General features: G+C 63.9%; 50 protein-coding genes and 4 riboswitches (2 of these 54 running past the window's edge). Of the genes, 22 read left to right on the forward strand and 28 right to left on the reverse strand.

Features of this window, described 5'->3' with window-relative positions:
- Positions 1-107, forward strand: the 3' portion of a protein-coding gene (locus ACSVHC_RS11575; RefSeq protein WP_437771875.1) for an iron ABC transporter substrate-binding protein. The gene continues 946 nt to the left of window position 1, outside the view; 107 of the gene's 1,053 nt are visible here — the last part of the coding sequence; its start codon lies beyond the left edge, outside the window; it ends in the stop codon at positions 105-107.
- 75 nt (positions 108-182) lie between these two features.
- On the opposite strand, the gene ACSVHC_RS11580 is transcribed toward ACSVHC_RS11575, so the two are convergent.
- Together ACSVHC_RS11580 and ACSVHC_RS11585 are read right to left on the reverse strand one after the other, a co-directional pair.
- A complete protein-coding gene (locus ACSVHC_RS11580) occupies positions 183-956 on the reverse strand; it encodes an SDR family oxidoreductase (RefSeq protein ID WP_437774101.1) in 774 nt (257 codons plus the stop codon).
- 77 nt (positions 957-1,033) lie between these two features.
- Positions 1,034-1,708: a response regulator gene (locus tag ACSVHC_RS11585; protein WP_437771874.1), complete on the reverse strand. Its 675-nt coding sequence runs from the start codon at positions 1,706-1,708 to the stop codon at positions 1,034-1,036.
- 242 nt (positions 1,709-1,950) lie between these two features.
- Between ACSVHC_RS11585 and ACSVHC_RS11590 the strand changes: the two genes are divergently transcribed.
- On the forward strand, positions 1,951-2,154 hold the full coding sequence (locus tag ACSVHC_RS11590; RefSeq protein ID WP_035743560.1) for a cold-shock protein: 204 nt from the start codon (positions 1,951-1,953) through the stop codon (positions 2,152-2,154).
- Between the two features lie 18 nt (positions 2,155-2,172).
- Here the strand turns inward: ACSVHC_RS11590 and ACSVHC_RS11595 are convergent, their stop codons facing one another.
- The 12 genes from ACSVHC_RS11595 to speB all read right to left on the reverse strand — a co-directional run bounded on the left by ACSVHC_RS11595 (position 2,173) and on the right by speB (position 15,516).
- Complete coding sequence (locus ACSVHC_RS11595; RefSeq protein WP_439180943.1) at positions 2,173-2,907, reverse strand: maleate cis-trans isomerase family protein; 735 nt, start codon at positions 2,905-2,907, stop codon at positions 2,173-2,175.
- Positions 2,908-2,914: 7 nt separating this feature from the next.
- Positions 2,915-4,348: an amidohydrolase family protein gene (locus ACSVHC_RS11600; protein ID WP_437771872.1), complete on the reverse strand. Its 1,434-nt coding sequence runs from the start codon at positions 4,346-4,348 to the stop codon at positions 2,915-2,917.
- A gap of 8 nt (positions 4,349-4,356) precedes the next feature.
- Positions 4,357-5,172 (reverse strand): aspartate/glutamate racemase family protein, encoded by an 816-nt coding sequence (locus tag ACSVHC_RS11605; RefSeq protein WP_437771871.1) that lies wholly within the window; start codon positions 5,170-5,172, stop codon positions 4,357-4,359.
- Positions 5,169-5,852: a GntR family transcriptional regulator gene (locus ACSVHC_RS11610; protein ID WP_437771870.1), complete on the reverse strand. Its 684-nt coding sequence runs from the start codon at positions 5,850-5,852 to the stop codon at positions 5,169-5,171. Before ACSVHC_RS11610 ends, ACSVHC_RS11605 begins: the two co-directional genes overlap by 4 nt.
- Before the next feature lie 101 nt (positions 5,853-5,953).
- Positions 5,954-7,294 carry an MFS transporter gene (locus tag ACSVHC_RS11615; protein WP_437771869.1) on the reverse strand — a complete coding sequence of 447 codons (1,341 nt, stop codon included), beginning with the start codon at positions 7,292-7,294 and terminating at the stop codon, positions 5,954-5,956.
- A 365-nt stretch (positions 7,295-7,659) separates the two neighbouring features.
- Positions 7,660-8,607: a proline dehydrogenase family protein gene (locus ACSVHC_RS11620; protein ID WP_437771868.1), complete on the reverse strand. Its 948-nt coding sequence runs from the start codon at positions 8,605-8,607 to the stop codon at positions 7,660-7,662.
- A gap of 74 nt (positions 8,608-8,681) precedes the next feature.
- Positions 8,682-9,536: an ACT domain-containing protein gene (locus ACSVHC_RS11625; protein ID WP_437771867.1), complete on the reverse strand. Its 855-nt coding sequence runs from the start codon at positions 9,534-9,536 to the stop codon at positions 8,682-8,684.
- Positions 9,537-9,658: 122 nt separating this feature from the next.
- Positions 9,659-10,090 carry a large conductance mechanosensitive channel protein MscL gene (gene mscL, locus ACSVHC_RS11630; protein ID WP_236813712.1) on the reverse strand — a complete coding sequence of 144 codons (432 nt, stop codon included), beginning with the start codon at positions 10,088-10,090 and terminating at the stop codon, positions 9,659-9,661.
- Positions 10,091-10,188: 98 nt separating this feature from the next.
- Positions 10,189-11,484, reverse strand: a complete 1,296-nt coding sequence (locus ACSVHC_RS11635) for a D-arabinono-1,4-lactone oxidase (RefSeq protein ID WP_437771866.1) — start codon at positions 11,482-11,484, stop codon at positions 10,189-10,191.
- A 28-nt stretch (positions 11,485-11,512) separates the two neighbouring features.
- Positions 11,513-13,045 (reverse strand): aldehyde dehydrogenase family protein, encoded by a 1,533-nt coding sequence (locus ACSVHC_RS11640; RefSeq protein ID WP_437771865.1) that lies wholly within the window; start codon positions 13,043-13,045, stop codon positions 11,513-11,515.
- Positions 13,046-13,057: 12 nt separating this feature from the next.
- Entirely contained in the window at positions 13,058-14,515 is a 1,458-nt protein-coding gene (locus tag ACSVHC_RS11645) for a purine-cytosine permease family protein (protein WP_439180944.1), read from the reverse strand.
- On the reverse strand, positions 14,512-15,516 hold the full coding sequence (speB, locus tag ACSVHC_RS11650; protein ID WP_439180945.1) for an agmatinase: 1,005 nt from the start codon (positions 15,514-15,516) through the stop codon (positions 14,512-14,514). The genes ACSVHC_RS11645 and speB overlap by 4 nt, the downstream gene beginning before the upstream one ends.
- Positions 15,517-15,734: 218 nt before the next feature.
- Here speB and ACSVHC_RS11655 point away from each other — a divergent pair, with 218 nt between their 5' ends.
- On the forward strand, positions 15,735-17,228 hold the full coding sequence (locus tag ACSVHC_RS11655; protein WP_437771862.1) for a PucR family transcriptional regulator: 1,494 nt from the start codon (positions 15,735-15,737) through the stop codon (positions 17,226-17,228).
- A 35-nt stretch (positions 17,229-17,263) separates the two neighbouring features.
- Here the strand turns inward: ACSVHC_RS11655 and cycA are convergent, their stop codons facing one another.
- Positions 17,264-18,730: a D-serine/D-alanine/glycine transporter gene (cycA, locus tag ACSVHC_RS11660; protein WP_439180946.1), complete on the reverse strand. Its 1,467-nt coding sequence runs from the start codon at positions 18,728-18,730 to the stop codon at positions 17,264-17,266.
- A gap of 51 nt (positions 18,731-18,781) precedes the next feature.
- Positions 18,782-18,890: riboswitch (glycine riboswitch) on the reverse strand.
- Between the two features lies 1 nt (position 18,891).
- Positions 18,892-18,989: riboswitch (glycine riboswitch) on the reverse strand.
- 195 nt (positions 18,990-19,184) lie between these two features.
- Positions 19,185-19,285, forward strand: a riboswitch (glycine riboswitch).
- A riboswitch (glycine riboswitch) is annotated at positions 19,286-19,385 on the forward strand.
- Positions 19,386-19,436: 51 nt separating this feature from the next.
- Between cycA and gcvP the strand changes: the two genes are divergently transcribed.
- The 9 genes from gcvP to ACSVHC_RS11705 all read left to right on the forward strand — a co-directional run bounded on the left by gcvP (position 19,437) and on the right by ACSVHC_RS11705 (position 30,595).
- Positions 19,437-22,307: an aminomethyl-transferring glycine dehydrogenase gene (gene gcvP / locus ACSVHC_RS11665; RefSeq protein WP_439180947.1), complete on the forward strand. Its 2,871-nt coding sequence runs from the start codon at positions 19,437-19,439 to the stop codon at positions 22,305-22,307.
- 13 nt (positions 22,308-22,320) lie between these two features.
- Positions 22,321-23,451: a glycine cleavage system aminomethyltransferase GcvT gene (gcvT, locus tag ACSVHC_RS11670; protein WP_439180948.1), complete on the forward strand. Its 1,131-nt coding sequence runs from the start codon at positions 22,321-22,323 to the stop codon at positions 23,449-23,451.
- 535 nt (positions 23,452-23,986) lie between these two features.
- A complete protein-coding gene (gene gcvH, locus ACSVHC_RS11675; RefSeq protein ID WP_268024860.1) occupies positions 23,987-24,370 on the forward strand; it encodes a glycine cleavage system protein GcvH in 384 nt (127 codons plus the stop codon).
- The gene (glyA, locus tag ACSVHC_RS11680; protein ID WP_439180949.1) at positions 24,367-25,704 is read left to right on the forward strand and encodes a serine hydroxymethyltransferase; all 1,338 of its coding nucleotides are present in this window, start codon (positions 24,367-24,369) and stop codon (positions 25,702-25,704) included. The genes gcvH and glyA overlap by 4 nt, the downstream gene beginning before the upstream one ends.
- Positions 25,705-25,909: 205 nt before the next feature.
- Positions 25,910-26,959, forward strand: coding sequence for an FUSC family protein (locus ACSVHC_RS11685; protein WP_437771856.1), 1,050 nt, complete (start codon positions 25,910-25,912; stop codon positions 26,957-26,959).
- Positions 26,960-27,052: 93 nt separating this feature from the next.
- On the forward strand, positions 27,053-27,823 hold the full coding sequence (locus ACSVHC_RS11690) for a GAF and ANTAR domain-containing protein (protein WP_439181386.1): 771 nt from the start codon (positions 27,053-27,055) through the stop codon (positions 27,821-27,823).
- 106 nt (positions 27,824-27,929) lie between these two features.
- On the forward strand, positions 27,930-28,493 hold the full coding sequence (locus tag ACSVHC_RS11695; RefSeq protein ID WP_437771855.1) for a hypothetical protein: 564 nt from the start codon (positions 27,930-27,932) through the stop codon (positions 28,491-28,493).
- Positions 28,494-28,541: 48 nt separating this feature from the next.
- Complete coding sequence (locus ACSVHC_RS11700; protein ID WP_437771854.1) at positions 28,542-29,294, forward strand: IclR family transcriptional regulator; 753 nt, start codon at positions 28,542-28,544, stop codon at positions 29,292-29,294.
- 113 nt (positions 29,295-29,407) lie between these two features.
- Positions 29,408-30,595 carry a 4-hydroxybenzoate 3-monooxygenase gene (locus tag ACSVHC_RS11705; RefSeq protein WP_439180950.1) on the forward strand — a complete coding sequence of 396 codons (1,188 nt, stop codon included), beginning with the start codon at positions 29,408-29,410 and terminating at the stop codon, positions 30,593-30,595.
- On the opposite strand, the gene ACSVHC_RS11710 is transcribed toward ACSVHC_RS11705, so the two are convergent.
- The 3 genes from ACSVHC_RS11710 to ACSVHC_RS11720 are packed head-to-tail and all read right to left on the reverse strand — an operon-like array spanning position 30,596 to position 34,059.
- Positions 30,596-31,567 carry an aldose 1-epimerase family protein gene (locus ACSVHC_RS11710; protein WP_439180951.1) on the reverse strand — a complete coding sequence of 324 codons (972 nt, stop codon included), beginning with the start codon at positions 31,565-31,567 and terminating at the stop codon, positions 30,596-30,598.
- A complete protein-coding gene (locus ACSVHC_RS11715) occupies positions 31,557-32,780 on the reverse strand; it encodes an ROK family protein (RefSeq protein WP_439180952.1) in 1,224 nt (407 codons plus the stop codon). Before ACSVHC_RS11715 ends, ACSVHC_RS11710 begins: the two co-directional genes overlap by 11 nt.
- A 13-nt stretch (positions 32,781-32,793) precedes the next feature.
- Positions 32,794-34,059 (reverse strand): FAD-binding protein, encoded by a 1,266-nt coding sequence (locus tag ACSVHC_RS11720; RefSeq protein ID WP_437771850.1) that lies wholly within the window; start codon positions 34,057-34,059, stop codon positions 32,794-32,796.
- A 204-nt stretch (positions 34,060-34,263) separates the two neighbouring features.
- On the opposite strand from ACSVHC_RS11720, the gene xylA reads away from it, so the two are divergent.
- From xylA to ACSVHC_RS11740, 4 genes are all read left to right on the forward strand, one after another.
- Positions 34,264-35,454, forward strand: coding sequence for a xylose isomerase (gene xylA / locus ACSVHC_RS11725; RefSeq protein WP_439180953.1), 1,191 nt, complete (start codon positions 34,264-34,266; stop codon positions 35,452-35,454).
- Positions 35,455-35,473: 19 nt separating this feature from the next.
- Positions 35,474-36,976, forward strand: a complete 1,503-nt coding sequence (xylB, locus tag ACSVHC_RS11730) for a xylulokinase (protein WP_437774099.1) — start codon at positions 35,474-35,476, stop codon at positions 36,974-36,976.
- Positions 36,951-38,036 carry a Gfo/Idh/MocA family protein gene (locus ACSVHC_RS11735; protein ID WP_437771848.1) on the forward strand — a complete coding sequence of 362 codons (1,086 nt, stop codon included), beginning with the start codon at positions 36,951-36,953 and terminating at the stop codon, positions 38,034-38,036. The genes xylB and ACSVHC_RS11735 overlap by 26 nt, the downstream gene beginning before the upstream one ends.
- A 128-nt stretch (positions 38,037-38,164) precedes the next feature.
- Positions 38,165-39,379 (forward strand): ROK family transcriptional regulator, encoded by a 1,215-nt coding sequence (locus ACSVHC_RS11740; RefSeq protein ID WP_439180954.1) that lies wholly within the window; start codon positions 38,165-38,167, stop codon positions 39,377-39,379.
- On the opposite strand, the gene ACSVHC_RS11745 is transcribed toward ACSVHC_RS11740, so the two are convergent.
- The 7 genes from ACSVHC_RS11745 to ACSVHC_RS11775 are packed head-to-tail and all read right to left on the reverse strand — an operon-like array spanning position 39,361 to position 46,619.
- Positions 39,361-40,500, reverse strand: coding sequence for a Gfo/Idh/MocA family protein (locus ACSVHC_RS11745; RefSeq protein WP_437771846.1), 1,140 nt, complete (start codon positions 40,498-40,500; stop codon positions 39,361-39,363). The two genes, ACSVHC_RS11740 and ACSVHC_RS11745, sit on opposite strands and share 19 nt — an antisense overlap.
- Entirely contained in the window at positions 40,485-41,183 is a 699-nt protein-coding gene (locus ACSVHC_RS11750) for a ThuA domain-containing protein (protein WP_437771845.1), read from the reverse strand. Before ACSVHC_RS11750 ends, ACSVHC_RS11745 begins: the two co-directional genes overlap by 16 nt.
- Before the next feature lie 41 nt (positions 41,184-41,224).
- On the reverse strand, positions 41,225-42,229 hold the full coding sequence (locus ACSVHC_RS11755) for a sugar phosphate isomerase/epimerase family protein (RefSeq protein WP_437771844.1): 1,005 nt from the start codon (positions 42,227-42,229) through the stop codon (positions 41,225-41,227).
- 12 nt (positions 42,230-42,241) lie between these two features.
- Entirely contained in the window at positions 42,242-43,435 is a 1,194-nt protein-coding gene (locus tag ACSVHC_RS11760) for a Gfo/Idh/MocA family protein (RefSeq protein ID WP_439180956.1), read from the reverse strand.
- A gap of 35 nt (positions 43,436-43,470) precedes the next feature.
- A complete protein-coding gene (locus tag ACSVHC_RS11765) occupies positions 43,471-44,394 on the reverse strand; it encodes a carbohydrate ABC transporter permease (protein WP_437771842.1) in 924 nt (307 codons plus the stop codon).
- Positions 44,394-45,296: a carbohydrate ABC transporter permease gene (locus ACSVHC_RS11770; RefSeq protein WP_437771841.1), complete on the reverse strand. Its 903-nt coding sequence runs from the start codon at positions 45,294-45,296 to the stop codon at positions 44,394-44,396. The genes ACSVHC_RS11765 and ACSVHC_RS11770 overlap by 1 nt, the downstream gene beginning before the upstream one ends.
- 3 nt (positions 45,297-45,299) lie before the next feature.
- The gene (locus ACSVHC_RS11775; protein WP_437771840.1) at positions 45,300-46,619 is read right to left on the reverse strand and encodes an extracellular solute-binding protein; all 1,320 of its coding nucleotides are present in this window, start codon (positions 46,617-46,619) and stop codon (positions 45,300-45,302) included.
- Positions 46,620-46,906: 287 nt separating this feature from the next.
- On the opposite strand from ACSVHC_RS11775, the gene ACSVHC_RS11780 reads away from it, so the two are divergent.
- The gene (locus ACSVHC_RS11780; protein WP_236813675.1) at positions 46,907-47,941 is read left to right on the forward strand and encodes a LacI family DNA-binding transcriptional regulator; all 1,035 of its coding nucleotides are present in this window, start codon (positions 46,907-46,909) and stop codon (positions 47,939-47,941) included.
- A 369-nt stretch (positions 47,942-48,310) separates the two neighbouring features.
- Here the strand turns inward: ACSVHC_RS11780 and ACSVHC_RS11785 are convergent, their stop codons facing one another.
- On the reverse strand, positions 48,311-49,180 hold the full coding sequence (locus ACSVHC_RS11785; RefSeq protein ID WP_437771839.1) for a MerR family transcriptional regulator: 870 nt from the start codon (positions 49,178-49,180) through the stop codon (positions 48,311-48,313).
- Positions 49,181-49,310: 130 nt separating this feature from the next.
- Between ACSVHC_RS11785 and ACSVHC_RS11790 the strand changes: the two genes are divergently transcribed.
- Positions 49,311-49,727 (forward strand): YybH family protein, encoded by a 417-nt coding sequence (locus ACSVHC_RS11790; protein ID WP_437771838.1) that lies wholly within the window; start codon positions 49,311-49,313, stop codon positions 49,725-49,727.
- 758 nt (positions 49,728-50,485) lie between these two features.
- Here the strand turns inward: ACSVHC_RS11790 and ACSVHC_RS11795 are convergent.
- Positions 50,486-51,175 (reverse strand): hypothetical protein, encoded by a 690-nt coding sequence (locus tag ACSVHC_RS11795; protein ID WP_437771836.1) that lies wholly within the window; start codon positions 51,173-51,175, stop codon positions 50,486-50,488.
- A gap of 140 nt (positions 51,176-51,315) precedes the next feature.
- Between ACSVHC_RS11795 and ACSVHC_RS11800 the strand changes: the two genes are divergently transcribed.
- Positions 51,316-51,552, forward strand: coding sequence for a hypothetical protein (locus tag ACSVHC_RS11800; RefSeq protein ID WP_437771835.1), 237 nt, complete (start codon positions 51,316-51,318; stop codon positions 51,550-51,552).
- A 33-nt stretch (positions 51,553-51,585) separates the two neighbouring features.
- Here the strand turns inward: ACSVHC_RS11800 and ACSVHC_RS11805 are convergent, their stop codons facing one another.
- Entirely contained in the window at positions 51,586-53,562 is a 1,977-nt protein-coding gene (locus ACSVHC_RS11805) for an APC family permease (RefSeq protein ID WP_437771834.1), read from the reverse strand.
- Positions 53,563-53,946: 384 nt separating this feature from the next.
- On the opposite strand from ACSVHC_RS11805, the gene ACSVHC_RS11810 reads away from it, so the two are divergent.
- The 3 genes in view from ACSVHC_RS11810 to kdpB are tightly spaced (at most 6 nt apart) and all read left to right on the forward strand, a layout consistent with a single transcriptional unit that may run on beyond the window.
- Positions 53,947-54,027, forward strand: a complete 81-nt coding sequence (locus ACSVHC_RS11810; protein WP_231497388.1) for a potassium-transporting ATPase subunit F — start codon at positions 53,947-53,949, stop codon at positions 54,025-54,027.
- A gap of 6 nt (positions 54,028-54,033) precedes the next feature.
- Complete coding sequence (gene kdpA, locus ACSVHC_RS11815) at positions 54,034-55,701, forward strand: potassium-transporting ATPase subunit KdpA (RefSeq protein ID WP_437771833.1); 1,668 nt, start codon at positions 54,034-54,036, stop codon at positions 55,699-55,701.
- Positions 55,698-57,671, forward strand: the 5' portion of a protein-coding gene (kdpB, locus tag ACSVHC_RS11820) for a potassium-transporting ATPase subunit KdpB (protein ID WP_437771832.1). Its footprint extends 165 nt past the window's final position; the window shows 1,974 of its 2,139 coding nt (coding positions 1-1,974); the start codon lies at positions 55,698-55,700; its stop codon lies beyond the right edge, outside the window. Before kdpA ends, kdpB begins: the two co-directional genes overlap by 4 nt.

Genomic DNA, 57,671 nt, shown 5'->3' on the forward strand with positions numbered 1-57,671 from the left:
ACTCCAAGCTTGTGCCCCTCAAGGATCTTCAGGCACCTTCGGTGGACCCCGCCAAGCTCAACAGCGAGAAGGTCACCGAGCTGATGACCAAGGTCGGGCTTCTCTAGGCCCCAGGGCCGCCTTGCTGCTGCGGACCGCCACCCCTGTCCTGCAATGGGGCGGGGGCGGCGGTCCGTCAGTGCTCAGCCGACCTTGAAGCCCCCGTTGCTATAAAGAATCTGGCCATTCACCCACGAGCCCTGCTCGGAAAACAGGAATCTCACCAGGTCCGTCGTGTCCTCGGCCGTGCCGAGTCGACCCGCCGGAGTCGCGTCAATGCCCGAACGCCGCGTAGCGTCGTCCATCCACCCGGTGTCGATCGGGCCCGGGTTCACCACGTTCGCACGCACACCCCGGCCTGCCAGCTCGACGGCGGCTGCGGTGACGATCCGGTCGAGGGCTCCTTTGCTCGCACCGTACGGCAGATTGTGAACAGTGTGATCGCTCGTCAAGGCGACAATCCGGCCCCCGACGACGCCCGGAACGACGGATTCCCGTAGTTGCTCGGCGAAGGCCTTGATGAGGAGCCACGTCGCCCGGGCGTTGACAGCGAAGTGGCGATCCCAACTCTCAAAGTCGGTCGTCAGGATCGAACTGTCGACTGATTCGCAGTGCGACATGACCAATCCGGTCACCGGCCCAAGGGTTCCCGCAGCCCTGATGAGCTCAGCCGGCACCGCTGGATCGCCCAAGTCGCCCGGGACGAGTTCGACGGCGGCTCCCAACGCGCGGCATTCGCTCGCGATGGACTCCGGGTCGTCGGCATTGCGCTCCAATCCGACGCGATCGTCGTACGGCCGCCAATAGTTGAGGGCGAGGTCCCAGCCGTCGCGCGCCAGGCCGACTGCGAGGCTCGCCCCGATTGAGCGCCGCCGGCCGACCCCTGTCACAACCGCGACTTTCGAATGGCTCTGCATAGTCATGGTTCGATTCTAGGAAGCGTATCGGCGGCGACGCCCCGTTCCCCGGTGGGTCGCCGCGCGGCACAGCCCCCTCACCGATCGGGGAGCAGCCAGCCGTCGGCGATCAGCAGTTCCCGGAGCGCGGGCCGGCTGAGTGATTCCGGTCCGCTATGGGCTTTGCGGCGGACTGACACGAGGAGCTTCTTGACGCCGTCGGCACTGATGCCCAGGCTCGCACCGACATCCGCCATTGTCCCGCCTGAGCCGCCAAGATACAGCGTGACGGCTTCGTGTTCGCGCGGGGTGAGGCGGATCCGCGGCCCGGGGACGTCAAAGACGCCGGCTAGCTCGGGCAGGATGAACTTCTCGCCGCGCGCGGCGGCGAGAACGGCCGTGGTGAGCACTTCGGCCCCCGCCGTCTTGGGTATGTAGGCCAGTGCGCCGGCGTCGAACGCTTGGCGGATCACCAGGGGCGTCGCGAGGGAACTGCAGACCACCACTTGTGACCCTGTTGAGAGAATGGCGTGGATCTTGGAGCGCAGCGGGATCCGGTCACCAAGGATGATGTCCAACAGGACAACGTCCGACAACTGTCCCAGCGAGGCGGCGAGCTCAGCCCAGGAGCTGAACCTGCCCACTACCTTCACGGTTGCTGCGTTGGCTTCAAGCCAGGAAGCAAGACTCTCCCGGAGCAGTGCGTGGTCTTCGAGGATGTCCACGTGGATCTTTGGCGCTGCCGCTTCGAACCGGCGCCGGAACAACCCCACCTGGTGTTCTCCTTTATGGCCGACGACGCTAATCGTCAACCACTCTGCCGTCCCAGTTTCAAGATCCCGCACTGCAGAGGAGCAAGAAATCCTCAAGATTCTGGCACTAGGGAACACCGAGACCTCCGGAGATCCTTGCGCCCCGGAACCCCGCACCGTAGGTTTGAGGAAGCGGACGTATGCGTCCGGGGGCATCGGGGTTGAAGCCGGTGGTCAGTCAGATTCAGAGAAGGAACATGGCCGTGGCAACAGGTATTGTCAAGTGGTTCAACGCCGAAAAGGGTTTCGGCTTCATTGCCCCCGACGACGGTTCGGCGGACGTTTTTGCCCACTACTCAGCGATCGCCTCGAGTGGGTACCGATCACTGGACGAGAATCAGCGGGTCCAGTTCGACGTCGTACAGGGCCCGAAAGGTCCCCAGGCAGAGAACATCCAACCTCTTTAAGAGGGGACCACAGACGAATCAGGCTAGTTCTGCAAGCAGCCGGCCCCACTTGGGCGCCAACAACGGCGCCCCGGCGAGCTTGAGGCAATGCCACAGCGTCACGGCTACGGAATCGAGGACCGGTACTCCGGTGGTTTCCTCCACTTCCGCGGTGATGTTGGCGCCGTAAAGGTTCGTGCACAAGTAAATGAGCGCGTCCGGGTTCGAAGCAGCAAGTTCCAAGGACCCGGGCATCATTTCCGCGTCCGTGACCCGGGCGAAGGATTCATTGTTGCTGAGGTCCAGGTGGCGGTGGTCCACCGTCTTGATTCCTTCGCGCGCATATGACTCAACGACGGCTTGGTTCACATCCCCGGTATAAGGCGTGAACATGCCGATCTTTTCCGTGCCGAACGTCTTGAAGGCTTCCAGGTAGGCCAACGTTGAGGTCGTTGCCGAAATCCCGGTGGCCTCCGTGATTTCCCGGACCAGGGCTTCGTCATGGGCTGCACCGAGCCAGGAACCCGAAGTTCCGTTCCACGCGATGACGTCCACGTCCGCCGTCGCGAGCAATGCGGCGGCCTCCCTCATGACGGTCGCATCAAACTGTTTGTCCGAGGAATCATCCAGCGCAATCCGGGTGACCGGAATCCGCGTGAAGTGGATGGTCACGTCCTGGCGGTTACCCAGGATCCGGTAGCTCTGCGGCTCCAGGCACGTGTTGGACGACGGCACGATCATGCCGATGCGGGTGGGGCGGTGTGTGGAAGGCATGGTTCTCCTAAGCAGAAACGTTGTCGGGAACAGACGGCGATATTCGGACGGAAAGAGCGTCGCGATGGGCGGCGAACCCGTTGCGGGCAACGAAACGGCCAACCGGGCCGGGATCGTGGAAACCGCCGTCGTCGACCACCACGCGTCCGGCGGAGACGACGACGGCGGGCCAGCCGCTCAGCGTCTTCCCTTCGAAAGGCGAGAAGTCGGTTCCCATGTGGAGGGCGCCGCCGTCGACCTCGCGTTCTTCGGCGGGATCGAAGATGACCAGATCGGCGTCGAACCCTGCTGCGATAGTGCCCTTGCCGGGCACGGCATTGATCCGCGCCGGGCCGGCCGAGAAGACCTCGACGAAGTCCTCCACGGTGCTGTCGGGCGCCATCGCGGTGAAGGTGACGGGCATGCGGGTTTCGACGCCGGGCAGCCCGTGCGGCATGAAGCGGACGTCGTCGGTGCGCTCGCGCTTTTGCGAGAGGTCGTAGCAGGAGTGGTCCGAGGACACGGTGTGGATGGCTCCGGCCGCGAGGCGTTCCTTCAGCCCGGCCACGGTTTCAGCGCTGCGCATGGGCGGGCAGCACGCATACCATTCCGGGAAATTGCTGCCGTAGACAGTGTCATCCAGCGTCAAGTAGTGCGGGCAGGTCTCGGAGTAGGCTTGCAGGCCGCGCCCGCGGGCCTCGGTGACGAGATCCACGGCGCCGGGGGTCGACTGGTGCACAAAGTAGACTGGCGCTCCGGTGTACTCGGACATGGCGAGGGTCTCTTTGACGGAAATTTCCTCGGCGAGCTCGGGCCGCGTGGAATGCAGATGCTCGATGCCGATCCGGCCGTCCGCGGCGTGCTGTTCGGTGCAGTCGGCGATGATGGGATCGTGCTCGGCATGGATGTACGTGAGTCCGTCCAGACGCACCATTTCACGCATGACCTTCAGGATGGTGTCGCCGTCGGCCATGGTGGAGCCGCGGTTGGTGGTGTACATCTTGACCGAACGGACGCCCTCGGCGGCGAGCTGTTCCAGCTGCCAGGGCACGGTCTCATCCCATGCGACCACGGAGCCGTGCAGTGCGACATCGCAGCGGGACTCGGCGGCCAAGCGCTTCTTGTTCAGGACGGCGTCCAGCGGGGATTCCTGGCCATCACGTGGAATACCAAAATCGATGATGGTTGTGGTGCCACCCCACAAGGCGGCGGTGGAGGTAGTGCGGTAGTCGTCAAGGGTGCGGAAGCGTCCGGTCACTTGGGCGACATGGCAATGACCGTCCACGCCGCCAGGGATGACTAACTTGCCGGACGCGTCGATGGTGCGGGAGGCGGCAGGGACCGGTTCTGCGGCGTCGATGAGCTGGGTGATACGGCCGTCATTGACCACGACGTGCGAAGCCTGCCGCCCGACGCTGTTGACGACGGTGCCGTGGGCGATGACGAGGTCGGGAATATTCACGATTGTCCCTACTTTCCGGCTGGAACGGGGGCGCGGCCGGCAACTGAGGCCCTGGCGGCGGACTGGATGGTGGTCAGGGCGGCGTCGAGGTTTTCGGACAAACCCCGGCGGTGCTTGACGGGCGGCGGCGCAAAAGCGCCTTGGCGGTGGAAACCGGACTGCAGCGCCACAACCGCTTCGGTCATCCGGATTCCGGCGGAGATTCCGTCCACTAAAGGCACGGGGATCTGTCCTTCAAGCTCGCGCGCGAGTCCGGCAAGCGGGGCACCTGCGAGGATGACGACGTCGGCGCCGTCTTCCGCGACGGCTTGCCGGCTCAGTGCCAGGAGGGTTTCCTTGAAATCCTGTTGCACTGTGCCGATGCCGTTGAGGCTCTGGTTGATGGAACGGATCGAGGCAAGCCGGCTGCCGAGTCCGAAATGATCCACGCAGTCCCGGTACCAAGCGGTGATGCGGTCCGAAATGGCGATGATGGAGAAGCGTTGGCCCTGCAGGGCCGCGGCGCAGAGGGCGGCCTCCGTGATGCCGATGACCGGGACGTCGGTGAGTTCCTTGAGCGCAGGCATTCCAGGGTCGCCGAATGCGGCCACGACGACGCCGTCAATGCGGTCCGCTTCCGGATCGCCGCCGGAGTGCTCGGCGATGATTTCGGCGACTGCGCCGGCTGCGATGAGGGCTTCAAAGCGGGTCTCGATGTATTCGACACCGTGTCCGGCGGTCCGGACGATCAGCTCGGTGTCAGCCCCCGCCGAGCGGCGGGCTTCGGCGTCGATCAGCGCGGTGACATCCGCGCTGATGTTGGGATTGATGACTAGCAATTTCATGGTCGTTTGCCTTGCAACTTGAGTTCGGTGGCGGGCTCGTTCTGGGGGAACTGCTCGCGGTACTTTCCAATGTGCGACGCCGATTGGGTTGCGGCGCGCTCGGGATCGCCGCTCGCGATGGCGGCGTAGAGATCGCGGTGTTCCTGGATCAGTTCCGGCAGGTCGTCCACGTGGCGGAAGAGCCAGTGCATGCGGCCTTGGAGCGGTTCCAGCGCGGTGCGGAGAAAATCGTTGTTGGCGATGGCCGTGATGGCATCGTGGAATTCGCTGTTGGCGCGGTGTGCCTCGAGGATTGAGCCTTTCGCGAGGAAACGCTCGGCTTCATCGAGGAGCCTCGCCAGGTGTTCGAGGTCCTTGTCCGTGGCGCGGGCCGCGGCCAGGCGGCAGGCGAGGACTTCGAGCGACTGGCGGACGTCGAAGAGGTCCTCGACGTCTTTGGGGCTCAACCCTGCCACTTCGGAACCGCGGGAGGCCCGGTCCTGGATGAGGCCTTCCTGCCGCAGCATGCGGAGGGCTTCGCGGATGGGGAGTCGCGACACGTTGAATTCGGCGGCGAGGTCCCGCTCCACCAGCCGGGTGCCGGGCGCGTAATGGCCCTCGAAGATTCGCGAACGGATGGCGTCCCGCACGGATTCCCGGAGGGGGCGGTCCGTGGTGGGGGTTTCATCTGCAATCAGCATCTTTGCTCCATTCGTGTTCTCTTGGATCATTGCGCCCGGCAACCCGGAGGCGTACGGCCGAGCGGCGGTTCAGGACCGCCCGGCCGGCCCGGTCAGGCGAGTTAGACCGGAAGCCGTTTGTTGTAGTTCAGGGTCAGCACGGAGACGCCCATGATCACGGCGGATCCTACAAAGTACAGCAACGCCCAGGTGTAGGAGCCCGTGGCCCCGACAATCAGGCCTACCACAATCGGGGTGACGAAGCCTGCGATGTTGCCGCTGAAGTTCATCGCACCGCCCAGGACGCCGGCGTTGGTGCGGCCGCCCAGGATTGAGGGGATGCTCCAGAACAGACCCACCCAGCGGAGGAAGAACAGGACCACTGAAAGGAGCACGACGGCGGTGATCGGGTCTGAGACGACCGTCACGCCAACCAGGCCGCCGACTACCACGACGCTGGAGACGCCCAGCAGGGTGCGCATGACCAGGTTGGCCGAGGCGCCGGCTGCGCGCCACTTGTCAGCAATGGTGCCGCCGAGGATCTCACCGACGAAGCCTGCGCCGAAGATCACGAAAGTGGACCAGCCGATCGTGTTCAGGTTGAAATGCTTGGCCTGGGCCAGGTAGAGCGGGCCCCATGTCAGGAGGCCGTAGAACACGCCGTTGAATCCGAGCCAGCCAAAGCACATGGCCCAGAAAGAGCGGAACTTCAGGTAGGGGAGCAGGGCGCGCTTGCCCTTGACGCCGTCCTTCTCGGCCTCGGCGTCTTCTTCGGCGTGGGAGGACTCGATGTATTCGGCCTCGGCGGCGTTGACGGCTTTGTGGTTGCGGGGATTGTCCCGGACGTACCACCAGACAGCCAGGCCCATGAGGACCGTGGCTGCGCCGGCGATGATGAACGAGTAGCGCCAGCTGCCGGTGGAGGCGATGAGCCAGGTGATGAGGATACCGCCCAGGCCGGCGCCGAGCGGGGCGCCTGCGTCAAGGATCGTGGCGCCGCGGCCGCGCTCCTTCTTGTGCATCCAGATGGCGTTGAGCTTGCCGCCGGCCGGCATGACGCCTGCTTCGGCGACGCCGATACCCAGGCGCGCTATGAACATGCTGAGGAAGCCGCCGGCCAGGCCGGATGCTGCCGTTGCGGCACCCCAGCCGATGCACGACGCCGTGACGACCTTGCGGGGGCCGAACTTGTCGATGAGCAGGCCGACGGGGATCTGCATGAGGGCATAGGTCCAGAAGAATGCGGAAAGCAGGAGCCCAACGAGCTCCGGTGCGAGGTTGAATTCCTTTTGGATGATGGGCAATGCCACGGAGATGGAGCCGCGGTCGATGTAGTTGACGGCTACCAGGATCAGCAGCAGGACGAAGAGCCTCCAACGGACACTCGTGCGTCGCTGCACGCCGTCCTTGCCGGCTTTTTCTTCGCCTTCCGAGGCTATTGCTTCAGTGTTTTGGAGAGACACAGTTTCTCCTTCAGGGGGAGTTTGAGGAGCGGGGAAAGTCTTGAATTGTTGTGCTGGGTGCGGGTTGCCGCGGCAGCTGGACTCGCGCCGGCGGCAGCAGTTGCGGCCCGGTCCTCTTTCTGGGAGGAGGGACGCTGCCGGTTCGTTGAGTCCGTTTTGGGATCCCGCTTTGGGATCCCAAAATCAAAAGTAGATGTGACCCGGCGCACTGTCAAGAGATTTGGTATACAAAGCGAAGAAACAGGATGTGACCGAAGATGCTCCGGCCCCAACCGGAGCGGTAGCGTGCGCGGAGATGCCGCGGATGAGATACCGGGGACCTCAACGTGGACCTGCTTGCCGGGTTAGGACAGACCCGGGAGGGCCTAGCTCGGGTTGAGGTCGGCGAGGGCCGTCAGCGCCCGTTCGGGATGTTCCGCGATGCGGTTGAGGACGTACAACCACCACTCGCCACCGAAGATGACGTACTCGCGCGTCCGGTAGCCGTCCCGGTGGAGCCGGTCGAGAAGATCGGTCCCCAGGCCGAGGAGCATCTCGAATTCGATCGCGCCGGTCTTCAATGCCTCGCCGTGCGTGGCGATGAGCGTGTTGACGAGCTCGTCGTCGTGGGTCGCGAGGGAAAGCGGGTGGCCGGAGAGGATGAGCCGGCTCGCCAGGTCGAGGTAGGCGGCAGTCAGTTCGGCGCTGTTGCGGGGGTAGGCGACGGACTCGGGTTCAAGGAACGCGCCTTTGACCAGCCGAACGGTACCCGGGTGGCGAAGGACCCGCCCGAGGTCTCCGGGGGTGCGGTGCAGGCGGGCTTGGAGTGTGATTCCGACGCGGGGGATCTCGACCGCGAGTTCGTCGTACAGGTCCAGGACCAGATCGGTCCGATCCGAGCCTTCGGCTGAGATCATCAGTCCCGTTCCGAACGGTTCCGTTATCGCGGCGAGGTGGCGTACATGGTCGAGCGCAAGCTCAGGGTCCACGAGGGCACCGAGGTGGGAAAGGTCGAAAGAAATCGTGCTCGGCAGGCCGGTCTTTCCGAGGGCAGCGCCCAGCTCGAGGAACACTCCGGCTTCCGAGCGTGCGAGGTCGGCGTTGCGTACGCTCTCGCCCGCGTATTCGATACTCGCGGCATGCCCGCGGGCCACCGCGGCTGCCGCTACCTCGATCGCGTCGGCCGCAGTGTCCCCGGCCGAGTATCGCCTTGCCACGCGCGCAGCCATTGTCGCCAAGGCCGGTGTGGACATGACTCGTTGCTTCAGGTCTTCATCCAATGCCCATGCCCGGAGGGTATCGGCGGCGCGCTGGAGATCAATCTTGGTAGTCACCCGACAAACTGTACCGGCGGAGTTTGTGGTCGCCGGCGTCGGGTTCACCATGTGAAATCTCGGCGCCGGGCTGTTCAGGGGCGGCTGCCCCTGCGGGTGTGCGCCAGGATTTCCGCGAGCTCGGCCAGCCGATGTGCACGTGCTGATTCCGCCGGCGTGAACGGTTCGCCCGGTCGGGAGAACACGAGCGGGCCGTGCCAGGCGGTGGGGATCTTGAGGAGTGTCGTGGAGGGCCCGACGGCGGCGCCCGCTTCGACGGCCTGACCTTCGGGTTCCGGGGTGACGATTTTCGCCGAAAGGAGTTCCGCAACCGCCAGCTGTAGTTCTTGCGGGTTGTCGGCGATCCGGGCAGCCAGGCTCAAGGCCTTGGTCTGGCCGTCCGCCATGGCGAGTGCAGTGGTAGGCCACACGTGCGAATCCCGGCCGCCGCCGTCGTCGAGCGCTGTCAGTAGCTCTTGCTCGCCGAGGTGGCCCGGAGCGGAAAGTACGAATTCGTCCATGACGGCTCCATCCATGGGGTGGACATGGATGCTGAGGATATTGATGTCGGTCCGGGCCAGCGATTGGGTGATGCGTTGGAGGGAACCCGGCTGGTCGCGGAGCACTGTTCTCGCCCGCCAAAGAGCCGGGGCCAAATGGAGCTTCCGGCGGTTGCGGAGGGCAGGCGCGTGGATCCAGCGCCGTAGAATCCTGGCCGCGGAGGGTTCGGCGACCCAAATGACCAGGACCGTTGCGGTGACGGTGAGGAGGAGTACCTTGGCCAGGTATGGCAGTTGCGTTTCAACCACGATGGCGTGGACAAGAAGTTCGATAGGGAGCATCACGGCGATTTGGGCCACGGTGACCCGGGCCTTCGGAGCCTCAGGCATCTGGCCGCACACTTCGCAGGAGAGCTCGGCTGTAGCGGAAGTCCTCTTGTTCGGCTTCATGGCACTATCGTGCCCGAGCCCTGTTTCAGGCGGATTGCGCCTGCGTCACGATCTTGGGCAGCCCTGGTGGGGGCCAGTTCGGCGCCGACCGGACGCGCCGAACTGGCCGTAGTGCCCGAAACCTAGCGGGCGTTCTCGTTGCTCTTGTTGGCGGCGGCGAGATCGGTCAGGAGGTCGCGGATTTCAACAAGCAGGGCGGTGTCAGCCGGCAGCGGCTCGTCCTCGGGCTCTTCGATGGAGGCACGGCGCTTGGTCAGTTCGTTGATCTTGTTCATGGGCGCAACGAAAATGAAGTACACCACGGCGGCCGTGATCAGAAAGGTCACGAACGCGGTGATGACGGCACCGAAATTGACGAAGGTCTTCGCGTTGTCGGGCCAAATGGAGAAGCCCAGTCCCTGCGCGTTGACTCCGCCGGCGGCGGCGATAACCGGATTGATGATGTTGGTGGTGAATGCTGCGACCAGGGCTGTGAACGCGGTGCCGATGACGACGGCGATGGACAGCTCGATAATGTTGCCGCGAAGAACGAAGTCCTTGAAACCTTTGAGCATGAAATATCCTCCGAGTGGGTACGAGTGTCTGGCTCAAGCAGGGATCAAACTATCACTCCAGTGTTTCGAAGGGGTGTATCGGAGGTAGCTTCGCTCGGTCAGCCCAGAAGGGCGCGGGTGTGGTCGTTGAGGAATATTCCGCGCGGATCGAACTCCCGCCGTACTTGGATAAAGGTGTCCAACTCCGGGTAGAGGCGTTCCAAACGGCTCCTGGTCATGAAATGGATCTTTCCCCAGTGCGCGCGTGGCTCGAATTCCTGCAGCACCGCATCGGCATCGCGGAAGAACTGCCAGTAGTCGGTCCCGGGTTCGGTAGTCAGGGTGATGACGGTGGTGTCGCGTCCCTGGAACTGGGACATGTAGCCCTCATCGGCCTTCACCCAGCGAACCTCCACGGGGTATTTCTGCTCAGGGTGCTTGGTTCGGATCAGGTCCTGGACGGCCTCGACGGCGGCCAGTCCAACTTCACTCGGCACAAAGTACTCGAGTTCATGGAAAGGCGTGGTGAATCCGCCCGGGTAAATACGGTACGAACGGTCCAGCCGGGCACCTTCCGTACCCGAAATTTCGCGCTCGTCCCGGACCTGCGCGATGTTGTACCGCTTGGTGTAGCTGCGGTTTGCCATGCTCAGGCCTGGCGCGCCCGGGAGGTCCAGGAGCTCGCACGAGCCTTCTTCCGGGCACCAGAGGAACGAGTAATGCCTGTTCGCGTCGATGTCGGACTGCCACGTTGCGGTGGTCTCGGCCCAAGTGGGGTACGTGATTTGTTCTTGCAGGTAGTAGCGGTCCTCAACCGCCAACTCCACCTCGAGGAAAATCCCAAGCGTACCTAAAGCCACCTGTGCCGCTCTGAGTTCGCGGAGCTGCCCTTCGCCGATTTCGACGATCTCGCCGTAACCATTGATCAGCTTCACCCAGCGGAGGCTTGACGAGAAGCTCCCCAGATCCTTACCGGAGCCGTGGGTGCTGGTTGAGAGCGCCCCCGCAATCTGCTGTTTGTCGATGTCGCCTTGGTTGGCCAGCGCGAGGCCTTGCTCCCACAACGGATCGCCGAAGGCATTGATCGTGGTGCCGGCAAGGGCTCTGGCACGCCGCCGGACGGGGTCGGTTCCGGTGATCCCGGATAGTCCGGACATGTCCATCAGGACGCCCCCCGTCTGGACCAGCGGCGAGGACGAATGCCCTGAGCCGACCGCCCGCACGGGCAAGCCTTCGCGGATCGCGAAACGAACGGCGTCGAGCGCTTCTTGTTCAGTCCGAGGCCGGACGGTGAAGGCCGGCGTGGCGCTCTGGTTCCCGCCCCAATTGGTCCAGGTGACGTCTGTTCCGAAAGGGCCCGGCGGGGTTGCCGCGCGCGGCGAGACTGATGTGTGGGGAAGGTTCGCGGTGGTCATTGCTAAGCTCCGTTGCTTGTTTGAACGCTCATGCGCCGTGGTTGATCATGACGTGCTTGGTGCGGGAGTAATCGTCCAGGGCGTAAAGGGAGAGGTCCCGGCCGTAGCCGGATCCCTTGAATCCGCCCCACGGTACCTCGCAAGCCAACACCAAGTGCGAATTGACCCAGACCGTACCGAAGTCGAGTTGCTTTGGAACGCTCAATGAGAGGCTTGAATCCCGGGTCCATACCGAAGCGGATAGTCCATAAGGGCTTTCGTTCGCCCGAGTGATGGCCTCTTCAGTGGAATTGAAAGTCTCGACGGTGACCACAGGGCCAAAGATCTCGTGGGTGGCAACATGCGCCCCGGCCGGGACGTTGCTGATGACCGTGGGTTCGATGAAGTAACCCGGGCCTTCCAACGCAGAACCGCCGATGGCCATGTGCAGGCCAGTAGCTCTTGCCTCGGCGAGCGATTCCTTGACGCGTTCGAAGTGTGGGCGGGAAATCATGGGTCCGATTTCCACATCGTCCCCTGCCTCCGGGGCCCCGACCACCAGGGTGCTGACTTCGCGCACCAGGTGTTCCGTGAACTCTGCAGCCACCGACTCGTGCACAAGAACGCGGCATGCAGCGCCACAGTCCTGGCCGGCATTCCAATAGCCTGCGTTTCGCACGCCGGCCGCGGCAGCCCGGAGGTCGGCGTCGGGAAACACAACAACCGGAGCCTTGCCGCCGAGTTCCAAATGGACGCGCTTGACTGATTTGGCCGCCGTCTCCGCCACGGCCTGTCCGCTGACAACGCTCCCCGTCAAGGCGACGAGGGCAACGTCGGGGTGTTCGGAAATCCGCTGTCCGACGGTCCGGCCCTGTCCCGTCACGACATTGAGGATTCCGTCCGGAATGCGTCCGGCCAGAAGTTCTGCAAGTTTGAGGGTCGAGAGCGGCGTCTGCTCGGACGGCTTGAGGACGATGCTGTTTCCGGCGGCCAAGATAGGCGCGATCTTCCAGGCAGCCATCAGGAGCGGGTAGTTCCACGGAGTGATGACGCCGACCACGCCCACGGGCTCCCTGAGGATCACCGAGGTGTGCCCGGTTGCATAGTCGCCGCCAGCCATGGACGTCAGCGTGCGGGACGCTCCGGCCATGAAACGGAAAGTGTCAATGGTGCTGGAGACATCGTCCTCCGCAACGGTTCGCGGCTTGCCCGTGTTGGCGGACTCGATGATTTCGAAGGCTTCACGATTGGCTTCAATGATGTTGGCGATAAGGTTCAGGACCTCGGACCGCTCCTTCGGCGTGGTGGCGCCCCAGGATTTCTGCGCAGCCACGGCTGCTTCAACAGCAACGTCAACATCTGCGGCTGTGCCGGCCTTGACGGAGGCGATGACCTGTTCAGTGGTGGGGTCTACGACTTCGATGAAGTGGGTGGAAGAGCCCGGAACAAACGATCCGCCAATGAAGTGCCCGCCGGGAGGCAGAGGCAGTGGCAAGATGCCTGAGACCTTGTGGGACGCGGGGGAGTTGTTGCCTTCGCTGACGCGGCGGACGGTGAACTGTTCGGTGTCAATGAGTGTCATGATTTTTCGCTTTCAGATGAGGTCAGCTGCAAGTACGGGAGTTGGAACGGGCTCGGCTTCCGGCTTCTTTCGAAACGTGCGTGCCGCGACGTAGTAGAGCGGAGCAACCACGACGAGGCCGATAATCCAGGAGAGGTCCACACCGCCCATGGCCGCTGCGACGGGCCCGGTGTAGATCGCTGTTGCCGAGAATGGAAGCTGGACCAGGGCACCTGCCACGTAGGAACCGATCGCTACCCAGTTGAAGCGGCCGTACACTCCGCCGTCGCGCTTGAAGAAGTCCTCAACCCTGTAATCGCCGTGCCGGAGAAGGTAGTAGTCCACCAGGTTGATGGCCGTCCAGGGAACCAGCACGTACATCAGGAAGGAGAGGAAGTTGGTGTAAAAGAGGATGAAATTGTCGCGTGCGAACAGCGAGATCAGGAGCGCGAATGTAAAGAGGATGATTGCCGCGACGCTTCGGGTCTTGGCTCGAGGCAACCAGTTCGGCTTGAACGTCTGCCCAATAGTGAGGCTGCACAGGACGCCGCAGTAGAGATTCATGGCGTTCGACGCTGCAACGCCGAGGCAGAAGATTCCCACGACTGCCAGGGTCCATGGCTGGAGCAACGCTCCCATGCTGCCGACGATTTCCACGTTGCCAGCGTCTGCGCCCATCGTGACCGCCAGGGTTCCCACCAATGCACCCAGGATCATCGGGAAGAGCGTGCCCAGGACGCAGCCTGAGTAGGAGGCCCAGAACGCCGGGGCCGAGCCGGTGCCGTGCGGCATGTAGCGGGAGTAGTCCGAGACGTAGGGAGCGTAGGCGAGTTGCCACAAGGCGGATACGGAGACGGTGGCCATGAAGCCAACCCAGTTGAAGTTTCCCTGGTACAGGAAAGTGGCGGGCAGGCCGTGGACGAACATGATCCAGACGAAGGCCAGAAGCAATGCCAAACCAGCCACGATGCTGAGGAAGCTAGCGTAGGCGTGGATGAGGCGGTAGCCGAAAATCGTGGCAACAACGCTCACGACGCCGATGATGATGATTCCTGCGTCAACACTGATGTCCGGGCTGACCGCGGCCATTGCTTCGCCGCCGAAGACAAGGTTCGCGGCGAAGAATCCGACGTACATGATCACCACGATGACCACGATCAGCAGCGCCCCGAAGGAGCCGAATTGGCCGCGGGTCTGGATCATCTGCGCCACGCCCAATTGCGGTCCCTGGGCGGAGTGGAGCGCCATGAAGATGCCACCGATGACGTTTCCAAGGATGATTCCCACGATGGCGGGTACAAAGCTGAGCCCGAACACCGTTGTTGCGAGTCCGCCGGTCACGATAGTCATGATCATGATGTTGGAACCGAACCAGATGGTAAAGAGGTCCCGGGCTTTCCCGTGGCGTTCATTCAGCGGGATGGGCTGGATGGTCTTGTCTTCGAGCCGGGGCACTTCGGTGGCCGCGGCGGGATTGCTTCGGGTGCTCATGATGCGGTCCAGGAGGCTGCTTGCAATTCGAGGAGAGCGTTGGCGGAGGCCTTGCCGCGATTAACCATTAGCGCGAGGAGGTCGAAGACGAGGGTGGCCGCGGCTACCGTGGTGATGTCTGCGTGGTCGTAAGCCGGAGCGACCTCGACGACGTCTGCCCCGACGATGTTGATGCCGTTCAGGCCGCGGAGCAGTGCCAGAAGTTCGCGCGAGTGGAGCCCGCCCATCTCGGGAGTACCGGTGCCCGGCGCGTAGGACGGGTCCAGGACGTCGATGTCGATGGAGACGTACACGGGGGTGTCGCCGAGCCGCTCCTTGACCTGTTGGATGGCTGCTGGAACGCCGATGATATCCAGGTCCGAGCAGCGGATGATTTGGAATCCGAATTCGTGGTCGCGGAGGAAATCGTTGCGATCGTAGACCGGCCCGCGGATGCCGACGTGCATGGACCTATCTTCCACCAGGAGACCTTCTTCGAAAGCCCGCCGGAAGATGGTTCCGTGGGTGACGGGCTGGTCGAAGTAAGTGTCCCAAGTGTCCAGGTGGGCATCGAAGTGCAGCAACGCGACCGGCCCGTGGACCTTGTTCAAGGCCCTGAGCATCGGGAGGGCGATAGTGTGGTCGCCACCGATCGAGATGAGCTTCTTGTCCTCGCCGATCAGGGGGAGTGCCTGCTCTTCGATTTCGCGGACGGCACGGGTGATGTCGTAAGGCGTGCAGACGATGTCGCCAGCGTCGACAACCTGGACTTCGTACACAGGCTCGACGTCCAGTTCGGGGTGGTAGCCAGGACGCAGCAGCCGGGAGGCTTCGCGGACTGCGGCCGGACCGAACCGGGCGCCTGGCCGGAAGGACGTTCCGCCGTCGAACGGCACGCCGACGATCGCAATGTCGTAGTCCGGAACGCGGTCGATTTGGGGGAGCCTGGCGAAGGTGCCGAGGCCTGCATACCGGGGGACTTTTGTTGCGTCGACGGGGCCGATGGGCTTGTGCGTTGTCATTCCAGGATCCTTTGTGCAGTGCTGCCGGGCGGCGATGCCCGCAGCGTTTCGGTGTTGGGATGGGGTGCTCGCCGTTGAGCGGGAAGTAGGTAATCCAATTCTTAGTGACGTGCATCACGGCGTATAGCGGTAGATTGACTACAAATGGCCGGGGCTCTTATACATATGTCTAAGGGGCCCTGAATAGTCCGGAAACCAACGCGCTGGGAGCATATTTCATGGCGATTACAGTGGCTGAGCTCGTGGCGGAACCCCAGCTCGGACTCACGCTTTTGGCCGGATCCACAGGCAAGCACAACCGAATCGCCTGGGCACACACTTCTGACCTGCCGAGGCTGTGGGAATGGGTCACCGGCGGCGAACTGATGATGACCAACGGCCTGTCCATCCCGTCCGACGCCCAAGGCCAAGTAGCGCTCGCCGAGGCGCTCGTCGATGCAGGGGCCAGCGCCCTGGCCATCGGGGAAAAGATGCATGCCCCGGAGTTGTTGCCCGAGTTTCTGGCGGCCTGCGAGCAGCTGCCGCTACCGCTGATTAGCATTCCGTATCCATTGCCCTTCATCGCTATCGCGCGAGCGGTGGCCGAGGCCTCCTTGTTGGAGGAATCACGGCGGCTGCGTCAGACGGCCCGGGTCTATGACCTGCTCCGTACGGCGGGAACATCCGGGGACCATTGGCAGGGCCTTATCCAAGGCCTCGAGGCCGAGCTCGATGCGGATCTATTCGTCGTGGACCGGCGCTGTCTTCATCCCTGGCATCCGGATGGTGAGCCTCTGCCGGACTTCCTGGAGGCGGAATTGGCCCCCTTGACGGGGCATATACCCATGACCGGGAAGAAGTTCCAATGGCATCGGCTGCGGGACCGGCACGTGTTGATGATGGACATCCCTACCCACGCCAATGCGGTGCTGGTGGTGCTGCCGAAAAGCGATCCGCACCCTGACGCCGTCGTGCTTCTGCATGCGGCAACGGTGCTGGGGCTGGAACTCTCACGGTCGGCCCTGTCCTTGGAAGGCCGGCATCGCCTGGCGGGCGAATTCCTCTTGCAGGCGTTCGATGGACGTCTCGGGCTCGCGGAACTGGAGGTCAGGCTCGCCGCTCTTGATGTTCCGGCGCAGAATTTGGTGGTTGTTTCGATAGGGGACGACGACGGCGAGCGGCTGGCGAACATTCACGTCGAACTGTGGCGTCACGGCCTTCAGGCCGCTTGCCTGAGGCGTTTCAACACACTTCATGTGGCGATATCAGCAGCGGTGGCCGATGACGTATTGATCCACTGCGCAGGGCCCGAGGTTCGGATTGGCATCAGCTCCCCTACGTCTGCGGGTGGCATCCAACGAGCACTGCAGGAATCGCTGTGGGCGCTCGGTTCAGCGAAAGGCAATGCCGTAAACCTGTCCCGTTACGCCGAGGGGCCCTCGTGGCTGGGGCTCACCAGTTTCGAGGAGGGGGCGGCGTTGGTTCAGCGGCTGCTCGGCCCGATCTTCACGTATGAACAGAGCCAGGAAGGCGATCTCATCGTGACTTTGAAAACCTACCTGGACGCCCAGAGGTCGTGGCAAAAGACTGCCGCGGCGCTCTTCGCCCATCGACAAACCATCATTTACCGCATCCGGAAAATCAGCGAGTTGACGGGGCTCGACATGACCGAAACATCCACGTTGGCCCAGCTTTGGTTTGCGCTCCAGATACATGAGGCCATGCATAAGTGAACCCCCACCCCGCAGAGGTGGTTGTCATTGTCCGCCTAGGCGCCCGCGCGGAGGGGCACGTCTGCGGCATCCTGGTCCGACTGGAGCTCGTCCTGGAACCTCGCGTAGCGGGCCAGGTGGGCTGGACGGCGGCGCAGGAAGAACCACGCGACACCGAGCATGATGAACCAGGCCGGCGTGACCAGCAGTGCCGTCAGCGTGTCCGACTGGGTGGTCAGCGTCCAGAGCACAAACGCGAAGAACGCGAAGACCACCCACACCATCACGATGCCGCCGGGCATCTTGAACGTGGACGCGATGTGCAGCTGCGGGCGACGACGACGGAATGCGATGTAGCTGGCCAGGATGATGGACCAGACGAAGACGAAGCAGACGGCCGACACGGTGGTGACCATGTCAAAGGCCTTGCCGACGTCCTGTCCCGCGTACATCAGGACGACGCCGGAGAGCAGCAGCACGCAGGAGAGGAACAGGGCGTTGCGGGGAACCTTCCGCCGGGACAGGCCGCTGAAAAGGGCCGGGGCGTCGCCCTCCTGGGCTAGGCCGTACACCATGCGCGAGGTCGAGTAGATGCCGGAGTTGGCCGAGGACATGGCCGAGCTCAGCACCACCAGGTTGACCACGGTGGCGGCTGCGCCGAGCCCAGCCAGGGAGAACATGGCGATGAATGGGCTGTGGCCGGCGGCGAACTGGGTCCAAGGAGTGACGGACATCAGGATGATGAGGGCGCCCACGTAGAACAGGAGCACTCGCACCGGGATGGAGTTGATCGCTCTGGGCAGGTTCTTCTCCGGGTCCTTGGCCTCTGCCGCAGTGGTGCCCACTAGCTCAATGCCCACGAATGCGAAGACCGCGATCTGGAAGCCGGCCACGAAGCCCATGAATTCGTGGGGGAAGAAGCCGCCGTGGCTCCAGAGGTTGGTGAGGCTTGCCGGTCCGGCCTCGGACTGGAACCCGCTGAAGATCATGAACAGCCCTACAACGATCAGTGCTGCAATCGCGATGATTTTGATGAGGGCGAACCAGAATTCTGTCTCGCCGAAGGCCTTCACCGTGGTCAGGTTCAGCAGCAGCAGGATCGCGATAGTGGCCAGGCCCGGGATCCACAGCGGGAGGCTCGGCCAGAGCTCCTTTGAGTAGCCCGCAATGGCAATGACGTCCGCGATGCCGGTGATCACCCAGCAGAACCAGTAGGTCCAGCCGGTGAAGAAACCTGCCCACGGACCCAGAAGGTCTGCGGCAAAGTCGCTGAAGGATTTGTAGTGCAGGTTGGACAGCAGCAGTTCGCCCATGGCGCGCATGACGAAGAACAGCATGAAGCCGATGATCATGTACACGAAGATCACGGACGGGCCGGCCGCGGAGATGGTCTTTCCGGAACCCATGAAGAGGCCTGTGCCGATGGCGCCGCCGATCGCAATCAGCTGGATGTGCCGGTTGCTGAGCTGCCGATCAAGATGGGGTGTTTCACTAGCTATGGCGGGCGGGTGATGAATCGTCATGAGGAACTCCATCGTTCAAGTGGCATTAGCGTGCCACGATGATTCGGGGTTCCTCCCCGCTCTGTATTGGACCTGAGAGATTCCGCGGCCCCGTGCTTTCGCATGGTTCCGCTTTGCACCGTCGGTGAGCCCGGAGTTCCCGGGCTGCTTTCCAGAGTTGCCTTGCCGCGGCGGTACGGGGGCCTGAGAGTTTCCTGGGGAGGATTTGCTCCTACGGCGACTGCAGAATGTACCGGCAGGACTCTCCCGCCGCAGATCATCAGCGTATTCAGTTTGGGTGATGCCCGACTCAGTGTGGGATAGGTCACCAAGGAATGTCAACTCCGGCTATGCTTCGTGATCTCCTCGATTGATGATCCTCTGCCGACGGCTATTTCCGATACCTGATGTTGCCCCTGCGTTGACATTGTGTGTATGGTGTGAGCCGAATCACCCCAAATCTGAATATGCCTTTCGAACCGTGGCGGGAGAGTCCTCCCAGTCATCAACCGGGCAGGCGCCGTAGGAGCAAATCCTCCCCAGGAATCTCTCAGGCCCCCGTACCGCTGCGGCGAGGCAACTCTGGAAAGCAGCCAGGCTTCGGTCCGGCTCACCGACGGTGCAAGCAGGCAACCAAGCCTGCGGAATCTCTCAGGTCCGATACAGAGCGGGGAGGAACCCAAACCGAAGCCGTGCCATTGCGGTCGGCCCTACCTTGGAGTTCCTTTTGACTGTTCAATCAACCCCCACCGCTTTCGCAGACCGACACATCGGCGCACGACGGCAAATCGATGTTGGCATCATGCTCAAAGCTGTCGGCTACGACTCCGTTGACGGCCTGGTGGATGTCGCTGTCCCCGATTCCATCCGCCAGGATGTTGCACTTAGGCTGTCCAAGCACGGCACCGACGCCCTCAGCGAGGTGGAAGTCCTGGCTGAACTTCGCAAGCTGGCGGCCAAGAACAAGACGGCCGTGCAGATGATCGGCCAGGGCTATTACGACACCGTCACTCCGCCGGTGATCCGCCGCAACATCCTCGAATCCCCGGCCTGGTACACGGCCTACACGCCCTACCAGCCGGAAATCTCCCAGGGCCGCCTCGAAGCCCTGCTGAACTTCCAGACCATGGTCCAGGACCTCACGGCATTGCCGGTGGCCAACGCGTCCCTGCTGGACGAAGCCACCGCCGTCGCCGAGGCCGTATTGCTCATGCGGAGGGCCAACAAGTCCGCCTCTGCGGGCAAGACCGTCCTCGACGCCGAATGCCTCCCGCAGACCATCGCCATCGTGAAGGGCCGCGCCGAGGCGCTGGGCTTCGAGGTGGAGATCGCTGACCTGTCCCAGGGCCTGCCCGACGGCGACATCAACGGCATCGTGCTGCAGCAGCCGGGCGTTTCCGGCCGGGTGTTCGACCACTCCGCCGTGATTGCCGCCGCCAAGGAACGCGGCGCCCTCGTCACCGTGGCGGCGGACCTCCTCGCGCTCACGCTGATCACGCCTCCGGGTGAGCAGGGTGCTGACATCGCCGTCGGCTCCACTCAGCGCTTTGGCGTACCGCTGTTCTTCGGCGGCCCGCACGCCGCGTACATGGCTGTCCAGAAGGGCCTCGAGCGCTCGATGCCGGGCCGCTTGGTGGGCGTTTCCAAGGACGACGCCGGCACTCCCGCCTACCGCCTCGCCCTCCAGACCCGCGAGCAGCACATCCGCCGCGAGAAGGCGACGTCCAACATCTGCACCGCGCAGGCCCTGTTGGCCATCGTGTCCTCGATGTACGCCGTCTACCACGGCCCCGATGGCCTGAAGGCGATCGCCGAGACGGCCCACAACCACGCCCGCACGCTCGCCACCGCGCTCAAAGTCGCCGGCCGCGAACTCGTCTCCGATTCCTTCTTCGACACCGTCACCGTCCGCGTCCCCGGCAAGGCCGGGAAGGTCATCGCCGCCGCCGAAGCGCGGGGCATCAATCTGCGGATCATCGACGCCGACACTGTGGGCGTCTCCGTTGACGAAACCACGACGTCGGAAGTGCTGTCCGCAGTGGCCGTCGCCTTTGGCGCCGGTCCCTTGAAGACCGCTTCCGGCTTCGAGTTGCCGGAGGCCGTGGTCCGCAGTTCTGATTTCCTGCAGCACCCGGTGTTCAACACGCACCGTTCCGAAACCCAGCTGCTGCGCTACATCCGCAAGCTGTCGGACCGCGACCTGGCGCTGGACCGCACCATGATCCCGCTGGGTTCGTGCACCATGAAGCTGAACGCCACCGCCGAGATGGAAGCCATCTCCTGGCCGGAATTCGCCTCGATCCACCCCTTCGCCCCGGATTCCCAGACCGAGGGCTGGCGCGAACTGATCGAAGATCTGGAAGCTGACCTGACGGAGATCACCGGGTACGACCAGGTCTCCATCCAGCCCAACGCCGGTTCCCAGGGCGAACTCGCGGGCCTGCTGGCCATCCGCGGCTACCACCACTCCCGCGGCGAGGCCCAGCGCAACGTCTGCCTCATCCCGGCGTCCGCCCACGGCACCAACGCCGCCTCGGCAGTGCTGGCCGGCATGAAAGTGGTCGTGGTGGCCACCGCGGCCGACGGCACCATCGACCACGCGGACCTGCAGGCCAAGATCGACGCCACCGGCCGTGCTTTGTCTTGCATCATGATCACTTATCCGTCCACGCACGGCGTGTACGACGCCGACGTCCGCGAAATCTGCGACTCGGTGCACGCGGCCGGCGGCCAGGTGTACGTGGACGGCGCCAACCTCAACGCGCTCGTGGGCCTGGCCCAGCCGGGCAAGTTCGGGGGCGACGTGTCCCACCTGAACCTGCACAAGACCTTCTGCATCCCGCACGGCGGCGGCGGACCCGGTGTTGGCCCGGTCGCGGCCAAGGCGCACCTTGCACCCTTCATGCCCGGCGATGCGAACAAGGCAGCACACGAAGACGGCGCTTCTTTGCCAGGGACTGGCGTGGCCATCTCCGCCTCGCGTTACGGCTCCGCCGGCGTCCTGCCGATTTCCTGGGCCTACGTGAAGCTCATGGGCGGCGAAGGCCTGACCGAGGCCACCAAGTCCGCGCTGCTTGCCGCGAACTACATCGCCTCGCGCCTCAACGAGTACTTCCCCGTTCTCTACACCGGTGAAGGCGGGCTCGTGGCCCACGAGTGCATCCTGGACCTGCGCGAACTGACGGCTCGCACCGGCGTTACTGCTGAGGACGTGGCCAAGCGCCTCATCGACTACGGTTTCCACGCTCCCACCCTGGCGTTCCCGGTGGCGGGCACCCTCATGGTGGAGCCCACCGAATCCGAGGACCTCGGGGAGATCGACCGATTCATCGAAGCCATGATCACCATCCGCAAGGAAATCGACCAGGTCGCGAACGGCGACTTCACGGTGGAGAACAGCCCGCTGCGCCACGCACCGCACACCGCGGCCGCCGTCGTCTCCTCGGACTGGAACCGTGAGTACTCCCGCGAGCAGGCCGTCTTCCCTGTCCACCTCAAGCAGGACAAGTACTTCCCGCCCGTCGGCCGCATCGACGGCGCCGCAGGCGACCGCAACCTGGTCTGCTCCTGCCCTCCGATCGAAGCCTTCGAGAACTAAAGGACTCCTCACGATGACTGAGAACTACACTGCGCTCTACGAAGAGCACAAGAAGCTCGGCGCTTCCTTCACCGATTTCGGTGGCTGGCAGATGCCCCTGAAGTACTCCTCCGAACTGGCCGAGCACCACGCCGTCCGCCAGTCCGCAGGCCTGTTCGACCTTTCCCACATGGGCGAAGTCTGGGTCAGCGGCCCGGACGCGGCCGCTTTCCTGGACTACGCCTTGGTGGGCAAGATCTCCGCCATGTCGATCGGCAAGGCCAAGTACTCGCTGATCTGCCAGGAAGACGGCGGCATCATCGACGACCTCATCACCTACCGCCGTGGCGATTCCAAGTTCCTGGTGGTTCCAAACGCCGGCAACGCCAAGGTTGTTGCCGAGGCACTGGCGCAGCGGGCTGCCAACTTCGACGTCGTCGTCGAGGACGCCTCCGCAGCGACCTCGCTGATCGCCGTCCAGGGTCCCAAGGCGGAAGAAATCCTCCTGCGTTTGGTCCCGGCGGAACAGCACGCCCTGGTCACCGAGCTGAAGTACTACGCCGCCGTCGAGGTGCCCTTCACCTTTGCCGGGAGCATCACGGAACTGCTCCTCGCCCGCACCGGTTACACCGGTGAGGACGGCTTCGAAATCTTCGTGGACAACGATGCCGCCGCCCTGTGGCAAGCAATCGCGGCAGTTGCCCAAGACGGCGAGCTGATCCCCGCCGGCCTGGCCTCGCGTGACTCCCTGCGTCTCGAAGCCGGCATGCCGCTCTACGGCAACGAGCTCTCCCGCGAAGGCAACCCCTTCTCGGCGGGCCTGGGCCCGGTCGTCTCGCTCGCCAAGGAAAGCGACTTCGTAGGCCGCGCCGCCCTCGAAGCCCTGAAGGCTGAGGGCGCCGGATCCACCAGCGGCCGCAAGCTGGTTGGCCTCAAGGGCCTGGGCCGCCGCGCCGGCCGCAGCCACTACCCGGTCCTCAAGGACGGCGTAGTGGTCGGCGAAGTCACCTCCGGCCAGCCCAGCCCCACCCTCGGCTACCCCGTGGCGTTGGCCTATGTCGACGTCGAACACGCCGAGCCAGGCACGGCCCTGGACGTAGACCTGCGCGGCAAGGCTGAACCGTTCGAGGTTGTCGCACTGCCGTTCTATAAGCGGGTTAAGTAGGCCGTGTCGCCTTAAGCCCGTCGGCTTCGGTGGGTGGCTGGGAGCCGCGGGACGGAAGAATCCTCCGCGTGCTCGGTCGCGAAGACGCCCGCTGGGCGGACGTGACGCTCCCGGTGGGTTGCGTGACCGTGGTTGCGTTTAGCCCGTCGGGTCCGACATCCTCTGCATGCTCGGTCGCGAAGACGCCCGCTGAGCGGACGTGTCGCTCCCTTAGACGCATGCTGCCGGATGCCGGCACCCGATGGGGCCCTGCATCTCACCTGCGGCTCAGCTCACCTCCGGTTTAGCTTATGGAGGATGAGCTACCTGCCGAGGGTGAGGCCCACGGGAACCACGGGCCCATAACTGAATCCCGAAGGGCCAGCGTTCTTTTCCGGAACGGTGAGCCCCGAAAACTGAACAAGCCTCTAGCGGTGGGGGAGCGGCATCCGGCAGCGTGCGTCAAAGCGACGAAGGAGCAGCACGCAGAGGATGGCGGCCCCCGCCGCGTAACCTGACCACAACTGTTTTCTTAGACCAACGCAAAGGAAAAAACATGGCAAAAGTTGCACCTGAACTCCAGTACTCCGACGAGCACGAGTGGGTTGCCCGCGAAGCCGGCAATCTTGTGTCCGTCGGCATCTCCGCCGTGGCCACCGATGCCCTCGGCGACATCGTGTATGTTGACTTGCCCGAGGTTGGTTCCGCTGTGACTGCGGGGGAGACCTGCGGCGAGGTGGAGTCCACCAAGTCCGTCTCTGACCTGTACTCCCCGGTGACGGGGGAGGTCACGGAAGTGAACTCCGCCGTCGTCGACGATCCTGCGCTGATCAACAACGATCCGTATGGTGCGGGCTGGCTCTTCAAGGTCGCCGCCGAGTCCGACGGTCCGCTGCTTTCCGCCGAGGAATACGCTTCCAAGAACGGTGGCGAGCTGTGAGCGCCGCGACCGGGGCCGCGGGCACCGAGAACATTGTGTTCGAGCAGGTCGTTTCGCCGTCCCTGGACGCGGTGTTGTCCGTGCTGGATCCGGAGATCGCGGCGAAGATCGACGATGAGCTGAACCGCCAGCGGTCGGGCCTGGAAATGATCGCCTCCGAGAACCACACCGCGGTGGCCGTGATGCAGGCGCAGGGTTCGGTGCTGACGAACAAGTATGCCGAGGGCTACCCGGGAAAGCGCTACTACGGTGGCTGCGAGCACGTGGACGTCATCGAGCAGCTCGCGATCGACCGGGTGAAGGCCCTCTTCGGTGCCGGGTACGCGAACGTGCAGCCGCACTCCGGCGCGCAGGCGAACGCTTCGGTGATGCACGCCCTGATCAAGCCGGGCGACACCATCATGGGCTTGAACCTGGCCCACGGCGGTCACCTGACCCACGGCATGCGGATCAACTTCTCCGGCCGCCTGTACAACGTGGTCCCGTACCAGGTCCGTGAAGAGGACCACCGGATCGACATGGCCGAGGTGGAGCGCCTGGCGCTGGAGCACAAGCCGGCGCTGATCGTGGCGGGCTGGTCCGCCTATGCGCGGCAGCTGGACTTCGCGGAGTTCCGGCGGATCGCGGACCTGGTGGGCGCGTACCTCATGGTGGACATGGCGCACTTCGCCGGCCTCGTGGCCGCGGGGCTGCACCCGTCCCCGGTCCCGCACGCGCACGTGACGACGTCGACGACGCACAAGACCCTCGCGGGTCCGCGCGGGGGGATCATCCTTTCCAACGATGCCGACATCGCCAAGAAGATCAACTCCGCGGTCTTCCCGGGCCAGCAGGGCGGCCCGTTGGAGCACGTGATCGCCGGCAAGGCCGTGGCCTTCAAGATCGCCGGCTCGGAAGAGTTCAAGGAACGCCAGGAGCGTGTGCTGGCCGGTGCCCGGATCCTGGCCGAACGCCTCGTCCAGGACGACGTCACGGCCAAGGGGATCTCCGTGATTTCCGGCGGCACCGACGTGCACCTGGTGCTCGTGGACCTGCGCCACTGCGAACTCGACGGCCAGCAGGCCGAAGACCGCCTCGCAGCGATCGAGATCACCGTGAACCGCAACGCGGTTCCCTTCGACCCGCGCCCGCCGATGGTCACCTCCGGCCTGCGGATCGGCACCCCGGCACTGGCCACCCGCGGTTTCGGTGAAGCGGCGTTCCGCGAGGTTGCGGACATCATCGCCGAGGCACTGATCGCCGACGCCGGCGCGGACCTCTCCGGCCTGCGTCACCGCGTGGAGGCACTCGCCGCCGCGCACCCGCTTTACCCCGGCGTCGCGAACCTCAGCTGAGGCTCTCTTTTGGGCCGTTGGGTCCGGCCAGCGTGTCGGAACCAACGGCCCGTCGGGACCGGCATCCTCTTTCCATTCAACGGAAGCTGATCGGTCTACCTTGAGCCGCCCGACGTAAGCTCGTAACGGATGCCAATGCCGCCGTCGGGCAGTATTAGTTGAGCACTACAGCGCTCAAAAGAAGCAAGCAGAGGCAGGCAATCCGTTGAACGCCCTGGCAGAGATGTTCAGGATCGGTCCCGGGAACAAGGACCATCACCCGGCTGTGCGCTGCGCAGCGGGCGTCTTCCTGCCGTTGATCACCCTCGTGCTGTTCGGACGGCTGGACCTTGTGGTTTTCGCCAGCTTTGCCGCGTTCACGAATATCTATGGCCGCAACGAGCCCCACCGCCACCGTTTTCGAAGCCAGCTCCGGGCCGGTTCGCTGCTCCTGGGCATCATCCTGCTCGCCACACTGACCGCCAGGTTTGGACAGGGCTCTGGCGCGTACGTGTGGATCCTCACGCTTGGCACCACGTTGGTTGCCGCATTTTGCTCCGTGGTTACTGCGCTTTGGAGGCTTCGCCCGGCAGGTTCGCTCTTCCATATTTTCGCTTTCGCCGCGATCGCCTCCGTGCCTCAGCAGCCGCCGCTCTGGGAAGGGATGCTGGCCGCTGTTTTGACCGCTGTGTTGGCGTTGCTCATCGGAATGTCAGCACGGGTAGTCCCGAGCCACCGGACGCCCTGGAAGCGACCGCCGGCGGACCGCTTATTGCCGCAGGAAATCCGGGCGGCCTGGCTTGAAGGCTTAGGCTACTTCGTGGCGGCCGGGCTCGCCGGAACGCTTGCCACCTTGGCTGGGCAATGGCTCGGGTTCGGACACGGCTATTGGGCCATGGTGGCGGCAGTGGTTCCTTTGGTGGGGCGCAGCACCCGGCATCGGGTGCAACGCGGAATCCAACGGATCGTTGGGACCCTGTTCGGGTTGCTGGTGTTGGCCGGAATTCTCTGGCTCGGCCCGGCGCCGTGGCAGATGGTGTTGGTGATTGCCGTATGCCAGTTCGGGGCTGAGCTGTTCATCGCGCGCCAATATCTTGTTGCACAGATATTCGTCACCCCGCTCGCACTCATTTCCACTCTGCTGGTGGCCAACGTCCCGCCCGGGCTCTTGCTGCGGGACCGCATCGTCGAGACGGTGATCGGGGCCGCCGTCGGCGTCGCGGTGATATTGGCGCCCGCGGCATGGTCCCGGGTCCAGGAACTCACTTCGGGCTAGGCGTTTCCCAAATGCCAACCGTGTGGGACCTTATGTAAAGGGACTTATTATTTCCACATGCCCCAATCAGCATATTTACCGGGAGAACGTGCCATGCTTCCTGCAGATTCCACTCCGACCACCATCGAGCGAATCCAGAACCTGATCCTGGAGAGTGCTGATTTCGAGGACTTCCTCAACGAGCTGGCCCGGTTTTCGGCGCACCAGATGGCGGGTGACGGCGATGATGCGCTGTGCGGGATCACGCTGCTGCGCGAGCGGAAGGCGCTGACTATTGGTTGGAGCAGTGATGCGGCGCGCGAAGTGGACGAGATCCAGTATTCCTTGGCCCAGGGGCCATGCTTGACGGCTGCCGAAGAGGAACGGGAAGTCCACGTCCCGGATCTTCTTGAGGAGAACCGCTGGGGCCCTGACTATGCGAATGCCGTTGCGTCGCACGGGCTGAGGTCGGTGTTGTCGTTGCCTTTCAACCTGGAGGGAGAGGCCAAAGCGGCGCTCAACCTCTACTCCGAAGCTCCTTACAAGTTCAACGAAAGGGCCGCAGACCGGGCCCGCGGATACACACGTGAAGTATCGCAGGCGCTGCGCCTTGCCATCAGATTCGCCCTCCATGCGGACAGTGCAAAGAATCTCCGCGCGGCCATGGAGTCCCGCACAGTCATTGACGTAGCAGTCGGAATTGTCATGGCACAAAGCCGCTGCAGCCAGGAGGACGCCGTCCGGATCCTGACGGAGGCATCGAGCAATCGCAACATGAAATTGCGCGACGTCGCCAAGTCCTTGGTGGATTCCGTTGACGCAGCGGGCACCCTGACCCACTTCGAAGAGCCGGCCCAGGAGCCGGGCCGCAGCCGGGCGGGATGACTCCAGCCCTCTGATCGCCCAACGCGGCGGGTGTACAACGGGGATTCCAGGGGATAGGCTTCTCAAGGTTGAGCCGTCGGCCATAGACACCTCTTTTGGAGTACCTATGGACCGCAGATTGCACGCCCTCGTAAAATTCGATGTTTCCACCGACGCAGTCGAAATCGACGTGCGGGGGAGCCTGAATCAAGATTCGAGGCCCGCGCTCGTTCACATCGTTCGCCGGATTCGGCGAATGGGCGTCACCTCCCACATCAGAGTGGGCTTTTCCCGCGCCGCGATCGTCGAGTCGCAGGCCCTGGCCGGACTCCGCAACGACCTCAATGCGATCGACGGCGGAACCACGGAAGTTGGCCTCGTCAGCGGATCCGGAGTTTCCCTGGAATTTACGGACAAGCCTGCCAGCCTCCCGCTCGGGGCCGCAACGGGATCGAAATCGTTCGAGATTACGGGCGAATTCGGAGCCTCGATCGATGCGGCGGGATTCCAACCGCTGGACAAGTGCTCCGATGAAGAACTTCTGGCCGCCAGTGATTTCGCCTTTGGCCTGCTGGATGAGCCCAGTACATCGGCCTCTCCGGTAGTGCTGGCGCACTACGACGCGATCGGCTTGGAGATCTCGCGGCGGGAACTCAAGGATGCCTCGGCGGATCCCGCCGAACCGCAGTAAACTTGAGCCTACCATTCAATGGAATCCGCGGGAAGGGAGGAAAGCGCATTGGCTAACTCGGCGTCCGGTGATTCAGTGGTGGATCGCATCGTCCGGATCATCGAGGCCTTCCCCGAGGACGCCACATCATTGCGCCTCTCCGAACTTGCGGAGACCGCTGGCTTGCCCCTCTCAAGCGCCCATCGCCTGGTCCGGCAGCTAGCCGAACACGGACTTCTTGAACTCGGCGTTGGCGGAAATGTCCGATTGGGCCTGAGGTTGTGGGAGCTGGTCAATCGGAATTCGCCCACTCTGGCCCTCCGGCAAGCGGCACTGCCGTTCATGGAGGACATCCAGCAGGTCCTGAACCAGAACGTGAACCTTGCCGTGCTCGATGGTTGGGAGGCGTTGTTCGTGGAGCGGCTGTCCCGCAGGGGATCCGTGGCCAACCGCGCCCGCGTTGCCGGCCGCATGCCGGTTCACATCTCTTCGGCCGGGTTGGCCCTGATGGCAGGCCAGCCGCGGGAACAGCAGGCCGAGTACCTCAAACAGTTCAGTGACCCGGCCGGCAAGGTGACGGCCGACGTCGTCCGCCACCTTTTGGCCGAAACCGCCCAGCAAGGGTACGCGCAGCTCGCGGGCGTGGTGGATCCCGACACATGGGGCATCGCGGTGCCGGTCACGGACGGCAAGCGGCGCGCGATAGCTGCGCTCGGCGTCGTGGTTCCCCTCGCTGAAATGCGCCTGCAGGCCCTGGTGCCGGCGCTGCAGACGGCGGCCCGCGGCATCGCCCGCCAGCTCGGGGAGCAGCGAAGCGCCTAAACGTTTCCGTTCAACGGAATTGATCTAACGCCGAACCTGCGGTGCGGGTCACACTGATCAGCAGAACCTCCGCAGCCCTTCAGGCGCGGTTCCGCAATGAAGCGAGGAACACTTTGGCACGCAAGATCATCACCACCCAAGTGGCCATCATAGGCGCGGGCCCGGCCGGCCTCATGCTCTCCCATCTGCTGGCCACATCGGGGATCGAATCCACGGTGGTCGAGGTCCGCAGCCATCAGCGGATCGCCGAAACCGTCCGTGCGGGCATCCTCGAACACGGCTCCGTGGCCCTGCTCGTGGAAAGCGGGGTTTCGGACCGGGTGCTGCGCGACGGCGACCGGCATGACGGGATCGAACTGCGCTTCAACGGCGAAAGCCACAGGATCGACTTCAAAGAGCTCGTGGGGGAATCGGTGTGGCTCTACCCGCAAACTGACGTCTTCCTCGACCTCGCCGCACGGCGAAAGGACGACGGCGGCGACGTCCGGTACAGCGTCACGGATACCACCATCCACGACCTCGAAGGCAAACCGAAGGTCTGGTTCACCGATGCCGAGGGCCAGGAATTCGAAATCCAGGCGGACTTCCTGGTGGGCGCCGATGGTTCCCGCAGCCACTGCCGCTTCCAGATCCCCGAGGCCAACCGCAAGTGGTACTTCCACGAATACCCCTTCGCGTGGTTCGGCATCCTCGCCCAGGCTCCGCGAAGCTCGGATGAACTGATCTACGCCAACTCCGAGAACGGCTTCGCCCTGATCAGCCAGCGCACGGAGAACGTGCAGCGCATGTACTTCCAGTGCGACCCCAAGGAAAACGTGGCCGACTGGGACGACGAGCGCATTTGGTCCGAATTCCGCAAACGCGTCAACGGAAACGGCTTTGAGCTCAAGGAGGGGCCCGTCCTCGAGAAGATGGTCCTGCCGTTCCGCAGCTTCGTCCACACGCCCATGCGCCACGGGAACCTGTTCCTAGCCGGCGACGCCGCCCACACCGTCCCGCCGACCGGTGCCAAGGGCCTCAATTTGGCCCTCCATGACGTCAAAGTGCTCTTCGAAGGCCTCGAATCCTACTACTCGAACGGTTCCAACGCGCTTCTCGAGTCCTACAGCGACCGCGCTCTCGAGCGGGTTTGGAAGGCCCAGCATTTCTCCTACTGGATGACGTCCATGCTGCACACTGTCCCCGGTTCGGACGACTTCGGCCGGGCCCGCCAGCTCGGCGAGCTCCACTCCGTGGTCTCCTCGCGCCACGCGCGGGCATACATGGCGGAGTCGTACACGGGGTGGCCGGGGGCGAAGTAGTCAGGCCTTTTCTGTGTCACCGAGCAGTTTGCGCGTCGTCAGGTACCGGATGCCCCAACTGGCTTCCCAGACCTCCCCGGGTTCCAGCCAACGCAGGCCTTCGCCACTGTTGAAGGCGTCGGCGGGAGCCGTCATCGGTTCAACCGCGACGGCGGTCACCATGCCGCCGTCGGCTGCGAACTCCGTGGTGGTAAACGCTTGGACGTAGCCGAAGGAAGCATCCATGAACATCTGGACTTGGCTGCCGTCGGGCGCTTCAAGATAGTGCAGTGAACATCCATCGTCCTCGCGGCGGACATTGCCCCACGCGTCGTCGAGGTCAACGGCGCCCACCAGCTGTCCGGCACGGAAGTCGTTCCTGGTTCCGCTGACGTCCGTGGTGATTCCGCTGGGGTTCAGGCGGTCGTCCACTTCAATGTGGGTATCGGCGTTGATGTAGAGCGTGAGTTCTTCCGTCGGCACGCTCCCAAGGCGGAGGAAAGGATGTGCACCCAGCGCGACGGGCGCGGACCGGTGGCCCTTGTTGTCCAGTCGGTGCGTGACAAGCAGCCCGTCCTCCAGGAGTTGATAACGGACCGACGTAGACAACTCGAACGGGTACCCCGACTGCGGCGAGATGCCGGCGTCGAGCGTGATGCTGTCAGCGGTCCGGGCACTGACGCTATACGGAGTGTGCGTCAGCAATCCGTGCAAGGCATTGCCGTTGCCCGGTTCGGTGATGTCCAGTTGTTGGGCGACGCCGTCGTAGCTCCACGTACCGCCAGCCACCCGGTTGGGCCACGGGACCAGGACCCAGCCCGCGCACCATGGCGGTTGGGCATCGACGGGATAGTCCTGGACCAGCGCTACGCCGTCGACGTCGAGCTCCCGCAGGCTCGCGGCGACTTCCGTCAGCACCGCGCGCTGGTAGCGGCCGCCGATGCTGGCCGTGAGTTCGAAGTGTTCGCCCATGGGCGAACTGTCAGTGGACATAGTCGACCTTACGAAGAGGAAGTGCACCTAAGGTACCGGCAGGGTCCGCAAGGAACTGCGCGAAGGCGAGTTCCGCCGCTCCTATCATCATCAGATCCGAGCCGAGGGCAGCCCGGTAGATCTTCACCTGGCCTGCCGGGCCGTCCATCGCCTGCGAGCGGAGCGAGCTGTCCAATGTCCCTGGAGACAGGGCGTGCAAGACGCCGAGGAAGCCATCCAGGACGATCGCTTCCGGATTGAAAATGTTCACCGCATTCCGCAAGGCGACGCCAAGATACTCAAGCTGGCGTGCCACTTCGGCGGCCACGGCATCGCTGCTGCTCGCGCGGAGCGCCTGCTCGAGTTGGCCCGCATCGCCGCCGCCGATCCCGGCCAATTCAAAAAGGGGCGACTGGGAGACTTCGGTTTCAAGGCAGCCCGCGGCGCCGCAGTGGCAAGGTTTGCCGGACGAGCGGACAAACGTGTGTCCAAGTTCCCCGGCGTAGCCGGAAGCTCCGCGCAGCAATTCCCCGTCAGCGATGATTCCGCCGCCGATGCCGCTGGCGCCGCCGTTGAGGAAGATCAGGTTCTTCCGGCCCGCACCGGCGCCGAAGAGGAGTTCGCCCTCAGCGCCGAGCGATGCGTCGTTGGCCGCGTGGCACGGGTATCCGGTGGCTTCGCCGAGCATTCGGGCTATGGGTTCATCGCGCCAGCCCAGATGCGGGGCGTGCCGGACCACGCCGTCGTCGCGGTTGACGAGCCCGGGCACCGCGATGCCCACGCCCATGACCCGGTACGAAGTGTCGAGCTCGGACCGCATTCCGGCGATCACTGCGGCGGCGATGTTCACGGCTTCTTTGGCCGTCGGGATCCGTTCGGTGTCGAAACGGATCTTCTTCTGGACCTTTCCCCCGAGGCCGACAAGACCGATGGTGACGGCGTCGATCTCCGGGTTGACCGCAAGGGCGGCTATGGATGGCCGCGGATGGACGATCGGGCTGGGCCTGCCCACTTGGGCTTCACCGGAAGGCGCCGTCTCATACACCACATCCAAGTTCACGAGTTGCCCTATCAGCGTCCCTACCGTCGACCGGTTCAAGCCTGTGCGTTTGGTCAGCTGGGCGCGGCTGAGTACACCGTTGTGATGGACAAGGGAGGTCAGCAGGGCCAGGTTGTTTCGCCGCGAAGGATCGGGCTCGCTTGCGGTGACGGGATGTGGGGTGGGCGAGGGCATCATCGCGACAATATCAGCTCCCAAACACCGTTCGGTCCAGGAAGTCGTTGCGGAACTTTCCGGAAGGATCCAGGCGCTCAGCCAGGGCGATGAAGTCGCCGAAGCGAGGGTACAAAGGGGCGACGGCGGCAGCACCGGCGTCGAACAGCTTGCCCCAGTGCGGCCTCGCCGCGAACGGAGCCAGCTCCGCCTCAAGCAGAGGCAGGATGGCTTCGACCGCCGGCTGGTCCTGGCGCCACGTGAAGTGCAAGCCGATGCCGTCGCGGCCGTAGTTGGCACTCAGCCAGAGCTGGTCGGCCGCCACCGTGCGGATTTCGCCAATCAGCAGCAGCGGAGTCACGACGTCGGAGAGCCTGCGCATCGTGCGGAGGGCGTCCACGGCGTGTTCACGGGGGATGAGGTACTCACTCTGCAGCTCGTCGCCTTGGCTCGGGGTGAATTCCATCCTGAAATGGGCCAGCCGGTCGGACCACGGCCCGGCAATCCCGAGCTGCTGCGTGCAGTTACTGCCAGACACTCCGGGAAGGGGGTGCCGGGCTTCCGTTGCCGGGGTGCCACCGAAGAAGTCCGATGTTTCCGGTGCCGGATCGCCGCTGCGCCTCTTGAGCCAAGCCTGGCCTACGGTCTCTCCGCTCCAGTCAGTGAACAGGCTGACGCTATACGCGGAGGAGGTTATCTGGTCGAAGTTTTCCAGGACGAGATCCCAGTTGAGGTTTTCGAAGACGCTCTGGGCGACGTCGAAGCTTGGCTGGATGTCCAGCGTCAGTCTGGTGACGATGCCGAGAGCGCCGAGTCCCACCACCATGCCGTCAAAGCCGGGGTCGCCGCGGCGCACGCTGAGAATGCTGCCGTCCGCTATGACCAGTTCAAGGCCCGCGACGGCGGTGGCCAGGTTGCCGTTGGCGTCACCGGAACCGTGCGTGGCAGTGGCGACAGCTCCTGCCACCGAAATGTGGGGGAGCGATGCGAGGTTGTGGAGGGCGAAACCCTGGCGCTGGAGCTCTGCCGCGAGTGTCCCGTAACGCGTACCACCGCTCACTGTGACGGTCATGTTCGCCGCATCCACACTGATGCCAGGATCCAGACGGTCCAGCACCACGAGGGTACCGGCCGTGTCCGCGATGGAGTTGAAGGAATGGCGGGACCCGAGCGCGCGGATCTTCTTGGCGCCTGCCACGAGCCCCTGGAGCTCCTCCACGCTCGTGGGATGGGCGAGTTGCGGTGCCTGGTAGCTGTAGTTTCCTGCCCAGTTGCGTTCCGCCACCAGCTGATCAGTCACGGTTGAATCCTTCGTTAGAGGGCTCTGCGGCCTTATTTGATGTCCACAACAACATAACGGCTTGTTAGCCGCCGCGCTAGATCTTTTGCGAACAATCCGTTAGCTGGATGAAAAATCTTGTTAACTCCAAGTGGTTGACATCACAGGGATTCGTAATATGTTGGATAGCGAAACAAACTCCACATCGACTACCCGGAGCACTCAATGACGATTCAGCCCACCCGTGAAGACAAGTTCTCGTTCGGCCTTTGGACCGTGGGATGGGAGGCGCAGGACCAATTCGGTTCAGCCACCCGCCCTCCCCTGGACACCGTGGAAGCCATCAACCGGCTCAGCGATCTTGGCGCTTACGGGATCACTTTCCACGACAACGACCTGTTCCCCTTCGGCTGCTCGGCTGCCGATCGCCAGCGCGAAATCGACCGGTTGCAGGGAGCGCTCAAGGCCACAGGGATGATCGTCCCCATGGTCACCACCAACCTGTTCAGCCACCCCGTCTTCAAGGACGGCGGTTTTACGAGCAATGACCGCGGCGTCCGCCGCTTCGCCTTGCGCAAGGTGCTGGACAACATCGATCTCGCTGCTGAACTGGGCGCCGAAACCTTCGTCATGTGGGGCGGCCGTGAAGGCAGCGAATACGACGCCGCCAAGGACATCCGCGGCGCGCTGGAGCGCTATCGCGAGGCCGTCAACCTATTGGGCGACTACGTCACGGACAAGGGCTACAACATCCGCTTCGCGATCGAACCGAAGCCGAACGAACCCCGCGGGGACATCCTGCTCCCCACCTTGGGCCACGCCCTGGCGTTCATCGAAACCCTGGAACGTCCGGAGCTCGTGGGCATCAACCCCGAAACCGGCCACGAGCAGATGGCGGGCTTGAACTTCACGCACGGCATCGCCCAGGCCCTGTACCAGGGCAAGCTCTTCCACATCGACCTCAACGGCCAGCGCAGCATCAAGTTCGATCAGGACCTGGTGTTCGGCCACGGTGACCTGCAGAACGCCTTCTCCTTGGTGGACCTGCTCGAAAACGGCGGACCCGACGGCGGCCCGTCCTACCAGGGCCCGCGCCACTTCGACTACAAGCCCAGCCGCACCGAGGACATCGACGGCGTGTGGGACTCTGCGGCCGCGAACATGCAGACCTACTTGCTGCTCAAGGAGCGAGCCAAGGCATTCCGTGCCGACCCCGAGGTCCAGGAAGCCCTCCAGGCGTCCCGCGTGGCTGAAATCAACGAGCCTACCCTGAACCCAGGCGAAGGCTACGAGCAGTTGCGTGCGGACAAGTCCGCCTATGAGGAATTCGACGCCGATGCCTACTTCGGCGGCAAGGGCTTCGGCTTCGTGAAGCTCCAGCAGCTCTTCATCGAGCACCTCCTCGGAGCGCGCTGATCCCGTGGCCGCTGCTTCCTTGAACCTTGTTGCCGGGGTTGATTCCTCTACTCAAAGCTGCAAAGTGGTGGTCCTGGACGCGGAAAGCGGTGCGCTCGTGCGTTCGGGCCGGGCGAGCCACCCGGAGGGAACGGAAGTCCATCCCGACGAGTGGTGGCAGGCTCTGTCCGCAGCGTTCGACGACGCCGGCGGCCTCGCCGATGTCAAGGCAGTGTCCGTAGGGGGCCAGCAGCACGGGATGGTGCTGCTGGACCGCGACGGCAATGTGGTGCGGCCAGCCTTGCTGTGGAACGACACGCGCTCGGCCGGCTCGGCGGAAGACCTCACCGCAGAAGTAGGGGTGGAGGACTTCGCCCGGCGGACCGGGCTGGTGCCAGTGGCTTCGTTCACGATCACGAAGATCCGCTGGATCAGGGACCACGAACCCGAAAGCATGGCGAGGGTGGCCGCCGTCGCGCTCCCTCACGACTGGCTCACGTGGCGTCTCCGCGGTTACGGCCCGGCGGACTCCAGCCCGTTGGGGCCGGACCTGGACGAGCTCACCAGTGACCGCTCGGACGCCAGCGGCACCGGTTACTGGAGCCCACTGACCGGACGCTACGATCTGGACTTGTTCAAATTGGCGTTCGGCCAGGACGCCCGGGAAGCCTCGGGCGGGTCGGCGACGGCGGCGCCCGGCGTCGTCGTTCTTCCCCGGGTGCTGGGTCCGGGCGAAACCGCAGGCCGCGTGCACCCGGCGTGTTTCGGTGGCACCGGCGCAAGCGAGGCGCTGGGTGGCGGAATCCTGCTCGGTGTCGGGGCGGGGGACAACGCCGCCGCGGCGCTGGGACTCGGAGCCAAACCCGGCGACGTCGTCGTGTCGGTGGGCACAAGCGGTACGGTGTTTGCCGTCGACTCCTCACCCGGACATGATGCGAGCGGGACCGTGGCGGGATTCGCGGATGCGAGCGGGGAGTACTTGCCCATCGCAGTGACGCTGAACGCCGCCCGTGTGCTCAGCTCAGTTGCCGCAGTGCTCGACGTCGACTTCGACGGGCTTTCCCGGCTCGCCTTGGAAGCCGAACCTGGTGCGGGAGGTGTGGTGCTGGTGCCGTATTTCGAAGGGGAACGAACCCCCAATCTGCCGCACGCGAAAGCCAGCTTCCATGGGCTCAGCATCGCCTCTACCACCCGGTCGAATATCGCCCGGGCGGCCATCGAAGGCATGCTTTGTGGACTCGCCGGAGGTCTGGACGCGCTGCGTGCCCAGGGCGGCCGCGCGGAACGGTTGCTGCTGATCGGGGGTGCCGTGCAGAACCCTGCTGTCCAACGGATCGCGGCCCAGGTGTTCGACTTGCCGGTGGTGGTTCCGAGTCCGGGTGAATACGTTGCGCGGGGGGCAGCAGTGCAGGCGGCATGGGCGCTCGCCGGGTTCCGCCCGGACTGGCCCGTTGCCCTGGACGCCACACCCGAGCCGGATTTCCGAGCTTCGATCGGGCAGAACTACAGGAAGGTCAGTGCCCGCGTTGACACCGGCAACTGAACCGCTGCTCGTCAGGACACCGCTTCTGGATTCCCTGAATCAAGACCCGGTGCCTGCATCGGGCGATGCCGTCCGGTGGGGAGTCATTTCCACCGGACGGATCGCCTCCACCGTCGTCAGCGACCTCGCGCTGCTGCCCGACGCCGTCCTGCAGTCCGTGAGTTCCAGGAACCAGGAAAACGCGGAGGCGTTCGCCGCCGAGCACGGCTTCCAGAGCGCCTACGGTGACGACGACGGGCTTCCGGGTTATCAGCGTTTGCTCCAGGACCCCGCCGTAGACGTTGTGTATGTGGCAACTCCGCACGCGAGCCACTACTCCGTGGCGAAAGCTGCCCTCGAAGCCGGGAAGCACGTGTTGTGCGAGAAGCCGTTGACCATCAACTCCCGTGAAGCAGCAGATCTGGTCAGGCTGGCCCGGGAGAAGAACCTGTTCCTGATGGAGGCAGTGTGGACCCGGTTCCTGCCCAGCGTGCAACGGGCGGCGGAAATCATCGCATCCGGCGAACTCGGCGAGATCCGGTGGCTGCAAGCTGACCTCGGATTTCCAGCGCCGCACCATCCCGAATCGCGGCTGTGGAAGCGCGAAGACGGGGGAGGCGCCTTGATGGACGTGGGGGTTTATCCCTTGACGTGGGCACTGATCAGCCTGGGACGCCCCCAGTCGATCACGGCCACGGCCCATGTCGCCGATGGCGGAGTGGATTCCGAGACCGCGCTGACCTTGTCCTACCCTTCCGGAGCCCAGGTCCAGGCCATGACCTCGTTGACCGCGGCGACCCCGCAAACGGCCACCGTATGCGGCACGAAGGGGATGCTCCGATGCAACGCCCCGCTGTTTAATCCGACCGAACTGGCCATTACCTCCAGCTCAGGCGAGCAGCGGGTGGAGAAATTCATCCTGGCCGGCCGTGGCTACACATACCAGTTGCGCGAAGTGATCCGCTGCCTGCAGCAGGGCCTTCTCGAGAGCCCCACGATGCCGCTGGCAGATACCTTGACCACGATGTCCCTGCTGGATGAAGCGCGCAGCCAAGCGGGAATCAGCTACCCGGCGGACTAGGGGAGGCTCCCCGCGGTCCCGGCGCAGGATCCATCGCCAAGCCGCGCGGCACGGTCCAAATGGCCCGCAACCTCGGATCACTGAATGATGATGGAGATCACCTTGTCAATCAGGATCCCGGAGGAAACATGTCCGCCACGCCGTCGCCCGGAAGAGTGGGCGATGTCCGCAGGCAGAACCTTGCTCTCGTCCTCGCAGGGATCCAGGGGAACGGCGGGGCCACGCGCGCCCAGCTTGCCGCGGAAAGCGGCCTGACGAAGGCTTCCGTTTCAAGCCTCGTCACCGACTTACTCGAATCCGGCCTGGTGCGGGAAACAAGTGTCACCCGCGACGGCGAACGTGGACGGCCCGGAACCGGCCTTGTCCTCAATCCGGCCCGCGGTGCCTTGGCCGCAGAAATCAATGTGGACTACCTCGCGGTGGGAGTCTTGGATTTCGCGGGGGAACTGACCTTCCACGAAAGCATTGAACGGCACAACCGTGGAAGCTTACCGTCCGATATCCTGCCGCTCCTCGTCGCCATGGCGCAGCGGGCGGCAACGAAGGCGGCGGCCGACGGCGTCGAACTTCTTGGTGGGGAACTGACCGTGCCTGGGTTGGTGGATACGGAACACAACCGGGTGCTGGCCGCGCCAAACCTGGGCTGGGCCGACGTCGAGCTCTCCGAAGAGCTGCCCAAGCTCCTGCCCGAAGCCCCCTTCGGAGTCTCCCTCTCGAACGAGGCCAATAGCGCAGCGCTCGCGGAACTCTGGTTTGGCCACGGCGCGGATCACGGCAAAAGCGAGCGGTTCCGGGATTTCCTGTACATCTCCGGCGAAGTGGGTGTTGGTGGCGGGCTGATCATCGATTCCCAACTGTTCGCCGGCCCGGGAGGCCATGCAGGTGAGATCGGCCATGTGGTGGTACATCCCGACGGCCCGTTGTGCGCCTGCGGCGGCCATGGTTGCCTTGAGACGTTCGCGGGCCAAGACGCCATATATTCCGCTTTGAGAATAGATCGGGATTCAAGCTCCCAGCAAATGGACCACTTGCTCAGCCGCCTTGCCGACGGCGATGAGCGCGCCGTGTCAGCGGTGGAACAGGCCGGGCACTACCTCGGAATCGCGGTTGCATCCACGGCGCGCGTGGCGAACATTTCCGCCGTCGTGCACGGCGGTCATTTCGCCGTACTGGAGGAATGGATCGCTCCCGCACTGCGCCGGAGCTTGGACCACCACGCGCCCGGGCTGATCCCGGAAGGAAAGCTGGCGGTCTCCGGACTGGGGCAGACGGGGGCCCTCAGGGGCGCCGCGGCAACCTCAGTCCGGAGAATATTGAGCCAGGCCTACGAACTGATTCCCTGAACCTCCGCGAGCGGGGCAGCCAAGGCGGTCAGTTCCACGAGTTCCGGCCGAGCAACCGTGCTTTCGATCGACACCGCTGAGCCGCTGCGGGCGGATGCCAACACAGATTCCATGACCTCCAGCGCATGGAATGCCAGTTGGCCACCAGCACGTGGTTCGACGCCAGCCGGGGTTGCCGCGAGGTCGGCGATGCCGAAGCCCCGGCCCGAATCGATGTAACCGGCCGAGACCGGAAGCGTCTGCCAGGAGTCGGCGCCGAGGGTGAAAAGCTCAACGTCGCCGTCGAAGTGGTTCGGATCAGGAACCACCAGGGACCCTGCCGCACCGTGGATCTCGAGGTTGGGCGACTTGGTTTTCACCGCATCAAAGCTCATCACAAGCGTGGACAGGGCGCCGGAGGCATGGACCAGGACGCCGGTCACGTGCGAATCGATGGTCACCGGAATCAACTCTCCCTCGCGCGGGCCCGAACCGATGGTGCGCGAGTTCCGTGTGTGGCTTGCTGCTCCGATGACCGAGACTACCGGGCCCAGCAACGTGACCAGGGCACTCACGTAATAGGGGCCCATGTCCAGCAGCGGTCCGCCGCCGGGTTGGTAGTAGAAATCCGGGTTGGGGTGCCAGCGCTCGTGTCCCGGCGTCACCATGGTTGCCGTGGCCGAGATCGGCGCACCGATCAGACCGTCGTCGATCGCTTTGCGTGCGGTCTGGATCCCGGTACCGAGCACCGTATCCGGCGCGCAGCCGACCACGACGCCGGCCTTCCTCGCGGCGTCGAGCACTTGCCGTGCCTCGGCGGTCGTCGCAGCGAGCGGCTTTTCCCCATACACACTCTTGCCGGCGGCGATCGCCCTCAAAGCGATCGGCGCATGCGCGGCCGGAATGGTGAGGTTCAGGACGAGCTCGACGTCGTCCGCCGCCAGGAGTTCGTCAACGGTCACCGCACGGACGCCCTCGTAAGAATCCGCGACCGCCTGAGCGCGCGCGGGATCGAGATCCGCCACGGCCACCAGGTCGATAGCCTCCAGCCGGCGGAAGTTTTTGAGGTACTGGGCGATGATGGCGCCGCAGCCAATGATTCCTACTTTTATTGGCTTGGCTGTGTCTATCGGGTTGCCCAAAGCATGCCCCTTTCGATGATCGTGCGGACGTTGCTGTCCTGAAGGATTTCCACCCGGTGTCCCGGGGTGCAAACGAAGATCCGGCCTTCGGCCCACTGCCTGGTCCAGATGGCGGGTGAGGTGACTTCCCGGTTCCACTGGTCCCATTCGCGGACCTTCTGGGTGGTGGTGGCGAGGACGTCGATGTAGTCGTCCGAGAGGACCCAGTACTGCTCGGTTACCAGCTCGAAATCGCCGATGCCCTGCGTGATGGGATGGCTCGCGGCACTCGGGAGCATATTCACTGTGTATGGCACGTAGTTGTCGGACTGCTCGCCGATGCGTTCGTCCGGGTGTTTGCCCGGGTGGCAGGCGAACTGGCCGCCGATCATGTGCAGGTAATCCGAGTTGTTCCGGTAGGAATCGGCGATGCCGCCGTGCCAGCCGGCAAGCCCGGTGCCGTTTTCGACGGCGGTGCGGAGCCCCTCGAACTCGTCCTTTTCAATCGTGGACATGGTCACGCATTGCACGATCAAGTCCACCCCGGACATATATGCCGAATCGGCATATACCTTGGGGGATTCCTCCACGCGGACGTCATAGCCATTGTCCTTGAGGAACGGGATAAAGAGTTCTGTGGCCTCGAATGGCTGATGGCCATCCCAGCCGCCACGGACCACCAGGGCGGTCTTCTTGTCAGTCATGGTTTCCTTTGCTGAGAAATAAGGCTGGATAAAACGAACGGTCAGCGGATTGAGAATGCCGCGTCGAATGCGGCGACGGGCGGGGCGATAGCGGCGAGTTCCCGAACCATGGCCAAGGATTGCGGCGCCCCGACGAGCCGGTCCATACCCGCGTCTTCCCACTCGACGCTGGTTGGCCCCTCGTAGCCGATGGCATTGAGAGTCCGGAAGATCGGCTCCCACTTCACGTCCCCATGGCCTGCGGTGACGAAGTCCCAGCCCCGCCGCGGATCCGCCCATGGAAGATGGGATCCAAGCCGGCCGTTGCGGCCGTTGAGCTGGCGGATGGATTCCTTGACGTGCACGTGGAAGATCTTCGGCGCAAAATCCTGGAGGAACATCACCGGATCCAGGTCCTGCCAGATGAAGTGGGACGGATCGAAGTTCAACCCGAAGCTCTCCCGATGGCCTACAGCTTCCAGGGCGCGCTTTGCGGTCCAGTAGTCGTAGGCGATCTCGGAGGGGTGGACTTCCAAGGCGAAGCGGACTCCCACCTCGTCGAACACGTCGAGGATCGGGTTCCAGCGGTCCGCGAAATCCTGGTAGCCACGCTCGATCATCGCCTCCGAGGCGGGCGGGAACATGGCCACTGCTTTCCAGATGGAGGAGCCCGTGAATCCCGTGACGGTCTTGACGCCGAGGCGTGCCGCGGCCCGTGCCGTCACTTTCATTGCCTCTGCAGCGCGTCGGCGCACCCCTTCGGCTTCACCGTTGCCCCAGACTTCATCGGAGAGGATGTCCCGGTGGCGCTCATCGATAGGTTCGTCACACACGGCCTGGCCCGTGAGGTGGTTGGCGATCGCGAAGACCTTCAGGCCGTTCTTGTCGAGGATGTCGAGGCGTTCCTGGACGTAGCTGTCGTCAGTGGAGGCCCGGTAGGGGTCGAGGTGGTCGCCCCAGCAGGCGATTTCCAGCCCGTCGAAGCCCCACTCGCCGGCAAGCCGTGCGACCTCTTCGAAGGGCAGATCGGCCCACTGGCCGGTGAACAGTGTGATGGGTCTTGTCATGGGGGTTCCCTCCTAGACTTTCTGCCAGCGGCTGGACTCTGCGGCGCTGCCTTCCACGGCGGCCAGCACCTTTTGCACCTGCAGGGCATCAGCGAACGACGGCGAGGGCTGCTCTCCTGCGCCGATCGCCGTCACGAGGTCCACCACTTGGTGCGTGAAGCCGTGTTCGTATCCGAGGCCATGCCCTGTGGGCCACCAATTTCCGGCGTAGGGGTGCTCGGGTTCGGTGACGAAGATCCGGCGGAAACCGGCGTCGGGGGATTCGGCGGCGTCGTAGAAGGACAGGACGTTCATCTCTTCGAAGTCGAACGCAAGGGATGCCTTCGTCCCGTTGACCTCCAGTCGCATGGCGTTCTTCCGTCCGAGCGCGAAACGGGTGGCCTCGAAAACCCCGACGGCGCCCGCGGAAGTAGCGCCGCCGTCGAACCTTGCGGTGAAAATGGCGGCGTCATCGACGGTGACCGTGCCGCGCGGCGCATCCGCGCCGACGTCGCCGTGACCGCCGAGGCCCACGAGGTCGCCGGCCAGCGGCCGCTCGTGGACGAACGTCTCCAGGAGCGCGGACACGCCCGAGATGTGCTGCCCGGTGACCCACTGAGCGGCGTCAATGCTGTGCGCTCCGATGTCGCCCAAGGAACCGGACCCGGACTTGGACTTGTCCAGCCGCCAGGTCATGGGCGCGTTTTCGTCGCTAAGCCAGTCTTGCAGGTACTGCGCCCGCACGTGCCGGATGTTTCCCAAACGGCCCTGCTCGACCATCCGCTTGGCGAGGGCCAACGCGGGAGTGCGGCGGTAGCTGAAGCCGCACATCGAGAACACTCCGCGTTCCGCCGCGGCCTGGGCGGCTTCGGTCATGCGCTCCGCTTCCGCCACCGAATTGGCCAGGGGCTTTTCGCAGAGCACGTGCTTACCGGCCTCAAGGGCCGCGATGGCGATCTCGGCGTGCGTGTTGCCCGGGGTGCAGATGTCGATGAGGTCAATGTCGTCCCGTTCGAGGAGCCGGCGCCAATCAGTCTCCACGGATCCCCAGCCGAGCTTGCCCGCGGCGGCCCGGACGCCGTCGTCGTTCCGGCCGCAAAGCGCGGTGAGCTGGGGGTCCAGCGGGAGCTCGAAGAACCGCGGCGCTGTCCGCCAGGCGTGGGAGTGGGCGGCACCCATGAACGCGTAGCCGACCATGCCGACGCGTAAGGGCTTTGCGGTGGTCATTGAGTTTCCTTTCGTGAATTTCAAAAGAGCGTTGGCTATTTGCTGAATCCGGCGGTCAGCCCGCTGAGCAGCTGGCGGCGGGCCACCACATAGATGACCAGCAGCGGAAGGGTTGCGAGCACCACGGAAGCCAGCACGGCGGGGATGTTGACGCTGAATTCGCCCTGGAAGGTCCACAAAGACAGCGGAAGCACGCGAGTGGACGGGCTCTGGGTCAGGATCAGCGGGAAAAGGAAGCCGTTCCAGACTCCGAGCGCGTTGTAAATGCCCACGGTCACGACTGCCGGCCGCGTCATGGGCAGCGCGAGGCGCCACATCATGGCCCAGTCCGAGCAGCCGTCGAGCCGCATGGACTCGAACAACTCGTTGGGAACGTCGCGCATGAAGTTGCTCAGGATAAGGACGGAGATGGGAATGGCGAACGCGATGGAGGGGAGGATCAACGCCAACAAAGTGTCATAGAGATGAGCCTTCGTGATCATCCAATAGATGGGGATGATCGTGGCGTGCAGGGGAATCGCCAGGCCTAGGAGGAACGTGTTGTTCGTCCACGCCAGGAACCGGCCCTTGCCCCGGACGATCGCGTAGGCGGCCATGAACGAGACAAAGAGTGCCGGTACAACGCTGCCCACTGTGACGATCAGGCTGTTGGCGAAGTACATCGCGAAGTCGTTGTCCAGGACCAACTTGTAGTTGTCGAGGGTCGGCTCGGTGGGCGGCATCATCGGGTTCGAGGTGAAGAACCCGGCTTGGTTCTTCAGGCTGGTCACCACCACGTAGTAGATGGGAACGATGATGATCGCCAGCCAAAGCCAGCCGCCCAGGCCGCCCAGGTAATTGGGACGGAGCCGGCCGGGCCCCTTGGTCCGGTTTGCTCCGAGGCCATGCTTGCGGCCTTGCTTGTTGCTTAGCGCGGTGCGCCTTGCCGGCGGTGCAGGAATCTGGGTCGTGGAAGCCATCAGGCACCTTCCAATTGGCTTGCGTTGCGGTTCTTGCCACCGAGTCTTTGCAGGAGGAGGGCCAGGGCAAGGCCGATCACCACGAGGATGACGCCCAGGGCGCTCGCCGCTCCCATGTCGTTGGCCTTGAAGCCGGTCAGGTACATGTGCAGCGGAAGCAGCCGCGTGGAGTAGCCGGGGCCTCCGCCCGTGAGGACGAAGACGAGATCGAAGTAGGCAAGTGAGCCGACCACCATGAGGGTGGAGGACGTGATGATGGTGTACTTCAACTGGGGCAAGGTGATGGCGAAGAACTGCTGGACGCGCCCGGCGCCGTCGATTTGGGCCGCTTCATACAGCGACACCGGGATCTGGCGCACGCCGCCTTGGTAGATGAGCGTGTGGAACGGAACAAACTGCCAGGCGATCACGAAGACGACGACGAACAGCACCAGATCCGAGTTGCCGAGCCAGTCCTGGGCCAGGAATGGGAGGCCCAGGCCCGGGCCAAGGCCGAAGTTCGGGTCCAAAAGGGCCTTGTAAGCGATGGCGACGGCCGCGGAGGACAGCAGCAGCGGCACGAAGTAGAGGACGGCGAGGGCCGCGCGGTATTTCTGGGATGCGGACGTGAAGACTCCGAGGAGCAAGCTGATGGGAGCCTGGACGATGAACGAGAAGAACATGATCTTGGCGGTCACCCACAGCGCATTGCCGGTGACGGGATCAGTCAGGACCGTGGTCCAGCTCGACAAGCCGTCCAGCTTGATTTCGCCCAGCCCGTCCCATTTGGTGAAGCTGAGGAAGAGCACGCCGAAGAGCGGGATGATGGCGAAGAGGAGGAAGAAGACGAGGGCTGGAGCGGCCAGCCACCCCGACGGGCCCTTTTCAAGGACCCGCCGGGAAGAACCGGTTGAGGTAGACACTGGTTATTTTCCGATCGTGGCGTTCATGGTTGAGACGAACTGATCGGGGCTGATCTTCTTGAGGAAGATCTGGTCCAGGTTCGCCAACATGGCGTCTCCCTGGGCGGGGCTGAGGGCCTGGTCCCAAGAGAGGGTGAAGCTGGGGGCGTTCTTGGCCATGCCGTACACGTAGCTCAGGAAGTCCTTGTCCGGCGATGCGGCCAGCTTGCTTTCGATGCCCGTGGTCACGGGAACGGCTCCGGAGTCGATCAAGGATTGCGTGTCGGCGTCGGTGAACATGCCGCTCTTGACGTAGTCGAGTGCAGCTTTCTTCTGGCTGTCAGTTGCCTTGGAAGAGATCGACCAGAAGTTGGAGGGGTTGCCCACGACGTTGGCCGGATCGCCCTTGCCGCCGGAAACGGCGGGGAAGGTGACGTAGCCCAGCTTGCCGTTCTTGACGAAGTCCGCGGCGTCCTTCTTCATGCTCTGGTAAATCCAGCCACCCTGCAGGATCATGGCGGCCTTGCCGGTGTAGAGGAGGGCCTGGTCCGCGTTGCTGTCGGCCGCGATGGAGGAGAAGCCGTTGGCGAATCCGCCGGCGTCCACCAGGTTCTGGATCTTGCTCAGGGCTTCCTTGACGGCCGGATCGGACCAGGCGCCGGGCTTGTTGGCGGCGATGTTCGCGAAGACATCGGGTCCGCCGATGCGCTCCACCAGGTATTCGAGCCACATCAGGTCAGGCCATTTGGACTGGCCGCCCAGGGAGAAGGGAGCGATTCCTGCAGCCTTGAACCTCGGCACCAATGCCATCAGCTCGTCCCAGGTCTTGGGGGCCTGCGCGCCGATCTTGTCGAAGACTTCCTTGTTGTAGTACAGAACGACGGGCTGCACGTTGTTGTTTGGCAGGGCATACGTCTTGCCGCCGATCACGCCGTTCTTGAGCACGGACGGCAGGTAGCGGTTCTTGACATCCGGGTTTGACGCTACGAAGTCCGACAGGTCGGCCACCTGGCCGGCGTCGACATAGGACTTCAGGACGCCGCCGCCCCAACCGTAAATGAAGGTGGGTCCCTGGCCGGCGCCGACGGCGGTGCGCACCTTGGTCTTGTACGCGTCGTTCGCGAAGAAGTCGAGCTTGACGGTCTCGTCCGGGTGGGCTTTGTTCCATGCATCAATGGACTTCTGAAGTACGGGCTGGTTACCGCCCGTAAGGCCCCACATGGTGGCCGAATCGGCGTTTCCTGCTGAACTTGCCGGTCCACCTGATCCGCAAGCTGCGAGGGAGATCGATACGGCCGCAGCAGTGGCGGCGATCGCCGCTGAGCGCAACGTGAGTTTTAGCATTTGCAATTCCATTCGTCCTCCGGGCTCGACGCTGATTGCCCGGCTATTGGTTTCGGGAGTCCGGCCTTCGGGGAGCGAGGCTGCACTGCCGCTGAATATGCTTGATCCGAATCTTCGAAATATTTCGACAATATTTTCGGTCCGTTAGGCAAATTTAGCTGTGGTGTGGGTCACCGTCAAGGCAAATCAGACATAAAGTTCAACTCTTTTACGAAATGGCGATTGACTCTGCTGGCCTCGCCGCTCAGACTTAGGTCAACGAAACATTTCGAAAGAGTTGAGGATCCATGGCCAGCAGCGAAAGTCCCGCCAAGGTGACATTGGCCGCGATCGCCCGGGAAGCGGGCGTCTCGATGCCGACCGTCTCGAAGGTGGTCAATGGGCGCGAGGACGTTGCGGCTGATACACGTGCCAAAGTTCTGACCGCTTTGGAGCGGACGGGATACAAGTCGCCGCTTCAGCGAAAGAACACAGCCAGCCGCCGGCCCGTGGTGGAGGTTGTCTTCGACACCCTGAATTCGGCGTATGGAGTGGAAGTGCTCAATGGCGTGTTGGAGCACGCGGCCGCCTCCGACGTCGAAGTCCTGCTCAACATCACCGGCCAGCAATCGGCGTCGAAGCTGAGCCTCGAGCAACGGGCGCAGCGGATCGTCGACGAAGGCCGCAGCGGCATGATCGTGGTGACCTCAGCGTTCAGCTCGGCACAATTGGATCCATTTCGACGGCGGCAGATACCAATTGTTGTCATCGACCCGCTCAACCCGCCGCCGGGTGACGTGGTCAGCGTCGGTGCCAGCAATTGGGCCGGAGGCAAGGCCGCAACGGCCCACCTGCTCGATCTAGGGCACCGCAGGATCGCCTATCTGGGCGGGCCGGAAGCGGCCGAGTGCAACCAGGCCCGGCTGCACGGCTACATGGCGGCGCTGATGGCGAAAGGGGTGCCCGTCGAGGAGCGCTACATCCTGTCGGGACCCTTCCGCTCCGAGAACGGGGTGGCGGGAATGAAAACGCTGCTTCAACTCGAAGAGCGCCCAACGGCAATCTTCGCTGCAAGCGACAGCATCGCCTTGGGCGTACTCGCCGAGGCGCGTCGGCAAAAGATCCGCATCCCGGAGGACATCAGCGTGGTGGGATTCGACGGAACCTACCAAGCGGAGGAATCGGTCCCTCCGCTGACGTCCGTATCCCAGCCGCTGCAGGAGATGGGCCGCGCCGCCTTGCGATTCGTCCTACGCCAAATGCGGGGTGACGCGGTGGACTCGCGGCGGGTGGAGCTCGCTACGCACCTAGTGGTCCGCGAATCCACGGCGCCGCCGGCGTAGGCATGTCCCTCCCGATCCTCGCTCACTTTTGGGGGTGTTTTCGCCGACGCGCGCTCACATCTTCAAGCCCAACCGAGGAAATGATCCGCGATCAGGTGCAGCGCCGTTACGGCCTCGACGTGGACAACCTAGGCGTGATGCGTCGGTGGCTGCTGCCCTGACGAAAGCCGAACGGGACCTGCATCCACGCGCTCACTCGCTGACATCTCAAATGCGGAACCCAATCCTGTGCTCACCGGAACGTCCGCATGCTCGTAGGCCCCGCAAGCGGTGGCGGGTGCGGCGCGCCTGCTGGTAGCTCCCCGGAGTTTCGATATCGCCGGTGTCGGCGCGTTCAGCGCCGCAGGTTCCGAGTGCCATCTGCGCCCTCTAACCATCGCCGCCTTCGTGCGTGCGCGCTGCGGGTCCGTCGGGCGACGGTCCGGTGTGGAAGATCGGCCAGCAGATCTCTGTCCGCCACTCGGCCGCCTCTGCGCTCTCGTGGCGCCCAACGGGGTAGTACTCGCGGATCGGGCCGTCCACGGCGAGGGCATGTTCAGCGACGTACGTGCCGAGGGCTCCGTAAGCCAGGTCGATATTCGTATGCGGGCCGCGGTGCACAATCGTCGCCAACTCGACCGCCGGGATGACCAGCGCGTCGACCCGACCCATGGGGTGCAGCGGTCCGGCGCAAGGCACGAAGATCGTCGCCGCTCCGCGCCCGTGGGTGAACAGGTCGGTACTGAAGATCCCGCCAGCCGGCGCGTCGGCGGCCAAGCCCTGGGCGTCGAGCGTCGCGTAGATCTCACCGAGCGCACCCTGGTACCAGGTCAACGCCTCGGCGACGTCCACCGTCTCGGTGATCGAAGCCGCCGGCGTGGCCGGAACGCTCCGGCGCCCGATCTCGGCGCGGGTGCCGCCCGGCGTGCGGGTAAGCAGGTCGCGCAGCGAGGCGACCGCAGACTGGCTGCGCGCCAACTCCCGCTCCATCTGGTTCAGGTGCGCGGCCAGCAGCGCGTTGCGGGTGTCGAGGTCGGGGGCGGCCAGCACCTTGGAGATCTGCTCGACCGGCATGTCCAGGGCGCGGAAGCGGCGGATGATCTGCGCGGTCGGGATCTGCGCGGTGGTGTAGTACCGGTGGCCGGTGCGCCGGTCCACCTCGTCCGGTTCCAGCAGGCCCACTTGGTGGTAATAGCGCAGCGTCTTCACGCTCAGGTGCGTGGCCCTTGCGAAGTCCCCGATCGGCAGTGTCGCGTTCATGCCTTCCACTGTGCCATCTCCCCCAAGGGGAGATACACGGGCGCGCGCGGGTCTTGCACCTCTCCTCGGGGCACGCCGCAGGGTTGTCCGTAGCGGCCGATCAGGGCCGCGAGATGAAGGGAGCAAAGTCATGACGACGACCGAGCAGGACAAGGAAGCCATCATTGCCATCGTCCGCGAGATGGCGGCGTCGATGACCGGTGCGCAGAGCACCCGGCACTGGGCGTCCGACGTGCTGTGGTTCGACATCCCCCCGTTCGCGTCCAGGGGCGTCCCACCGGCGCGCAAGCTGTTCGACGACACCTTCGCCAACTTCGAGTCCTGCAACGTCAAGATCCTCGAACTGGACGCGAAGGTCAACGTGGACATGGGCATCGTCTGCACGGTGCAGAGTACGAACATCGTGCTCAAGAACGGCTCCACCAAGCACGTCATGACCCGGCAGACCGACTGCTTCGAGCGGCGTGAGAACGGCTGGGAACTGATCCACCAGCACGCCTCCGTCCCGGCCGGCGGCGAGTGGGACGGCAAGATCACCAGCGTGTAGGGCCTGATCTGCGACGCGACCGGCCTCCCTGCTGAGCGGATCTCCTCGGCGCATGCCCGTGGTGGCTGCCGGGGTTCTGAGACTTGGCCTGCCCGAGCTAGGCCCGGTTCAGTCCTTCATTTCGCGCGATGCCTTACCACCCTAAGCGCATGGCGAATGCGCTCAAGAACATGTTCGTACTATCCGAAATTATCTTGATCTTTGGATAAAGGTGGATAGGGCGGGATTTATGATTCTGAATACTCCGAATCCTTTTCGGCCCGGTGCGGGCCGGGTACCCCCTGAGCTGGTTGGGCGTTCAGCCGTGCTTTCCGACTTCATGGGCGTTCTTGGCTCGATGGCGGGGAGCGGTGAGGGTGAGCGGCCGTGGATTATTTTGGACGCTAGGGGGAGTGCGAGATGAAGAGTGCCATCTTTGTGGGACGTAGCCTGACCTGCTGGTGCTCGTCGTCGGCATCCCCACGGCACTGATCATGGTCGCAGGGATCCGCCCCGGCCGTACAAGCAGCAACACCGGCACTTCACTCCGAGACCCACGTCTCCGCGCCACTGACCACGAAAGCCCCCGGCGAGAACTCCGCGCTGCCGAACAAAAAACCAGCCCTGCCGGCGCTCTTCCTAAACACACTGTTGTAGCGGGGGAGTCGTTGTGGTTGTTGGCCGAAAAGCATGGCGGCCTCGGACGGATAGTACGAGAAGTCACCGACCTCATCGGCCACCACGTACCGTTCGGAGGCTTACCATCGCGCGGGTGGGCCTCAGTGCTGGACGCCCGACTGCTGGAGCCCCCGCCCGCGAGGGTGGATCTCGACGTAGTAGATTGATCCCGCGCCTGGGGCGAGGTGCCGGTGTGTCTGGTGGCGGACTGGCCGGTATTCATGGCCGAAAGGGTCCCGCACCGTGGCCTGTTCAAGGTGATCCAGCCCCGCGAGTAGCCCATCGATGTCCCTCAACGTCGCCGGATGCGTTTCTTCTCCATCTACGTCCAGCACCCACGGTGTCCCAGCGGCACTGCGGGCGCGTTCGAGGGTCAAGGTGTCAAACAATTCCGCCACAAGGGCCTCGCCGGTTGCCGGGAAGAAGCGCTGCAAACGATGCGCCGGCAGATTCCGGTGCCGGTCGTTCACCCATGCCTGGCGGAGCCAGCTGAATTCCACCCGCCCGAACGATGGGCCAAGGCAAAGGTTCCTGTCCTTATCCAAGGTGAGGCGGCAGTCATTGCCTTCCCGGTCAAGGACGCAAGCTGCTTCGTCCACGTACTCGAGGTCTTCCAGCATCGCCGCCTCGGACGGGTAATAGGTGAACTCGCCGATGTCATCGACCACGACATAGTCTTGCGGACGCGTGCCCGGGACTGTGTCATCGGGCACCGTGACCTTGGTCAAGGCAATGCGCTTCATGGTGAATTCATCTCCTGCGGAGGACGCGTCCACGGCCCCGTTGGCCATGGATTCCTCTTTTTCATCAGATCACCGAACACGGCGGTCTCCCGGATCTTAATAGTTTCCATATGCCGGCAGGGGCAGATTTAGCATCCTCTTAACGGGCAAGGCTCGAGCATTGGCGGCGGTCATGGCAGACTTCGGCCATGAGTATCGAACACTGGTGGCCGAAGCTGAAGCCGTCCACCCGGAAATGGTTGATTGAGAACAATGGCGACGCGGTGTCCCCGGATGTAGTCGCCGAGATCACCCAAGTTGGAGGCGACGTTACGTCCGATGCGTGGTGGGTTGGTCGGAATGGGTCTTCGGGGTTCTATTTCTCGGACAAGGCGGTCGACTGGATAGAGGCGGAAGCGAACGGCGAAGCACCCGGGGCGCCCTGACAGTAGCGCGATCCGGGCGCCGTGTGGCAACACTTAGCCGACGTGGACCCACGGGCGCCGGCTGACATCGGGTTCGGCTTCACGCAGGACTTCACGGGTGACCGGGGCGATCTCCCCTTCGCCGAGGAACAGGAAGCGAAGGAGGTTGATGACCGGGTTGCCTTCGGTCCAGCGGAAGTAGATGTGCGGCATGAGGCCGGTCACGTCACGGATGTGCAGCAGCACGGAGGCGATGGTGTTGGGGACAACGGGGCCGTGCACTTCAAGGATCTGGTGTCCGTGCCGAACCACGCCACGGACTTCGAGTGCGGTTTCGAAGTCGGACGAATCGTCCACAATCACTTCCAGGAAGAGGGCCTGGTAATCCACCGGAATGTGGCTGACCTCGATGGCTGAGGTGAGTTTGTCCCGGTAGGCCTCTGCGGTGAGGCGGAGCGGTTCGTGGGCGATGAGCGCAATCGGGCCGCTCAGGTTGGTGGACATGAATTCCAGTGCCTGGCGGTCCAGATGGACGTGGGTGGCGTGCAGTTCAAAGGAGCGCCGGATCCTGGAAAGCAGGGAGATCACAATGATCCCGACGATAAAGATCGCGGCGATCCGGATGCCTTCGGGACGTTCGAAGATGTTGGCAATTGTTGTGTAGATGAAGACGAGGGCGATGATGCCGAATCCGACAACGCGCTTGCGCTGCCTCAAGCGGCGCGCGGAGAGGGTCACCGCGACGGCTGCCGATGTCATCAGCACCAACACGCCGGTGGCGTATGCGCCACCCTGGGCGTCGACGTCGGCGTTGAAAAGAAAGGTGATCAGGAACCCGATGAGGGTGAACACCAACACCAGGGGGCGAACTGCCCGGGCCCATCCCGGTGCCATTCCATATCGCGGTAGGTACCGCGGGACCAGGTTCAGCAGACCGGCCATGGCGGAGGCGCCGGCGAACCACAAGATGGCGATGGTGCTGAGGTCGTAGACAGTGCCGAATCCCACGCCGAGATATTGGTGCGCGAGGAATGCGAGGGCACGTCCATCGGCCTGGCCGCCGGGCTGGAATTCCTTCTCCGGAATCAGCACCACGGTGGTGAAGCTGGTAGCGATCAGGAATGAGCTCATGATGACTGCCGCGGTGGTCAGGAGGCGGCGGGTTCCCTTGATCCGTCCGGCAGGGTTTTCCTCGGTGTCCGAAGCGCGTCCGCGGATCTGGGGCATCACGGCGACTCCGGTCTCGAAACCGGACAGGCCCAAGGCGAGTTTGGGGAAAACGAGTAGCGCGATGCCGACCACCATGAAGGGGTTTCCGTGCGACGTCGACAGTTCATGCCACCAGTCGCCTACAGCGACCGGATGGGCGAACACTTCCACAAACGTTGAGAACACGACGACGACGTTGAGGCCCAGATAGACGATGACGAGGACCACCGCCACGCCAATGGCTTCCTTGAATCCGCGCAGGAATACCGCGGCAAGCAGGGCCAGCAGGAACAACGTAACCAGGATGTTCTGTCCCTGTAGCCAGCCCGGGGCGAGCGGATTTTGGATCGCGTGCGCCGTGGCGTCTGCGGCCGAGAGGGTCATGGTGATCATGAAGTCCGTCGCCGCGAACCCGAGGAGAACGAGAACCAGGAGCTTTCCTCCCCAGCGAGGCAAGAGGCGCTCAAGCATGGCGATGGATCCCTCGCCGCGGTGGCTTTCCCCCGCGACGCGGTGGTACACCGGCAGGGCGCCCAGCAGCGTGACGGCCACCAGGACGATGGTGGCCAAGGGGGAGATCACTCCCGCAGCCAAGGCTGCGATGGCGGGCTGGTAGCCGAGGGTGGAGAAATAGTCGACGCCGGTGAGGCACATGACCTGCCACCACGAATGCTTCTTCAGGTGGGGATCGCCCACCGCTCCGGGGCCTTGGTGTGATCCTTTGGAGTCCTGCAGTCCGAACAACAGCCATGTCCGCAAGGAGGCCATGCCCCCGGGCCGTGGTGCCGAAGGGTCGGCCGGCGGCCTGCTCAATGTAGTCATGGTGTCCTTTCCGCGCGACGCGCAGGCACCGCGATCATTGCTGAAGATAGCACCGACTACAGGTGTTTTCGCTGGTTGAAGCCGATCTTGATGAATCCTTAACGTCGACTTCCCGGAATCCACCCGCACCTGTTAAGAAGCCGTCAAGATTCGGCCCTGCCGTGTTAAGGAACCATCAGGAACCGATTTTCGCCGGCTGCCAGAGAGTTGACTGACATCAGCCCCGCAAACGGGGCACGGATGAAAGGACGTTCCAGTGGCCGACGTGGCTGTTGTGGGGATCTTCGTGGTGTCGATGGGGATCGTGATGTGGATTGCCCACCTTCTGGGCAAAATCGTCGACGGCGATGGGCCGGTGAACGGGCAGTGAGCGCGGACGCCGTGATGTGGTTGGTCCTGTTCATTGCAGGCCTGTGTCTGTTCGGCTACCTGCTGGCCGTCTTGATCCACCCGGAAAAGTGGTGATTCCGGATGGTCTTCAGTATTGCCTCCTTTGTCACCCAGGTGGCCGTTCTGCTTTTGCTGCTGATCTTGGTGCACAAGCCGCTGGGCGTCTACCTTGCCCGCGTGTTTGAGGGCAAGAAGTCAACCCGTGTGGAGCGGCTGTTCTACAGGTTGGCCGGAGTGGATGCGGGCGCTGAACAGAGCTGGTCGATCTACCTACGCAGCGTCCTGGTCTTCTCTGCCGTGTCCATCCTGGTGGTGTTCCTCCTCCAGCGGCTCCAAGGCGTCCTGCCCGGGAACAATTCCCTCCCCGGCGTAGATCCTTGGACGGCCATGAACACGGCCATCTCCTTCGCCACGAACACCAATTGGCAGACGTACACCCCTGAGACCACCATGGGCATCTTCGTGCAAATGTGCCTGCTGGCCGTGCAGAACTTCCTCTCTGCCGCCGTCGGAATCGTGGTGGTGGTCGCCCTGATCCGCGGCATCGCGCGCACCCGGACGGACAGGCTGGGGAATTTCTGGGTGGACCTGGCCCGCACCTCGTCCCGTGTACTGCTCCCCATGGCCGCGCTTGCGGCCGTCGTGATGGTGATTGGCGGCGTCGTGCAGAATTTCTGGTCTACCGACGTCGTCAACCAAGCAACAGGTGTCACCCAGACCATCCCCGGCGGGCCGGTAGCCTCCCAGGAAGCCATCAAGATCCTCGGCACCAACGGCGGCGGCTACTTCAACGCGAATTCGGCCCATCCGTTCGAGAACCCGAACGTCTTCATCAGCCTGTTCCAGGTCTTCTTGATCCTGCTCATTCCTTCCGCGTTGCCGTACGCCTATGGCCGCATGGTCGGGGACCAGCGGCAGGGGTACACCGTCGTTGGCGTCATGGGCACGCTCTGGCTGGCGTCCACGATGCTGATGGGTTGGGCCGTTGCCGGCGCGCAAGGGACGGCAACCGCAGTGGCGGGCGGTCTGGGCGAGGGCTTCGAGCAGCGCTTCGGCGCGGCCCAGAGTTCGATCTTTGCCACGGCCACTACCTTGACTTCCACGGGGGCAATCAACGTTGCCCATGATTCCCTGCCGCCACTTGCTGGCGGCGTGGCCATGGTCAACATGATGCTCGGCGAAGTAGCCCCCGGCGGTACGGGGTCGGGGCTTTATGGCCTGCTCGTACTCGCGATTGTCTCCGTGTTCATCGCCGGTCTCATGGTGGGCCGCACACCGGAATTCCTGGGCAAGAAAGTCGGGCCCCGGGAAATGAAGCTGGCAGCCATGTACATCCTGGTTACGCCCGTCGTCGTGCTGGCCACGGCCGGAGTCACGGTCCTGCTTCCGGACGCCGTGGCCAACGCACCTGCCTCCGGACCACACCAATTCAGCGAAGTGCTCTACGCCTTCACCTCCGGAGCCAACAACAACGGCTCGGCCTTCGCCGGGATCACCACCTCGGGCCCATACTTGTCCACCATGCTTGGAATCTCCATGCTGCTGGGCCGCTTCCTGCCGATCGTGCTAGTGCTGGCCTTGGCTGGTTCCCTGGCGAAACAACCCCGGATCCCGGCGTCCTCCGGAACCGTCCCGACCCATGGCTGGCTCTTCGGCTCCCTTTTGCTCAGCGTCACAGTCATCATGACCGCCTTGAGCTACTTCCCGGCCCTTGCCTTGGGCCCCCTCGCAGAAGGACTCCTCAAATGACCCGGTCCAACACGGCATTAGCCTCGGACACCGCCGCCCAGACCTACGCGGACGGAAATCCCCTCGGTACACCGGGGGAGCACAAGCACCACACCAAGGCGCCGGCCAAGCTGGACCTTGCCAGCATCCGGACCGCCCTGCCGGTCGCAGTACGGAAGCTGGCGCCGCGGCAGATGATCCATTCTCCGGTGATGTTCACCGTGCTGGTCGGGGCGGCTCTCTGCACAGCCATTTGCATCCTCAAACCCGCCGTGTTCGGCATTGCGGTGACAGCCTGGCTCTGGCTGACGGTGCTCTTCGGAACCCTCTCGGAGGCCATTGCCGAGGGACGGGGCAAGGCCCAGGCGGACAGCCTTCGGGCCAGCAGGAAAGGCGTTGTCGCCAGGCTCCGCCAGGCCGACGGTACCCTCAAGGAGGTGCCGGGAACGGAACTGCGGAAGAACGACGTCGTCATTTGCGAAGCCGGGGACGTCATCCCTTCCGATGGCGAGATCATCGAAGGCCTGGCGAGCGTGGATGAATCGACCATCACTGGTGAATCGGCGCCCGTGATCCGTGAGTCCGGCGGCGACCGCTCCTCGGTGACCGGCGGTACCAAGGTCCTTTCGGACCGCATCGCCGTCCGCATTACGGCTGAGGCGGGCGAAACATTCATCGACAGGATGATCAAGCTCGTGGAAGGCGCAGTCCGGCAAAAGACGCCCAACGAAATCGCACTCCACGTCCTCCTTGTCTCCCTCACCATCGTGTTCCTGGCGGTCACGGTGAGCCTGGCGCCGTTCGCTTCCCTGGCAGGGGCCACGCCGTCCCCGATTGTCCTGGTGGCGCTGCTTGTCTGCCTGATCCCGACCACTATCGGGGCGCTGGTGCCGGCCATCGGCATCGCAGGCATGGACCGCTTGGTGCAGCACAACGTCCTGGCCACATCCGGCCGCGCGGTGGAGACCGCCGGAGACATCACCACGCTTCTACTCGACAAGACCGGCACCATCACCTATGGCAATCGGCGCGCGGTCAATTTCTTCCCCGCTAACAACGTCGATCGAGCCGAACTCATCGAGGCGGCCCGCCTCTCGAGCCTGGCCGATGAGACGCCGGAGGGACGCTCCATCGTGGACCTCGCGGCGGAAAAGGGCCTCGGCGGCCCGGACCTGGCCGCTCTCTTGAAGGGCACGGAAGAGTTCGCAGTTGTCGAGTTCAGTGCAAGCACGCGCATGAGCGGCCTGGATCTCGACGGACGGAAGATCCGCAAGGGCGCCGCAACCGCCGTCGCGAAGTTCGTGGCGGACGCCGGCGGGCACACGCCCGCCGAGGTCGACCGCAAGGTGCAGGAGATCTCTGCCCAGGGCGGCACCCCGCTGTTGGTGGCCGGCGTCGGGCACGACGGCGGAGCCCGGGTCCTGGGCACCATCCACCTCGCCGACGTGGTCAAGCCCGGGATGCACGCCCGCTTCGCGGAACTACGGAAGATGGGCATCAGGACCGTGATGATCACGGGTGACAACCCCATTACGGCGAAGGCGATCGCCGCCGAAGCCGGGGTGGATCACTTCGTTGCTGAAGCCACCCCGGAAGACAAGATGGCCGTCATCAAGGAAGAACAGGCCGAAGGCCGGCTGGTTGCCATGACCGGCGACGGCACCAACGATGCCCCCGCGCTGGCCGCGGCGGACGTCGGAGTGGCCATGAACTCGGGCACGCCGGCAGCCAAGGAAGCCGCCAACATGGTGGACCTGGACTCGGACCCCACCAAGCTCATCAACATTGTGGGCATCGGCAAGCAGCTGCTCATCACCCGCGGCGCCCTGACCACGTTCTCGGTCGCCAACGACGTCGCGAAGTACTTCGCAATTGTTCCGGCGCTGTTCACGGGCGCGTTTCCGGGGCTCGGCCTCTTGAACATCATGGGCCTGGCATCGCCGTCCTCGGCCATCCTGTCCGCGGTGATCTTCAACGCCTTGATCATCATC

The sequence above is a fragment of the Arthrobacter sp. KNU-44 genome, from assembly GCF_051843155.1.
Classification (GTDB): domain Bacteria; phylum Actinomycetota; class Actinomycetes; order Actinomycetales; family Micrococcaceae; genus Arthrobacter.

Excerpts from the sequence above, each read along its gene's own strand:
- ACSVHC_RS11580 (WP_437774101.1), bottom strand. The coding sequence starts at position 956 with ATGCAGAGCCATTCGAAAGTCGCGGTTGTGACAGGGGTCGGCCGGCGG.
- ACSVHC_RS11595 (WP_439180943.1), bottom strand. The coding sequence starts at position 2,907 with ATGCCTTCCACACACCGCCCCACCCGCATCGGCATGATCGTGCCGTCG.
- ACSVHC_RS11605 (WP_437771871.1), bottom strand. The coding sequence starts at position 5,172 with ATGAAATTGCTAGTCATCAATCCCAACATCAGCGCGGATGTCACCGCG.
- ACSVHC_RS11610 (WP_437771870.1), bottom strand. The coding sequence starts at position 5,852 with ATGCTGATTGCAGATGAAACCCCCACCACGGACCGCCCCCTCCGGGAA.
- ACSVHC_RS11625 (WP_437771867.1), bottom strand. The coding sequence starts at position 9,536 with ATGAAGCCGAACAAGAGGACTTCCGCTACAGCCGAGCTCTCCTGCGAA.
- mscL (WP_236813712.1), bottom strand. The coding sequence starts at position 10,090 with ATGCTCAAAGGTTTCAAGGACTTCGTTCTTCGCGGCAACATTATCGAG.
- ACSVHC_RS11635 (WP_437771866.1), bottom strand. The coding sequence starts at position 11,484 with ATGACCACCGCGAACCTTCCCCACACATCAGTCTCGCCGCGCGCGGCA.
- ACSVHC_RS11640 (WP_437771865.1), bottom strand. The coding sequence starts at position 13,045 with ATGACACTCATTGACACCGAACAGTTCACCGTCCGCCGCGTCAGCGAA.
- ACSVHC_RS11645 (WP_439180944.1), bottom strand. The coding sequence starts at position 14,515 with ATGAGCACCCGAAGCAATCCCGCCGCGGCCACCGAAGTGCCCCGGCTC.
- speB (WP_439180945.1), bottom strand. The coding sequence starts at position 15,516 with ATGACAACGCACAAGCCCATCGGCCCCGTCGACGCAACAAAAGTCCCC.
- ACSVHC_RS11655 (WP_437771862.1), top strand. The coding sequence starts at position 15,735 with ATGGCGATTACAGTGGCTGAGCTCGTGGCGGAACCCCAGCTCGGACTC.
- cycA (WP_439180946.1), bottom strand. The coding sequence starts at position 18,730 with ATGACGATTCATCACCCGCCCGCCATAGCTAGTGAAACACCCCATCTT.
- gcvT (WP_439180948.1), top strand. The coding sequence starts at position 22,321 with ATGACTGAGAACTACACTGCGCTCTACGAAGAGCACAAGAAGCTCGGC.
- gcvH (WP_268024860.1), top strand. The coding sequence starts at position 23,987 with ATGGCAAAAGTTGCACCTGAACTCCAGTACTCCGACGAGCACGAGTGG.
- ACSVHC_RS11690 (WP_439181386.1), top strand. The coding sequence starts at position 27,053 with ATGCTTCCTGCAGATTCCACTCCGACCACCATCGAGCGAATCCAGAAC.
- ACSVHC_RS11695 (WP_437771855.1), top strand. The coding sequence starts at position 27,930 with ATGGACCGCAGATTGCACGCCCTCGTAAAATTCGATGTTTCCACCGAC.
- ACSVHC_RS11710 (WP_439180951.1), bottom strand. The coding sequence starts at position 31,567 with ATGTCCACTGACAGTTCGCCCATGGGCGAACACTTCGAACTCACGGCC.
- ACSVHC_RS11715 (WP_439180952.1), bottom strand. The coding sequence starts at position 32,780 with ATGCCCTCGCCCACCCCACATCCCGTCACCGCAAGCGAGCCCGATCCT.
- xylA (WP_439180953.1), top strand. The coding sequence starts at position 34,264 with ATGACGATTCAGCCCACCCGTGAAGACAAGTTCTCGTTCGGCCTTTGG.
- ACSVHC_RS11740 (WP_439180954.1), top strand. The coding sequence starts at position 38,165 with ATGTCCGCCACGCCGTCGCCCGGAAGAGTGGGCGATGTCCGCAGGCAG.
- ACSVHC_RS11750 (WP_437771845.1), bottom strand. The coding sequence starts at position 41,183 with ATGACTGACAAGAAGACCGCCCTGGTGGTCCGTGGCGGCTGGGATGGC.
- ACSVHC_RS11755 (WP_437771844.1), bottom strand. The coding sequence starts at position 42,229 with ATGACAAGACCCATCACACTGTTCACCGGCCAGTGGGCCGATCTGCCC.
- ACSVHC_RS11760 (WP_439180956.1), bottom strand. The coding sequence starts at position 43,435 with ATGACCACCGCAAAGCCCTTACGCGTCGGCATGGTCGGCTACGCGTTC.
- ACSVHC_RS11765 (WP_437771842.1), bottom strand. The coding sequence starts at position 44,394 with ATGGCTTCCACGACCCAGATTCCTGCACCGCCGGCAAGGCGCACCGCG.
- ACSVHC_RS11775 (WP_437771840.1), bottom strand. The coding sequence starts at position 46,619 with ATGCTAAAACTCACGTTGCGCTCAGCGGCGATCGCCGCCACTGCTGCG.
- ACSVHC_RS11780 (WP_236813675.1), top strand. The coding sequence starts at position 46,907 with ATGGCCAGCAGCGAAAGTCCCGCCAAGGTGACATTGGCCGCGATCGCC.
- ACSVHC_RS11785 (WP_437771839.1), bottom strand. The coding sequence starts at position 49,180 with ATGAACGCGACACTGCCGATCGGGGACTTCGCAAGGGCCACGCACCTG.
- ACSVHC_RS11790 (WP_437771838.1), top strand. The coding sequence starts at position 49,311 with ATGACGACGACCGAGCAGGACAAGGAAGCCATCATTGCCATCGTCCGC.
- ACSVHC_RS11795 (WP_437771836.1), bottom strand. The coding sequence starts at position 51,175 with ATGGCCAACGGGGCCGTGGACGCGTCCTCCGCAGGAGATGAATTCACC.
- ACSVHC_RS11800 (WP_437771835.1), top strand. The coding sequence starts at position 51,316 with ATGAGTATCGAACACTGGTGGCCGAAGCTGAAGCCGTCCACCCGGAAA.
- ACSVHC_RS11805 (WP_437771834.1), bottom strand. The coding sequence starts at position 53,562 with ATGACTACATTGAGCAGGCCGCCGGCCGACCCTTCGGCACCACGGCCC.
- ACSVHC_RS11810 (WP_231497388.1), top strand. The coding sequence starts at position 53,947 with ATGTGGTTGGTCCTGTTCATTGCAGGCCTGTGTCTGTTCGGCTACCTG.
- kdpA (WP_437771833.1), top strand. The coding sequence starts at position 54,034 with ATGGTCTTCAGTATTGCCTCCTTTGTCACCCAGGTGGCCGTTCTGCTT.